We start from the raw sequence: 48,175 nt of genomic DNA on the forward strand, positions 1-48,175 counted from the left end.
CGTAAAGTTTACCGATAACTATGTCTCTCACCTGCGCCAGGAAGCCTGGCCGGTGCGGATGGTCAACGTTGTCGAAAGCCACGATCAATCGCAGATGGAAGGTATCATTGGCCCGGCACTCTCCTGGCATAACGCCTACTACAATCGCGTCGAGCAGCCCTTTTTATGGGATGAAGAACAGGTTCGCTTCAAGCGAGTGGGCGTGATCCGCGGTTCGTTTGCAGCGCTCTATCTCCACCAGCGCTTTGGCAACGATATTACGGTACTGCCTGCGGCCTCGATTGAAGATCTGGTCAATGCTATCGACCAGCACAAGATTGATTTTATCCTCGGCGATCTCAGCTCGCTGGAAAGTTCGCTGCGCGGCAACGACCTGTTTCGCGGCGTGCTGAAAGTTGCCGGGCTAACGCGCTCGGATTATCGGATCGTCTCCTGGGTGGACAGCGAACACCCGTTGCACTCACTGTTGACGCAGATCCACCGAATCTCCAGCTACCGTACGCAGATGGAGCGCTCGCAGGAGGCGCCTCTTCTTCCGGACTTCAGCAAAAACACCCTTAAAATTATTAGCGTGGCGCTGTTCATCACCGTGCTGTTTAGCCTCTGCCTGCTGTGGCTGATGTGGCGGCACATGAAGCAAAGTCAGGCCGTCAACCGAAGCATCGTGGAAGCGATGGAAAAAGTGAACCGCGCCCACGATGACGAAACGGGCAGCCATATTCAGCGCGTGGCAGCCTATTGTGGGCTACTTGCCCGGGAGATCGGCCTGCCGCGTAAAACCGTGCATGAAATTGAGCGCTTTGCTTCGCTGCACGACGTGGGAAAAATTGCCGTACCGGAACGCATTTTGCGCAAACAGGGGCCGCTCACGGAAGAAGAGTTTAACGAAATGAAGCTACACACGCTTAAGGGCTGGCGCATTATTCAGGGGCTCGGCCTTGGGCCAGTGGCTGAAAATATCATCCACTATCACCATGAAAAATGGGATGGCAACGGCTATCCGGAAGGCTTAAGCGGCGAGCAAATTCCCATTGAAGCGCGCATTCTGGCACTGGCAGACGTCTATGACGCCCTGCGGCAAAAACGCATCTACAAACCAGGCTACACCCATGAACACGCCTGTTCGCTCATTTTTGCCGGGGCGGGTCGCCATTTTGATCCGGAGCTTATTAACCGCTTCCGCCAGCTGCACCCCAAATTCCAGGCTATTTACGACAGCCAGGCCGACTGAGCGCATTCGTTGCAGAAACTGACGCTGGATGTGCCAGCTATTCAGGGCATTGGCATGATAAGTGGGCGCTAAGATGAGAGGATCGGACATTTATGCAGAGTGAGCCATGAAAAAACTGATCCCCTTCGTCGCAGCGATCGCCCTTTCCGCCTGTACGGTTCACCGTCAGGCCAACGTCACCGACGTCGACAGCACCAGCGGTATCGTGCGTCTGACCTACGGCCAGGCGATGTTGCAGAATGCCACTACGGATAATTATGTTGCCAGCGGCTCAGCCACTAAGCAGTGCCAGCAAATGGGTTATGCCACTGCGGTGGCCTACGGGCAACCCGTCACCACCTGTACCGTGACCAGCGGGTCGCTATGCATGAATGAAAGCGTAACCGTTCAGTATCAGTGCCGCGGTATTGCAGTGACGCCTGCCCCGGTAGGTAATTACTGGTAATTTTGGCTGCCGGTTTATTTCTACCGGCAGTAAAAAATAATTATTCTCATTTTATTATCCAATAGCCGCAATGCGTTTTATTCCCATTAGCATTTAACAGTATTTATTTTTTATTTTACCTTTTGCAAATAACTTAATTACAAATTAGACTTCCCGCTACATTCCCCTGAGCCAAATAATGCGGAGCACGCCATGCTGAAAACAGAAATGATCGACAAACTGAATGAGCAAATGAACCTCGAACTCTATTCCTCTCTGCTGTATCAGCAGATGAGCGCGTGGTGCAGCTACCACAGCTTTGAGGGTGCAGCAGCGTTTCTGCGCCGCCACGCTCAGGAAGAGATGACGCACATGCAGCGCCTGTTTGATTATCTGACCGATACCGGCAGCCTGCCGCGTATTAATACGATTGATTCTCCTTTCGCAGAATATAACAGCCTCGATGAACTGTTCCGCGTGACCTATGAACACGAACAGTTAATCACCCGTCAAATTAACGAACTGGCTCACGCCGCCATGATCAGCCAGGATTATCCAACCTTTAATTTCCTGCAATGGTATGTAGCGGAACAGCACGAAGAAGAGAAGCTGTTTAAATCCGTTATCGATAAACTGTCGCTGGTCGGAAAAAGTGGCGAAGGCCTCTATTTTGTCGATAAAGAGCTGGCAACCCTCGACGCGCAAAACTGATGTTCAGGCGGCAGCGATCCCAGCTGCCGTCGTTATTTGCCCCACCTCGCAAAAGCGTAAACCCTTCATTACACCCACTGTAATTCAGATTTGACGAGACCCCGCTTTTCCCCTACCCTGCGCGGCATATTGAGTTGTTTCTATCCGTAATAGCAGAGGAAAGCGTGAAGAACCGCACCGTAGGGAGTATTTTAATCGTCGCCGGGACGACCATTGGCGCAGGAATGCTGGCGATGCCGCTGGCTTCAGCAGGCGTTGGCTTCGGCGTTACGCTGGTACTGCTTTTAAGCCTGTGGGCGCTGATGTGCTACACCGCTTTGCTGCTGCTGGAAGTTTATCAGCACGTGCCTGCCGATACCGGGCTGGGCTCGCTGGCGCTGCGTTACCTGGGTCGCTACGGCCAGTGGGTGACGGGTTTCAGTATGCTGTTCCTGATGTATGCCCTGACGGCAGCCTACATCAGCGGAGCCGGAGAGCTTCTGGCTTCGAGCCTCGGCCAGTGGCTGAACGTCCAGCTTCCTCCTGCGGCAGGCGTGCTGCTGTTTACCGCCGTGGGCGGTGGCGTGATCTGTGTGGGCACCACGCTCGTCGATCTGTTCAACCGTTTTCTGTTTAGTGCAAAAATCATCTTTCTGATCCTGATGCTTGCTCTGCTGTTGCCACATATCCACCAGATAAACTTGCTGACCCTGCCGCTTGAGCAGGGGCTGGCGCTTTCTGCAATTCCGGTGATTTTCACATCGTTTGGCTTCCACGGCAGCGTGCCAAGCATCGTCAGCTACATGAACGGCGACGTGCGTAAGCTGCGGAAGATTTTCGTCATCGGCAGCTTTATCCCGCTGGTGGCCTACATTTTCTGGCAGCTGGCAACGCTTGGCAGCATTGATTCTTCGGCATTCAGCTCCCTGTTGGCCAATCACGCCGGGCTGAACGGTCTGTTACAGGCCATTCGCGAAGTTGTCGCCTCCCCGCACGTTGAGCTGGCCGTACATCTGTTTGCCGACCTGGCGCTGGCGACGTCGTTCCTTGGCGTTGCGCTGGGGCTGTTTGACTACTTGGCCGATTTGTTTCAGCGCAGCAATACCGCAGGCGGTCGTCTGCAAACCGGGGCCATCACTTTCCTGCCGCCGCTGGCCTTTGCGCTGTTCTATCCGCGCGGTTTCGTGATGGCGCTGGGCTATGCCGGCGTGGCGCTGGCCGTACTGGCATTAATCATCCCCTCTTTGCTGGCAATGAAAAGCCGGCAGGAACACCCTCAGGCGGCTTATCGCGTCACCGGGGGTAAACCAGCGCTATGGCTGGTCTTTGGCTGCGGTGTCACGGTGATTCTGGTGCAAATCGCGATTGCCGCGGGAATGCTTCCGGCAGTTGGCTAACGCCAGAAATGAAATTGCGTTTTTGAAATTGCCCAGCGGCGCTTCGCTGGCGCGGGCCTACGTGATTCTCGTAGGCCGCCGGGTAAGGCATCAGCCGCCACCCGGCAGAAATACGCTGCGGAGCTATTAGACAGAAGGCCCTTTCGGGCCTTTTTGTCGCTTATTTCAGACAGCAGTTTTTATATTTCTTCCCGCTGCCGCACGGACAAGGATCGTTGCGCCCTGTCTTGCTCTCATTTTTAACCGGCTGCTGAACCGGAGCGCTCTGCGGATTCTCCAGCCAGTAGTGGCAGAGGCTGAGCGCCGCAGGCTTCAGCAAATCGACGCTGGCAATGTACTCTTCGGCCGTTAACGCATCCAGTCGTGTGAAATTCTCTTCGCGCCCGTGCAACGCAATGGCGTCCAGCTGAGGTTGCAGGTTTTCCGGCAACGCCGACCAGTCGCTCAGATCGACCCCGCGCATATAGCCGAAGCACCACTCTTCCACGATGGTGATTTCCTGCCCTTCTTCTTCACGGGTGCCGAACAGCGGTTCGTACTGATCCGGATAATCGCCAAGGCGTTCGCCGATATCATCCATATGCTGCAGGGTCAGATTCACGAAACGATCGCGTTCGCGGTCGTTGGCCCAGCGTGGTACGAAGTCCGCTCCACCCCACACCGCCAGCATCCAGTCGGCAGGTTCGATATCGACTGGCGAAGAGAGAATTGCCGTCAGCATGCCGTCCAGCTCGGAGACATCCATTACGGATTTCTCATTGCCATAGCGGGCCAGAACATCATCCAGCCACTCCAGTTCGCTTTCGTTTAACGGTCCGGTTTTCATCACTGATTACTCGTTTGGGAAGTGTGTTGAAGATAGAACATCAGAATTGCAAAGACAAAAAAACCACCCGAAGGTGGTTTCACGACACTGCTTATCATTGATTTTATTCTTTTTTTCCCATGGTAGCCGGAGTGGGACTTGAACCCACACAGCGCGAACGCCGAGGGATTTTAAATCCCTTGTGTCTACCGATTCCACCATCCGGCCTCGGGAAATAAAGTGGAGGCGCGTTCCGGAGTCGAACCGGACTAGACGGATTTGCAATCCGCTACATAACCGCTTTGCTAACGCGCCGATATTGCTAACACCCGCAACTGCCGATGTTTTTAAACTGGAGCGGGAAACGAGACTCGAACTCGCGACCCCGACCTTGGCAAGGTCGTGCTCTACCAACTGAGCTATTCCCGCAGAATCAGATGACCTTAATCACTTGATTTTGTTACCGTCTGGCAAGCTGCGCTGCCGTTCGATGCGATGCATTCTACTTACCTGACGCACTGAGTCAACGTTAATTTTCACCGCACAGGATCGTTTGCTGAAATTTACGTCGAAACGATCACTGTTCAAGCAAATCGCCGCGCGCGGCGTTGAGATACTGGAACATAGACCAAAGCGTCAGCACCGCAGCGACCATAAACAGGCCAATGCCCGCCCACTCAACCCACTCGTTTGGCCGCCACAGCATCCACACCAGCGCCGCCATTTGCGCGGTGGTTTTGACTTTACCAATCCAGGAAACCGCTACGTTGCTGCGCTTGCCGAGCTCCGCCATCCACTCACGCAGCGCCGAAATGATGATCTCACGCGCGATCATCGTCGCCGCGGGCAGCGTCACCCACCATGAATGATAATGTTCAGCCACCAGCACCATGGCTATCGCGACCATCACCTTATCGGCAACCGGATCGAGGAATGCGCCAAAGCGGGTGCTTTGATTCCAGCGGCGGGCCAGATAGCCATCGAACCAGTCCGTTACCGCGGCGACAAAGAAAATCAGCGCACAGACAAACGGCGCCCAGGTGAACGGCAGATAGAACGCCAGCACGAAAAAGGGGATCAGGATGACGCGGAACAATGTGAGCAACGTAGGGATATTAAATTGCATGGCGACGGTAACTATCTGTTGTCAGTAAAATTAGCCCTATGTTGCTACAGAGCCCCTAATGTTTCAATGAGTAGAAGATCTTTTCTGCCAGACCGTGTGAAATGCCGGGTACTTTCGCAATATCTTCCACGCTGGCTTTCTGCAGGCCCTGCAATCCGCCCATATATTTCAATAACATCTGGCGACGCTTCGGCCCTACGCCCTCAATGGTCTCAAGCGTACTGGTGCTTTTCACCTTCGCCCGTTTTTTACGGTGTCCTGTGATCGCATGATCGTGAGATTCATCGCGAATGTGCTGGATCACGTGCAGCGCCGGAGAATCGGACGGCAGGTTGAAACCCTCACCTTCCGGCTCGAAAAACAAGGTTTCCAGCCCGGCCTTGCGATCGCTGCCTTTCGCCACGCCCAATAGCAGCGGGTGACGTTTGTCCCAGTTGACCTCAAGCTCGGCAAAAACCTGTTTGGCCTGGCCGAGCTGGCCTTTCCCACCGTCAATCAGGATAACGTCGGGGATTTTGCTTTCTTCGATGTCCTTGCCGTAGCGGCGACGCAGCACCTGGTTCATCGCCGCGTAGTCATCACCCGGCGTAATGCCGGTAATATTGTAGCGACGGTATTCCGCACGCAGCGGGCCGTTGCTGTCGAATACAACGCAGGAGGCGACGGCTTGCTCACCCATCGTGTGACTGATGTCGAAACACTCCATACGTTTAACTTCCGGCAGGTTCAGCTGCGTTGCCAGCGCCTGCAAACGCTGAGAAATAGTCGACTGCTGTGACAGCTTCGTGACCAGCGCGGTTGCGGCATTAGTGCGCGCAAGCTTCAGGTAACGCGCCCTGTCGCCGCGAGGCCTTGTCTGAATATTGATGCGACGCCCGGCCAGTTCGGAAAGCGAATCGGCCAGCAGCGTTTTGTCACCCAGATTGAAGTCCAGCAGGATCTCACCCGGTAGCGTGCGTGCCTGGCTGCCCTGCAAATAGAACTGGCCGACGAAAGTCTCCACCACTTCCCCTGCTTCCGTCCCGGCCGGGACTTTCGGGAAATAGCTGCGGCTGCCGAGCACTTTACCCTGGCGGATAAACAAGACATGAACGCACGCAAGGCCACCGTTGAAGGCTACGCCGATAACGTCGAGATCGTCGCCTTCATTGGAAACAAATTGTTTTTCGGTGACGCGGCGCACCGCCTGAATTTGATCGCGAATGCGGGCCGCTTCTTCAAACGCCAGCGACTGGCTGGCTTTTTCCATGCGGGCGACCAGCTGATTGACAACCTGCTCATCTTTGCCGGCGAGGAACAGACGCACATACTCCACCTGCCGGGCATACTCTTCTTCACTCACCAGCCCCGCCACGCACGGGCCGAGGCAGCGACCAATCTGGTACTGAAGGCAAGGTCGCGAGCGGTTACGGTACACGCTGTTTTCACACTGGCGTATAGGAAAAATTTTCTGCAACAGCGCCAGCGTTTCTCTGACCGCGTAGCCGTTGGGGAACGGACCGAAATACTCGCCTTTGGCGTGCTTTGCCCCACGGTGCATCGCCAGCCGTGGATGGCTGTCACCGCTCAGGAAGATAAACGGATAGGATTTGTCATCGCGCAGCAGCACGTTGTAGCGCGGCTGATAGAGCTTGATGTAATTGTGCTCCAGCAGCAGCGCTTCCGTTTCCGTGTGGGTGACAGTCACGTCAATCTGCATAATCTGCGCCACTAAGGCTTCAGTCTTACGCGAGGCAAGGTTGCTGCGGAAATAGCTGGAAAGACGCTTTTTGAGATCTTTGGCTTTACCGACATAGATGACCGTGCCGCCAGCATCGTACATACGATAGACGCCGGGCTGGCTGGTCACAGTTTTCAGAAAGGCTTTTGAATCAAATACATCACTCACTGACTTGCTAACGACTCCGCATTGCACAGGCCATGGCGAATTGCCAGGTGAGTCAGCTCGACGTCACCGTGAATGTTCAATTTGCTAAACATACGATAGCGGTAGCTGTTCACCGTCTTCGGGCTGAGATTTAACTGTTCGGAGATCTCAGTCACCTTCTGGCCTTTGGTGATCATCAGCATAATCTGCAATTCACGTTCAGACAAACTGGCGAACGGTGATTCTGTTTTTTCTGGCTCAATCTGGCTCAGGGCCATCTGTTGAGCGATATCGGAAGCAATATAGCGCTGCCCGGCGAAGACGGAGCGGATGGCATTGACTACCTCCTGTGGTGCAGCACCTTTACTCAGGTAGCCTGCGGCCCCTGCCTGCATCACTCTGGCGGGCAGCGGATTTTCCGTATGGACGGTTAACATGATGACTCGGGTACCGGTAGTGGCGCGCGCAATTTTGCGTGTGGCTTCCAGCCCGCCAATACCTGGCATGTTCATGTCCATAAGCACCACATCGACCGGGTTTGCGCGGCACCATTTGACCGCATCTTCACCACAGCAGACTTCACCGACTACTTTAATACCCTTTATATCTTCCAGAATGCGTCGTATCCCTGCGCGCACTAGTTCGTGGTCATCAACAAGTAGGATGTTGATCAAAGGAATAATCTCCAGAATAGGGATAACGCAACTCTCTCTAAAATCGCAACCATATTAACGGGTTTTATCTAAACATTGAAAGTCAAAAAATGTGCCATTTAGGTTTTTACTTAGATTTCTGGAAATTAAGCTGTACAACAACTGGAAACAACTACAAAACAGTTAGATACAACAACCGCATTTTTAAACGCTTGCCTTCAGAAAATTTCTTAAAAACACGACATTTTACGCAGATGAAAAATACGATTGCAAAAATGTAACAATAATTAACTGGTCATGAACCCGCGCTAAACAAATAAGCGACGAACGCTTTCTTACCCAGCTTAATTTAGCCGTAAGCAGCTCTGATCAGAGGACAAAAATCAGACGCTCCCGTTTTTCCTCTCGCCTGTGGTATACTGCGCGACCTTTACTGTTACTCCCCGCGCAAGCGCGATGAAATCCAACGAGGAAATAGATGAGCACTCCTGATTTTTCCACTGCTGAGAATAATCAACAACTGTCCCAGGAAGTTTCCTGCCTGAAAGCCCTGCTGACCCTGATGCTGCAGGCGATGGGCCAGGCAGACGCAGGACGCGTGATTATTAAAATGGAAAAGCAAATCACGCAGATGGAAGATGAAGCTCAGGCGGCCGTATTTTCCAGCACGGTTAAGCAAATTAAACAGGCTTACCGCCAGTAATGATGAAACCGGCTGCCATGTGCAGCCGGTTTTGCGTCTGGCACGCAGAACGTCGGATGCGGTCAGATAATGCCTGTCGCTGCCGCATAGCAGGCAATCTGAGTTTTGTTGGGCGCGTTGAATTTCTTTTGCATATTCTTCTGGTGGAAATTCACCGTATTTTCAGAAATCGACAGGATTATCGATATTTCCGCTGAGGTTTTCCCCTCCGCCGTCCATTTCAGAATCTCCAGCTCCCGCTTGCTGAATTTCATTTCCGGCGCCATGACCGTCCTATCTTCCAGCCGCAGCAACGTTGCCATACTAAGCTCCATCAGCGTTTGCAGTCGTAACTCGGTTTCATCATCCGCGAACGGATTAGCCTGATGACTTTGCCGCGATACGGATAAAAATCCGAGCGCCCGATTCGGCAGCATCAACGACTGTGTGATCCCACGCCTTAAGCCATGGTCACGCGCAGCATCCCAAAATGCCTGAGTCTCTTTGAATAAGCTTTCACTCCAGGGAAGATGCCCATTCTGGTAATTCTCAGCCTTCAGCACAGGATCGATGGCGAAATAGTTTTCAGCCTGATAAAGGTCCATCCAGGCCTCAGGATAGGTGGTGTGCAAAGAGAGTTTAGGGCGGGTAAACGGCACCGGATGACGCACGCACAACGCGAACCAGTCATATTCCAGCAGGTGCGTTTGCTGTTGCAGAATAGTATAGGCCTGGTCATCTGCCGCGGCGGAGTGAAATTGTTGCGTCAGTCCCTTCCGCCAATGAAAAAAATCGATGTCCCTCATATCTGACGAGAAAACTCCTGATTGATAATCATTCCTGTGAATACTGCAAACTAACACATAAACCCTGTTTATATATCTAAAGTATCGTTGAAGGCGTAAATAATCTGATACCCCCTCTTTTCTCGGGGCAAACTGGCGGTGGAATATGTTGTACAAGCATGCAGAAATTAAGCACACCTTAAATACAGGCGACAAAACCTTAAGCTAAATTTTCTGATAAAAGAAAACGGCCTGAAATTATCAGGCCGCTATTGAAGATTACTGCATCAGGAATTTTTCAAGGAACTGACGGGTTCGTGGCTGCTGCGGGCTGGCGAACAGCGCTTTGGCTTCGCCCTGCTCCACGATGCGTCCTTGATCCATAAAGATGGCCCGATCGGCAACGTCGCGGGCAAAGCTCATCTCATGAGTGACGATAACCATTGTGCGCTTCTCCTTCGCCAGCTGGCGGATGGTATTCAGCACCTCACCCACAAGCTCCGGATCCAGTGCGGAAGTCGGCTCATCAAACAGGATAACGTCCGGGCGCATCGCCAGGGCGCGAGCAATCGCCACGCGCTGCTGCTGCCCGCCGGACAGGCGGCGCGGATAGCTGGTTTCTTTACCCGACAGCCCAACCTTTGCCAGCAGCTCACGCGCGCGGGTTGCCGCTTCGCCTTTGTTCTCACCTTTAACGATCACTGGCCCTTCAATAATGTTTTCCAGCACCGTACGATGCGGGAACAGATTGAAGTTCTGGAACACAAATCCCACGTGCTGGCGCAAAGTCCGAATCAGCCCTTTCTGCTGGCTCAGCGGACGCTCAGTGTCGATGGTGATGTCACCCACCCGAATCGTGCCGCTTTCGGGCTGCTCCAGCAGGTTAATGCTGCGCAGAAGCGTGGTTTTACCCGAGCCGCTCGGCCCGATAATCGCCACCACTTCGCCCTCTTTCACCTCAAGATCGATACCGTGCAGCACCGTCTGACCATGGAATTTTTTTACCAGGTTTTTAACGTCGATAGCACTCATTTCGGATCACGCTCCTGGCGGTTCAGCTGGTTTTCAAAGTAGTTCTGTAACGCGGAGAGTACCGTCGCCATGACCCAATAAATCAGCGAGGCGGCGAGGTACATGGTGAACACTTCCAGCGTACGCGAGGTGATCAGCTGCGCCTGACGGAACAGCTCCGGCACCTGAATAGTGGCCGCAAGTGACGTGTCTTTCACCAGGCTGATAAAGCTGTTCGACAGCGGCGGCAGCGCCACGCGTGCAGCCTGGGGCAGAATGGCGCGACGCAGGGTTTGCCACGGCGTCATGCCGATACTGGCGGCGGCTTCCCACTGACCTTTATCAATCGACGAGATCGCCGCACGCAGCGTTTCCGAGGTATAGGCTGCGGTGTTGAGCGACAGACCAATCATTGCCGCCGGAATCGGATCCAGCTCGATGCCAAACTGCGGCAGGCCGTAGTAAATCATAAAAAGCTGGGCAATGAGCGGCGTGCCGCGGAAAATCGAGATATAAAACCGCGCCAGCCAGCGTACCGGGGCGACGGGCGACATTCGCATCAGCGCCAGCACAAAACCCAGCACCAGGCCGAAGAACATCCCGCCGATGCTGAGCTGTAAGGTGAAGACAGCGCCTTTCAGCAGGTAAGGCAGCGAGTCGATAACCAGTTGGATACTTTCTTGCATTATGGGTGTCTTTTATACGTGTGGGTGATAGGCGAACAGCGCCGGAGCGCCGCCGGTATGAATAAAGAGAATCGGTCCTTCATCCTTAAAGCGTTTCTGGCTGATGCCGTCGATAAGCCCGGCCATCGCTTTGCCGGTGTATACCGGATCCAACAAAATTCCCTCCAGGCGTGCCAGCAGCTTCACGGCCTCCATCCCTTCATCGTTTGGCGTACCGTAGCCTGGGGCAAAATAATCATCCCACAGCGTGATTTCCGCTTTCGCTTTGAGTTCGAGGCTTTCGGCCACGGCCTGCTGAAGCGTAACGACTTTAGGTTTCTGATCGGCAATACTACGGGACACCGTCACGCCAATCAGTTCCGCCTCAGGCATCAGCTGTTCTAAGCCAACGGCCAGACCGGCGTGCGTACCTGCGCTGCCAGACGCCACCACGACAGAAGAGAGCGAGACTGCGCCTTCACACTGCTGTGCAATTTCCAGCGCGCTTTCAACGTAGCCAAGCGCGCCAAGCGCATTCGAGCCGCCGACCGGAATCACATATGGGCGAAAGCCCTGCGCTTCCACGCGCGTGGCAAGCTCTTCCAGTTGGCGGTTTGGATCGGTCAGCGCATCGCACATTTCGATTTGCGTACTGAAATAGTCCAGCAACAGGCGGTTGCCGTTGCTCAGATAGTTCTCAGCTTTTGTGCCAATCGGATTTTCCAGCAGCGCCACACAGTGCAGGCCCAGCTTCGCCGCCACAGCAGCCGTCTGGCGCACGTGGTTAGACTGAATCGCGCCTGCGGTGATCAGCGTATCTGCACCTTCGCGCAGCGCATCAGCCGCCAGAAACTCAAGCTTACGCAGCTTATTACCGCCCATCGCCATCGGCGTGACGTCGTCGCGTTTGATAAAGATGTCGCGCCCCAGATAGTCGGAGAAACGAGGCAGGTACTCCAGAGGCGTCGGTGCGCCAATAAATTCCAGCCGAGGGAAACGTGTGAGATTCTGCAGTGACATAGCACCTCCTGATTTTCTTTTTATTATGCACACAGTTGCGGGTGAAATGAAAAAAGGCGCTGGGTTAGCGCCTTTTGATTTTTTATGGGGCAACAGCATTGTCTGCTCCCCCTCTCCCCGACCCTCTCCCTGAATGGAGAGGGAGAAAGTCAAAACCCGCTCCGGCCAATTCCCTCTCCCATTGGGAGAGGGTTAGGGAGAGGGATATTACCGATGTTTATTTGGTTACGTCAGCCCCGAACCACTTCTCGGACAGCGCTTTCAGGCTACCGTCTTTCTGCATATCGGCGATAGCACCCTCGATAGCTTTCAGCAGGTCATCGTTGCCTTTACGCAGCGCCACGCCAGATTCCTGACGGGAGAATGCTTCACCGGTGACGGCCAGCGTGTTGTTGGTTTTCTTCACCAGATCCAGTGCGGCAAGACGGTCAACCAGAATGGCATCAATACGGCCTACGCGCAGATCCTGGTATTTGGTCGGATCGTCATCATAGGTACGCACGTCCACACCCTGCACGTTCTGACGCAGCCACTCTTCGTAGTTGGTGCCCAGACCCACGCCGACTTTTTTGCCCTTCAGGTCCGCGGCGGTTTTAATGGTGCCTTCATTGCCTTTTTTCACCAGCGCCTGAATACCGGACACGGTATAAGGCATGGAGAAGTCATATTTCTTTTTACGCTCGTCGGAGATGGTGACCTGGTTAATCACCACATCAATGCGTTTAGAATCCAGCGACGCCAGCATGCCGTCCCATTTGGTCGGCTTGAGGTCTGCTTTTACGCCCAGATGCTTTGCCAGCTCCTGGGCAAACTCCACTTCGAAGCCGGTCAGCTTGCCGTCATCGCCCTGGAAACTGAACGGCGGATAGGTGCCTTCCAGGCCCACACGCAGGGAACCACGCTCTTTCACCTGACTCAGCAGATTTTCTGCCGCGAAGGTTTTCACACTTGCCCCGGCGACCAGCGCCACGGCCATCATGCCCATCAGAGCCTGACGGCCCAGAAATGCTAGTTTCATTCTTTCCCCCAACATTTGAATTTTTTTGCAGTGTAAGGCGTTTGGGAAAAACAGCTAATACCCGTCCGCTATAAGCCATTCAAATTTAATATAACTCAGAGGTTGCCTGCATGCCGAACTTCTGCTGATCGCCCACCGGGCGCAGGCTTTTGAATTGCGAATACTTTCGTAGCGCAATGCGGTAGTTGTTGGTACTGGTTTGCGGCAGCCACGGCGCGAGATTTTCGTCCGCTTCACCCGCAAGCAATGCGCGGTCGATTTTCAGCGCGCTCAGATGATTGCCCAGACGACGCAGGCGCACAACGTATTCACGCACGGTGCCTGGACTCATGTCGGTTTGCTCGAAGAGATACTGCTTAAAGCCGAGGATATCGAAGAAGTCGCTCTGCTCTTTGCAGTGCAGATCGCCGCAGAAACGGCACAGCGCCACCCACTCGCGGCGCTCCTGCTGCCAGTCGGCTTCGTCCATCAGCATATCAAGGCGGGAAATAGCGATTTTGTTGACGATTTCGCCCCGACGCACAAGCGTGATGCGGTCGAGCATTTTATGGCAGTGGGCGCAATGCGTCTGGCTGTGTTTAAAGTCTTTGAGATAGCGGCTTAAAGGCCGTCTTTTTACCTGCTGCACCGTCATGATAACTCCTGGTAGTCAATGCTATGTGCGGCATTTCTCCAGGCATGACAGCTTAGCCGCCCTCCTGGTACCGACCCAGTTTTGTTCGCAAACGCTTAATGGCCTGGCTATGAAGCTGGCTGACGCGCGACTCTCCTACCTCAAGTACTGCGCCAATCTCCTTAAGATTGAGCTCTTCCTGGTAGTAGAGCGTCAGCACCAGCTGTTCACGTTCCGGCAAGGCTTCAATCGCCTCCATCACGCGCTGGCGCAGGTTGCCCTCCATCAGCAGATGAAGCGGGTTCTCCTGCTGATTCTCTTCAGTCACCAGCTCGATACTGTCGCCGTGCTCTTCCCGCCACTCGTCGTAGGAGAAAAGCTGGCTGTTGTTGGTATCGAGCAGCATCTGTCGATACTCCTCAACGGCAATGCCCAGGCGCTGCGCGACCTCCGTTTCGGTGGCGTTGCGTCCCAGCTCCTGCTCCAGTTGCCCCATCGCCAGCGCCACTTCTCGGGCGTTACGACGAACGCTTCTGGGCACCCAGTCCCGGCTGCGCAGTTCGTCGAGCATCGCGCCGCGTATGCGTTGTACTGCGTAAGTGGTAAATGCCGTGCCTTGCAGTGCATCGTATCGTTCGACGGCATTCAGTAACCCAATGCCGCCCGCCTGAAGCAGATCGTCCAGTTCAACGCTCGCGGGCAGTCGCACCTGAAGGCGCAATGCTTCGTGTCGCACCAAAGGTACATAACGCTGCCACAGCGAGTGTTTATCCATTACACCTTCAGCGGTATAGAGTGAATTCACGATAAACAGCCCTGCAATAGTTGAGTTATCGGCATGATTATCCGTTTCTGGAGGGGTTTTAATCGACGGAATAGTGGCTAAAAGGAGGGGTTATTTGAGGAGTTAAGTGAAACTCTAAAACAGGAAAACCCCGCCGAGGCGGGGTTTGTTAAGCGAATCAGGATTAGCCCTGCAGCAGAGACAGAACCTGCTGTGGAACCTGGTTTGCTTTAGCCAGCACGGAGTTACCGGCCTGCTGAATGATCTGCGCTTTAGACATGTTGGACACTTCGGTCGCATAGTCGGCGTCCTGAATACGGGACTGCGCTTCAGACAGGTTGGTAGTGGTGTTGTTCAGGTTGGTGACCGCAGAGTCCAGACGGTTCTGGATAGCACCCAGAGAAGAACGGAATTTGTCTACGGAAGCAATTGCTGAGTCCAGTTTGTCCAGTGGGTTAGAAGTAGAACCCGTGGTCAGGCTGGAGAGACTCAGGCTTGAAGTATCAATCTTGAATGCTGCTGTTGTACCAGCTGTCGTTGCTGACTGCGGATCCAATGCAACATAGTAGTCTTTCGGAGTACCAGTAGTTGTAGCAGTGTCGTATTCGCTTTCAAAGCCATTTGCTTTAAGGTTATTTACTTCTGCAGCACTGCCTGGAGTGATGGTGACCTTAGCAAACATATTGCCATTGGCGTCTGAGTAAACTTTTGTACCATCAACAACAACACTGGCAGCATCAACACCGAGACGTGTTGCCAGGTCACCACCATTGTTTTCAGCAACGGTTGCCCCAGTAATGCTCGTGGTTGCGCCATAGTAAGATTTGAAATCAGTAACCTGAGCTGGGGTGCCGCCCTGTGGACCATTCACGTTAAAGCTATCCAGACCCAGAGTCTGTGAGTCGATTTTTTTCAGGTCAATAGTGATAGTTTCACCATCGTTTGCACCCACCTGGATGTTCATTTTGCCGTCTTTGGCCAGTACGTTCACGCCGTTGAACTGAGTTTGACCGGATACGCGGTCAATTTCGTCCAGACGGGATTTGATTTCGTCCTGGATGGAAGAGAGGTCAGAATCGGAGTTAGTACCGGTAGAGGCCTGAACGGTCAGCTCACGGATACGCTGTAAGTTGTTGTTGATTTCAGACAGCGCGCCTTCAGTAGTCTGCGCAACGGAGATACCGTCGTTGGCGTTACGCGCAGCCTGAGTCAGGCCCTTAATGTTAGAGGTGAAGCGGTTAGCAATCGCCTGGCCAGCAGCGTCATCTTTTGCACTGTTGATACGCAGACCGGAAGACAGACGCTCAATGGAAGTCGACAGAGCAGACTGGTTCTTGTTGATGTTGTTCTGAGTGATCAGCGAGAGGCTGTTGGTATTAATGACTTGTGCCATGATTTGGTTTCCTGTTGTTCATCAAATCTGTTAGTAGATTTGGGTTTCCACCCGTCGGCTCAATCGCCGTCAATGTGGTTATCGTCGCCCTCCATCCAACCTTTAGATTTTTTTTCACAAACCCCTGAATAATTTTTTAGCCGCCGAAATAGTCCGCCCTCGTGCCTTTATTCCCGCCATTAAAAAAAGCAAATTAAACGTAAACTTTGCGCCAATCCCGCCGATAACCCCGGTATTCATTCTACGTGTCGATAAATTTAAGGAATAAATATGGCAAGTATCTCTACACTGGGAATCGGTTCGGGTCTTGATTTGAGCACCATCCTGGATAACCTGGAAACGGCTGAAAAAGCGGGTCTGAAGCCTATTTCAACTCAGCAATCTTCCTACACCGCCAAGCTGAGCGCCTACGGCACGCTAAAAAGTGCACTGGTCGCATTCCAGACGGCCAATACCGCCTTAAACAAAGCAGGTCTGTTTACCGCCACCAGCGCCAACAGTAGCTCTTCAGCATTCAGCGCCACCACCACCGGTAACGCCGTGGCGGGAAAATACACGATTAGCGTCTCCCAATTGGCACAGGCGCAAACGCTGACCTCCAAAACCGCGCAGGCCGACAGCAAAACCGCGATCGCAAGTAGCGACAGCACCATTACCATTCAGCAGGGCGGCGGTAAAAAACCGGTCACGATTGATATCAGCGCCGCAAACTCCTCCCTGAGCGGCATTCGCGATGCGATTAACAAAGCCGATGCGGGCGTCAGCGCCAGTATTATTAACGTCGGGAACGGCCAGTATCGCCTTTCGGTCACCTCGAACGACACAGGCTCTGACAATGCGATGACCATCGCCGTCAGCGGTGACAGCGCCCTGCAAAGCTTTATGGGTTATGACGCCTCCGGCAACGGCGGCATGCAGGAGAGCGTGACGGCGCAAAACGCCAAACTCAAAGTCAACAATATCGACATTGAGAACAGTAGTAATACCATCAGCGACGCGCTGGAAGACATTACTCTGAACCTGAACGACACCACCACAGGTAATCAGACGTTAACCATCACCAAAGACAACTCACAGTCTGAAACAGCGATTACCACTTGGGTCAATGCCTATAACTCGTTGCAGGATACTTTCGCCTCACTCACCAAGTACACCGCGGTGGATGCAGGTACCGATTCGCAGGATACCACCAACGGCGCTCTGCTCGGCGATAGCACCCTGCGCACCATTCAGACCCAGCTGAAAAGTATGCTGACAAGCTCCGGCAGTTCGACCCTGAAAACGCTTTCCCAGATTGGTATCACCTCCGACGCCAGCACCGGCAAGCTGAGTATCGACAGCACCAAGCTGGAAACTGCACTGAAAACCGGTTCTGCGAACATCAAAGACCTGTTTATGGGGGACGGAAAAGCCACCGGCATCACCACCACCATGGACAAGAGTCTGAGCAGCTGGCTCTCCAGCACCGGGATCGTCCAAGCGGCCACCGACGGCGTGAGCAAAACCTTAAAAAATCTGACCGACCAGTACAACGCCGCCAGCGACCGCATTGATACGCTGATGGCACGTTACAAAGCCCAGTTCACCCAGTTGGACGTGATGATGAGTTCGCTGAACTCCACCAGCAGCTATCTGACCCAGCAGTTCGAATCGTCTTCCAGCAGCAAAAGCTAATTAATCAAGCTCAGGAGCTAACATGTACGGCGCAAAAGGCACGCAGGCCTACGCAAAAATCGGAGTCGAAAGCGCGGTGATGAGCGCCAGCCAGCAGCAGCTGGTGATCATGCTGTTTGATGGCGCCCTCAGCGCACTGGTGCGCGCGCGCCTGTTTATGCAGGATAACAACCTGGAGGGGAAAGGCCTCTCCCTCTCAAAAGCCATCAACATCATTGAAAACGGCCTGAAGGTAGGTCTGGATGAAGAGAGCGAAGATGAGCTGACGCAAAATCTGATCGCGCTGTACGCCTACATGGTAAGGCGTCTCCTGCAGGCGAACCTGCGCAATGACGTTTCCGCTATCGAAGAGGTGGAAATCCTGCTGCGCGAGATCGCCGATGCCTGGAAGGACGTTGCCACCCCGACCAACCTGATTCAGGACGCCGTCTAATGAGTACTGCACCGCACCTGTATAGCCTGTACCAGCAGCTGCTTGAGCAAAGCCTTGCCATGCTGCGCCTTGCCAGCGAAGGACAATGGGATGATTTGATCGCCTGTGAAATGGAGTACGTCAACGCGGTGCAAAAACTGGCAGAACTGACGCGTCAGTCGGAGCCATCGGGCGTGGTACAAGAGCAGCTGCGTCCGGTACTGCGGGCGATTCTGGAAAACGAGACGGAAGTGAAGCGTCTGTTACAGGCAAGAATGGACGAGCTGGCGAAGCTCGTCGGGCAGTCAACCATCCAGAAATCGGTCCTCACCGCCTACGGCAAACAGGGCGGCCACGTTCTGGTTCCGCAGGAAACCCGCGATACTCCAACCAACTGATCCGCAGGCGCGCACTGCGCGCCAGGCGTTTTTCCGCTTCGTATTCCATACTAGAGTCTCCTTCCCTTCGGAGTCTGTGTATGCGCAATCCTACCCTGTTGCAGTGTTTTCACTGGTATTACCCCGCTGGCGGTGAATTGTGGCGAGAGGTTGAAGCGCTTGCGCCCAATCTGAACGAAATCGGTGTCAACATGATCTGGCTGCCTCCCGCCTACAAAGGCGCATCCGGCGGCTATTCCGTCGGGTATGACAGCTACGATCTGTTCGATCTGGGCGAGTTTGACCAAAAAGGATCAGTGGCCACCAAATATGGCGACAAAGGCCAGCTGCTGGCGGCTCTGGATGCGTTGAAAAAAAACGACATCGCCGTGCTGCTCGACGTGGTGGTGAACCACAAAATGGGTGCCGATGAAAAAGAGCACGTCCGCGTACAACGAGTCAACGAGCAGGACCGCAACCAGATCGACGATGAAATCATCGAGTGCGAAGCCTGGACGAAATACACCTATCCGGTACGCAACGGCCAATATTCTCAGTTCGTCTGGGATTACAAATGCTTCAGCGGTATCGACCATATTGAGAACCCCGACGAGAACGGCATCTTTAAAATCGTCAACGACTACACGGGCGAAGGCTGGAACGACCAGGTCGACGGCGAAATGGGCAACTTTGATTACCTGATGGGCGAGAATATCGACTTCCGTAACCATGCGGTCACCGAAGAGCTGAAATACTGGGCGCGCTGGGTGATGGAACAAACTCACTGCGACGGTTTCCGCCTGGATGCGGTGAAACATATTCCGGCCTGGTTCTACAAAGAGTGGATTGAGCACGTTCAGGAAGTGGCACCAAAACCGCTGTTTATCGTGGCGGAATACTGGTCACACGAAGTCGATACGCTGCAAAACTACATCAATCAGGTCGATGGCCAGACGCTGCTGTTTGACGCCCCGCTACAGATGAAATTCCACGAGGCCTCGAGGCTTGGCCGCGACTACGACATGAGCCAGATATTCACCGGCACGCTGGTGGAAGCCGATCCGTTTCATGCCGTGACGCTGGTCGCTAATCACGACACCCAGCCGCTACAGGCGCTGGAAGCGCCGGTCGACCCCTGGTTTAAGCCACTGGCCTATGCGCTGATTTTACTGCGTGAGAACGGCGTGCCATCGGTGTTTTATCCGGATTTGTTTGGCGCGGTCTATGAAGATACCGGCGGTGATGGCAACACCTACAAAATCGAGATGCCGGTCATCGAACAACTTCACGAGCTTATCGATGCCCGACAGCGGTTTGCGCACGGTGTGCAAACGCTCTATTTCGATCACCCCAACTGCATCGCCTTCAGCCGCAGCGGCACCGACGAAGCGCCCGGCTGTGTGGTGGTGCTCTCAAACGGCGACGACGGTGAGAAGACGCTCACGCTCGGTGAAAACTACGGCCAGAAGCGCTGGAAAGATTTTCTCAATAATCGCGAGGAAATTGTTGAAACAGACGACGATGGCAAAGGCGTCTTTACCTGTAAAGGCGGCAGCGTCAGCGTGTGGGTGATGGAGGATGTTCTGTAGGGCTGTTTGTCACGAACCGCATTGAGTGGTGAAATGCCCGGTGGCGCTGCGCTGACCGGGCCTACGATTTCGCACCGTTTTTTATGTCCGGTTTGTAGGCCCGGTAAGGCATATCCGCCACCGGGCAATCGCAAACGGGCACATTTTTTAAGGCAATGGCGAAAGCAAAGGATTCTTCTGCAGATAGTCTGCACATTCCTGCGTCGGGCGGTCGACACGTTTTAGCGTCATGCGATCGTAGTCAAGACGATCGCCGTCGCGCTCGATGGCGTAAACATCTTTCTTGCCAGTGACGTTATACACGTCGTCGCTACGCAGCATCAGTTTACCCGGCAGCGCAATCACGCGCTGCCACTGGCGACAGTCCAGCGTATCGCCGTCTTTGGTCACCACAAGCGTGGCAATGGCTTCCGGACTGACCATCGCGCTTTGCGGCCCTTCCGACTGCCAGTAACCCGCAAGGCCTGCCGGCGCAGGCGCTTTAACCACATCGTTGTAATTATCAACCTGAACACATCCGCTCAGCACCAGCATTGCGCCGAAAATTGCAATTTTTTTCATCACTCATCCTGCAAACCGTGAAAAAAATATTGTGGCATTAAAGCGTTAACGCTTCCAGCCTTTACTTCTGCGGGATAATCGAGATATGGCCGTTGCTCTCGAGGATGGCAAACTTGATCTCCGCAAGCTCCGTCAGCCCCTGATTGTTGCGGGCCGACACCATAATATCCTCCTCGGAGATATCGGCCATTTTCATTTTCTTGCGCATCAGCACGCCGTTTTCCACCAGAACCACCGCCGTACCGTCAATCATCTCCTCCGCGCCGGGCAGGTATTTTTTGATTTTGCCAAACAGCATATCCATTACGATGAGGGTAATGATGCACAGTGCGGCCCCGGTGACAGAAAAATCATTGCCGAGCAGCCCCTGCTGCGTCGCCTCGCTGATGATCAGCAGCAGAATCAAATCAAACGAGGTCATCTGCAACAGCGCCCGACGCCCGGCAATTTTGAAGACGACCACCAGAATCAGGTAAATCGCGACGGCACGAAGGATCATATCCATATACAAATCCTAAGGATAAATATACTGGGTCAAAGTGACAGCGGGCTGCTGGTTAGCCCTTAGCGTGGATACAACCTTACCGGAATGCCGGGGTTGCACGCTGAGCCAGAGCGTATGCGAGCCCCCTTCCGGCTGGTCATGAAACTCGAGCGTCATATCGCCGTTATGGCTGCTGAATCGCCACGGCTGCGGGTAGAGAGCTTCGATTTCAAACGTATCCATAAACTGCCCGCCAAGCGTCACGGTATAGCTATCTCCCGGCGGCACGTTGAGCGTGACTTTCAGATCCATATCGCTTTGGTTGCGACCAAAACGCTCATAGTCAACCTTCAGAGTGCGATCGGCATTGGTCAGGCTACCGTTGCTGAACATCCCTTTTGAGAACAGGCCGCAGAACCCGGCCAGCAGCACTAAAATCAGCAACACAAAGCCGTACTGTCGTGCCGCATTCTCCACCCGTAGCCAGAAGGGGTGCTCTGCTACAGGCGCTGATGAAGACGATGAGGGTTTACTGTCAGCCATAATGACCCCGACGCGTAAGCGAACCGTAGAGGAAAGTATGGTCGCTTCCGGGCAGACCGTAAGTGACTGATGAAAAAATAGTGACAGGAAGTTATAGAGATATATCCCGACCAGCCCGGGCCGGGTTTCACATTTTATTAAACCTGCATCCCCATCACTTCCTGGTACGCCGACACCAGTTTGTTACGCACCTGAACACCCATCTGCAAAGAGACGGACGATTTTTGCAGGTCGGTCATCACATCGTTCAATGCCACGCCCGGCTCGCCTAAGGCAAATTTCTCCGCCTGCGCTTTGGCGCTGTTTTGCGTTTCGCTGATGCGGTCCAGCGCGGCGTTGAGCTGCCCGGCGAAGCTGATAGTTGGCTGTTCTTCCACCTGCTGATTGCGGGCGACGCTGGCAGCAGCCTGCATTTGCGTCAGAACCCCTTCGATGCCTGTAATGGCCATTTTGATCCCCTGGTTGATGTCATGGGTGATGAGATTATCAGTTTGTCAATGAGATAAAGGCGCTAATTAACGTTAAAAAACCCGACTATTTGAGCGATGGAAAATTCGCGGAGGGCAAATAATGGCATCAGTACCACTTTGCCTTTGCCGACCGGGAGTCAGCCTTGCTTTTGTACACGTTTAACGCCATCGACCTGGATTTACGAGGTGCGCAATGAGCGCGACCGCGGCCACGCCACAATCTAAAATGCCAGAGTGGGTCGCTCGCCTGCGCGCTAACCCGAAAATTCCTCTTATGGTTGCCAGCGCTGCCGCAGTGGCAATCATCGTTGCGCTGGTGCTGTGGGCAAAGCAGCCTGACTACCGGACGCTGTTCAGCAATCTGACCGATCAGGACGGCGGCGCCATCGTCACTCAGCTCCAGCAGATGAACATTCCCTATCGCTTTGCCGACAGCGGCGGCGCGATCGAAGTGCCTGCTGACAAAGTCCACGAGCTACGCTTGCGTCTGGCGCAGGCCGGGCTGCCGAAGGGCGGTGCGGTCGGCTTTGAGCTGCTGGATCAGGAAAAATTCGGCATCAGCCAGTTCAGCGAGCAGGTGAACTACCAGCGTGCGCTGGAAGGCGAACTGGCCCGCACTATTGAAACCCTCGGTCCGGTGAAAAGCGCCCGCGTGCATCTCGCGATGCCAAAACCATCGCTGTTCGTGCGTGAGCAAAAACTCCCTTCTGCCTCCGTGACCCTGAACCTTGAGCCTGGCCGCGCGCTGGACGAAGGTCAAATCGCGGCGGTGGTGCATTTGGTTTCCAGCGCCGTGGCAGGCCTGCCGCCGGGTAACGTGACCCTGGTCGATCAGGGTGGCCATCTGCTGACCCAGTCGCAGACCGGCGATCGTGACCTCAACGACGCGCAGCTGAAATACGCCTCCGATGTGGAAGGACGCGTGCAGCGTCGTATCGAATCAATTCTGTCGCCGATTGTTGGCAACGGCAACGTCCATGCGCAGGTCACCGCCCAGATCAACTTCGACAATAAAGAACAGACCGAAGAGCAGTATCGCCCGAACGGCGATACCAGCCAGGCGGTAATGCGTTCGCGTCAGGTGAACGAAAGCGAGCAGGTTGGCAGCCCGAATCCGGGTGGCGTGCCGGGTGCGCTCTCCAACTCCCCTGCTCCGGCGCCGAATGCGCCAATCTCCACGCCACCGGCAAACCAGCAGGCAGGCGCGCAGGGGCAGCAGCGTACGACCAGCACCAATAACCAGAGCGGACCGCGCAATAGCTCCCGCAACGAAACCACTAACTACGAAGTCGACCGCACCATTCGCCACACCAAAATGAACGTCGGCGACATTCAGCGCCTGTCGGTAGCGGTAGTGGTGAACTACAAGAATCTGCCCGACGGTAAGCCGCTGCCGCTGACCGCCGATCAGATGAAGCAGATTGAAGATCTGACCCGCGAAGCGATGGGCTATAACACGACCCGTGGCGACACCCTGAACGTGGTCAACTCGCCGTTTACCGCGGGTGATGAAACCGGTGGCGAACTGCCGTTCTGGCAGCAGCAGTCGTTTATCGATCAGCTGATGTCCGCCGGACGCTGGCTGCTGATTGCCCTGGTGGCGTGGATCCTGTGGCGCAAAGCGGTTCGTCCGCAGCTGCTGCGCCGCGAAGAGGAAGCCAAAGCCGCGCGCGAAGAAGCGAAGGTCGAGCGTGAAATCGCCGAGGCCGTGCAGGTTAACCTCAGCAAAGATGAACAGCAGCAGAGCCGTCGCGCCAACCAGCGCCTGAGTGCCGAAGTGATGAGTCAGCGTATTCGCGAAATGTCAGACAACGATCCGCGCGTCGTCGCGCTGGTCATTCGCCAGTGGATGAGTAACGACCATGAGTAATGCAGCCCTTAGCGGTACCGATAAAAGCGTCATCCTGCTGATGACCATTGGCGAAGACCGCGCGGCGGAGGTGTTCAAGCATCTCAACACGCGCGAAGTACAGACGCTCAGCGCGGCAATGGCCAACGTGCGCCAGATTTCCAACAAGCAGTTGACCGACGTGCTGGCAGAGTTTGAGCAGGAAGCCGAACAGTACGCGGCGCTGAACGTCAACGCCAACGAATACCTGCGTACCGTGCTGGTGAAAGCGCTGGGTGAAGAGCGCGCGGCAAGCCTGCTGGAAGATATTCTCGAAACCCGCGAAACCACCAGCGGCATCGAAACGCTCAACTTTATGGAGCCGCAGAGCGCCGCCGACCTTATCCGCGACGAGCATCCGCAGATCATCGCCACCATTCTGGTTCACCTTAAGCGCGGCCAGGCGGCGGATATTCTGGCGCTGTTCGACGAACGCCTGCGTCACGACGTGATGCTGCGTATCGCCACCTTCGGCGGCGTGCAGCCGGCGGCGCTGGCGGAGCTGACCGAAGTGCTGAACAACCTGCTCGACGGCCAGAACCTCAAGCGTAGCAAAATGGGCGGCGTGAGAACGGCAGCCGAAATCATCAACCTGATGAAAACTCATCAGGAAGAAGCAGTCATCACCGCCGTGCGCGAATTCGACGGCGAGCTGGCACAAAAGATCATCGACGAGATGTTCCTGTTCGAAAACCTGGTCGAAGTGGACGACCGCAGCATTCAGCGCCTGCTGCAGGAAGTGGATTCCGAATCGCTGCTTATCGCCCTCAAAGGCGCCGAGCATCCGCTGCGCGAGAAATTCCTGCGCAATATGTCGCAGCGTGCGGCGGATATCCTGCGCGACGACCTCGCCAACCGTGGCCCGGTGCGCCTGTCTCAGGTGGAAAACGAGCAGAAAGCGATTCTGCTTATTGTGCGTCGTCTGGCGGAAACCGGCGAGATGGTGATTGGCAGCGGAGACGATACCTATGTCTGATGCCACGCCGTGGAAAGTCTGGTTGCCTGATGACCTGGCCCCGCCGGTACAGGCTTTTGTACCGGAATTTACCGAACACACCGACGGTGAACCGGTAGATGAAATATCAGAAGAACAAAAGCTGCAGCAGCAGCTCGCGCAGATTCAGATGCAGGCTCATGAACAGGGCTATAGCGCCGGTCTGGCCGAAGGACGTGCCGCCGGGCAGTCTCAGGGCTATCAGGAAGGCTTAGCGCAGGGTCTGGAGCAGGGCCAGATGCAGGCTCAGCAGCAGCAGATACCTCTGCACGCGCGGATGCAGCAGCTGGTGAGTGAATTTCAGCATACGCTGGACGCACTCGACAGCGTTATCGCCTCGCGTCTGATGCAGATGGCGCTGGAAGCCGCCCGCCAGGTGATCGGCCAGGCGCCGGTTGTCGATAACTCGGCGCTGATCAAACAGATTCAGGCCCTGCTGCAACAGGAACCGCTGTTCAGCGGTAAACCGCAGCTGCGCGTGCATCCGGATGATTTACAGCGCGTGGAAGAGATGGTTGGCGCCACGCTTAACCTGCACGGCTGGCGGCTGCGGGGCGATCCTTCCCTGCATCACGGCGGCTGCAAAGTGTCTGCCGATGAGGGCGATCTTGACGCCAGCGTAGCCACCCGCTGGCAGGAGCTGTGCCGCCTGGCCGCTCCGGGAGTCATCTGATGACCGCCCGTCTGACGCGCTGGCTCACCACGCTCGATAACTTCGAGACAAAAATGGCGCAGCTCCCATCGGTGCGCCGCTACGGACGGCTGACCCGCGCCACCGGGCTGGTGCTGGAGGCCACCGGGCTGCAGCTGCCGCTCGGCGCGACCTGCGTGATTGAGCGTCTGGAAAACGGCGAAGTGCACGAAGTGGAGAGCGAAGTGGTCGGCTTTAACGGTCATCGCCTGTTTCTGATGCCGCTGGAAGAAGTGGAAGGCATTCTGCCCGGTGCTCGTGTCTATGCGCGCAATGCATCCGGCGACGGTTTGCAGAGCGGAAAGCAGCTTCCGCTTGGCCCGGCGCTGCTGGGACGCGTACTCGACGGCGCAGGAAAGCCGCTCGACGGCCTGCCCGCTCCGGACACAACCGAAACCGGCGCGCTGATCACCCAGCCGTTCAACCCCTTGCAGCGAACCCCGATTGAACACGTGCTGGACACTGGTGTGCGTCCCATTAACGCCCTGCTGACCGTGGGACGCGGCCAGCGCATGGGCCTGTTTGCGGGCTCCGGCGTAGGGAAATCGGTACTGCTCGGCATGATGGCGCGCTACACCCAGGCCGATGTGATCGTGGTCGGGCTGATCGGTGAACGTGGCCGTGAAGTAAAAGATTTTATCGAGAACATTCTTGGAGCAGATGGGCGCGCGCGTTCGGTGGTGATCGCCGCCCCGGCGGACGTCTCTCCCCTGCTCCGCATGCAGGGCGCGGCCTATGCCACGCGTATCGCCGAAGATTTTCGCGACCGCGGCCAGCACGTTTTGCTGATCATGGATTCTCTTACCCGTTACGCGATGGCCCAGCGTGAAATCGCACTCGCCATCGGTGAACCGCCCGCCACCAAAGGTTATCCGCCTTCGGTGTTTGCGAAGCTGCCCGCACTGGTGGAACGCGCCGGGAACGGCATCAGCGGCGGCGGTTCGGTCACCGCCTTTTATACAGTGCTCACCGAGGGCGACGATCAGCAGGATCCGATCGCCGACTCAGCGCGTGCCATTCTCGACGGCCACATTGTGCTGTCCCGCCGTCTGGCGGAAGCGGGCCACTATCCGGCCATCGATATCGAAGCCTCCATCAGCCGCGCCATGACTGCGCTCATCACCGAGAAGCACTACGCGCGGGTGAGAAACTTCAAACAACTGCTCTCAAGCTTCCAGCGCAACCGCGACCTGGTGAGCGTCGGTGCGTACGCAAAGGGCAGCGACCCGATGCTCGACAAGGCCATTGCGCTGTGGCCACAGCTGGAGGGCTTTCTGCAACAGGGTATTTTCGAAAAAGCGGACTGGAATGATTCCCTCCAGGCTCTGGACATCATCTTCCCGGCCGCTTAACAGGAGACCGATATGGCAGAACACGGTGCCTTAGCCACGCTGAAAGAGCTGGCGGAGAAGGAAGTCGACAATGCCGCCCTGCAGTTGGGTGAGATGCGACGCGGCTGCCAGCAGGCAGAAGAGCAGTTGAAGATGCTGATGGATTACCAGCTTGAGTATCAGACCAGCCTGAACGACACCCTGTCCCAGGGGATGGCAAGCCTGCGCTGGCAGAACTACCAGCAGTTTATTCAGACTCTGGAGAAGGCTATCGATCAGCATCGCCAGCAGCTGCTGCAGTGGAACCGCAGAGTCGAACAGGCGCTCAGCGCCTGGCGTGAAAAAAAACAGCGTTTGCAGGCATGGCAGACGCTCCAGGACAGACAGGCCGCCGCCGAGCTGCTGGCGGAAAACCGTCTGGATCAGAAAAAAATGGATGAGTTCGCCCAGCGTGCCACCTTAAGGAAACCCGAATGATTACTCTGCCGAAACTTCTCGTCAGTGACGCCGATATTCCAGGCGCGCAAACCGGCGTCACCGCCGGTGCCGATGCCGGGGACGCTCAGGACTTTTTTGCTCTGCTGGCCGGGGCGATGTCTGGCAAAACCGCGAAAGAGGGCAAGCTGACGCTCGCCGACCTGCAGGCCGCCAGTCAAAAGCTCCCTCAGGGAGAGGCAAAAGCCACACTCAACCAGCTTCTCACACAGCAGGACGAAGGCGATACGCAGAAAATCGATCTGACCACCCTCACGGATGCTCAATCGGTGCTGAGTGCACTGACGCCGGAAGCCAAAAGCGACGTGGTGAAACAGCTGACCAAAGATCTGCAAAAAACCGAAGACAAACCGACGCTGAGCGAAGAAGAGCTGGCGGGCATCAGCGCACTGATGGCGATGCTGCCGCATACTGCTACGGCTACCACAACAGCCGCACCAGCCGCTTCAGGTGATGCCGTTACCCAGACGGCAGGCGCAGGCGTCAAAGGCTTTGCGGATCTCGCAACTGCGGCAACCGCCGTGGGCAGTACCGCCGGACACGCAGTCGGGAAAGAATTCACCCTCACGCAAACGGGTCATGGGGTGCAGGCCGTTCATACAGAGGATGCCGCCAGCCAGGCCACGCCGCTGGTCGCGTCTGTTGCCGCAAAAGCGGATGCAGACAGTTCCCTTTCTGCCGCAGTGCCTGCGGCGACCGCCGCACCGGTCATCAGCAACGCCACCGCCACGGTCAATACCCACCCGGTGGTGACCGTCAATACTCAGCTCGGCACACCGGAATGGCAGCAAAACGTCAGCCAGCACATTACGCTGTTTACCCGCCAGGGCCAGCAAACGGCCGAGCTGAAGCTGCACCCGGGGAACCTGGGCCAGGTCAATATCACCCTGAAAATTGACGACAATCAGGCGCAAATCCAGATGGTTTCCCCGCACAGCCACGTGCGCGCGGCGCTGGAAGCGGCAATTCCGACCCTGCGCACTCAGCTTGCAGACAACGGCATTCAGCTGTCGCAGAGCAACGTCAGCAGCGAAAGCTTTGCGGGACAGCAACAGCAATCTGCTTTCGGACAATCTTCATCGCAACGTTCTGCTGAAGGTCGGGCAAATCCTTCCGATAACGAAGAGACGCTGAGCGTTCCCGTCAGCCTGCAGGCGCAGGCTCGGGGCAACGGCACAGTTGACACGTTCGCCTAACGCCAGAGGTAGCACGATTATTCCCGTCTTTTCCGCCCTTTGAGCCGGACTTAAGTCGGGATAATCATCGGATAAGCAGTACCCATTAAAGGAAAGCCGTAACAGATGACTGACACCGCGATCGCAAAGAAAAGCAAGCGCTCAATCTGGATCCCGCTGCTGGTGCTGGTGACGCTCGCGGCCTGCGCAACCGCAGGCTATAGCTACTGGCGTCTGCAGCAGCAACCTTCAGCGGAGGCGAAGAAAGAGGCTCCCCCGCCACCTGCCCCGGTATTCTGGGCGCTGGACACCTTCACGGTGAACCTGGGCGACGCCGATCGCGTGCTCTACATTGGTATTACGCTGCGCCTGAAGGACGAGGCGACCCGCACGCGTCTGAACGACTATCTGCCGGAAGTACGCAGCCGCCTGCTGCTGCTGTTCTCCCGTCAGGACGCCGCGAAGCTTGCGACCGACACCGGAAAACAGGATCTGGTGAACGCGATTAAACAGACACTTGCCCCACCGCTGGTCGCGGGTCAGCCGAAGCAGGAAGTGACTGACGTGCTGTATACAGCTTTCATTCTGCGGTAATCCCATGGGCGACAGTATTCTTTCTCAGGCCGAAATTGATGCGCTGCTGAACGGCGACAGCGACAAGAGCGACGAACCTCAGGCGGGCGCATCCGGCGACAGCGACATTCGTCCCTACGATCCCAATACCCAGCGTCGCGTGGTGCGCGAGCGTTTACAGGCGCTGGAAATTATCAACGAGCGTTTTGCGCGCCAGTTCCGTATGGGACTGTTTAACCTGCTGCGTCGCAGCCCGGATATTACCGTCGGGGCAATCCGCATTCAGCCGTATCACGAGTTTGCCCGCAACCTGCCGGTGCCGACCAACCTGAACCTGATCCACCTGAAGCCGCTGCGCGGCACGGGCCTGTTCGTGTTTTCGCCAAGCCTGGTGTTTATTGCCGTCGATAACCTGTTCGGCGGCGATGGACGCTTCCCGACGAAAGTGGAAGGCCGCGAATTCACCCACACCGAGCAGCGCGTCATCAACCGTATGCTGAAGCTGGCGCTGGAAGGCTACAGCGACGCATGGAAGGCGATTAACCCGCTGGAGGTCGAGTACGTGCGTTCGGAGATGCAGGTGAAATTCACCAATATCACCACCTCGCCGAACGACATCGTGGTGAATACGCCGTTCCATGTGGAAATTGGCAACCTGACCGGCGAGTTCAATATCTGCCTGCCGTTCAGCATGATCGAGCCGCTGCGCGAGCTGCTGGTCAACCCGCCGCTCGAGAACTCCCGCAGCGAAGATCAGAACTGGCGTGAAAACCTGGTTCGTCAGGTTCAGCACTCCGAACTGGAGCTGGTGGCGAACTTCGCCGACATCTCCCTGCGCCTGTCGCAAATATTAAAACTACAGCCCGGCGATGTACTGCCGATCGACAAACCGGATCGCATTATCGCCCACGTGGACGGCGTGCCGGTGCTGACCAGCCAGTACGGCACGATAAACGGTCAGTACGCGCTGCGCGTTGAGCATTTGATTAACCCGATTTTGAACTCGCTGAACGAGGAACAGCCCAAATGAGTGATATGAATAATCCGTCCGATGGCAACGCTGGCGATATGGACGATCTGTGGGCTGAAGCGTTGGGCGAACAGAAATCCGCTGGCGGCAAAAGCGCCGCCGATGCCGTGTTCCAGCAGTTAGGCGGCGGTGACGTCAGCGGCACATTGCAGGACATCGACCTGATTATGGATATTCCGGTCAAACTGACCGTTGAACTGGGCCGCACTCGTATGACCATCAAAGAGCTGCTGCGCCTGACGCAGGGTTCCGTGGTGTCGCTGGACGGCCTCGCGGGCGAGCCGCTGGATATCCTTATCAACGGCTATCTGATTGCCCAGGGCGAAGTGGTGGTGGTGGCCGATAAATACGGCGTACGCATCACGGATATCATTACGCCGTCTGAGCGTATGCGTCGTCTGAGCCGCTGATATGAAACCCCAGGTCGTCGTTTCACAATCGGCTCCCGCAGCAGCGCCCTCTTCCCCGCTGATTGCCGTCAGCGGTGCGCTGCTCGGCATTATTCTGCTGATCCTCGCTGCGGCGTGGCTCGCGAAGCGCTTTGGCTTTAACGGGGTGAAAAATAGCGCCACCAAAGAGCTGAAGGTCAGCGCCAGCGCGGCGCTGGGCCAGCGTGAGCGGGTGGTGATTGTCGATGTTGAAGATGCTCGCCTGGTGCTGGGCGTGACCGCAAATCAGGTGTCACTGCTGCATAAGCTGCCGCCGAAAACCGTTGACCCTGAAGCCCCGAATCCTGACGCCCCCGATTTTGCCTCACTGATGAAATCCGTGATTAAGCGTCCAGGGAGACTTTGATGCGCCGTCTGTTATCCCTTTCGCTTGTTACGCTGTTGCTGATCTCCCCGGCAGCGTTCGCCCAGTTGCCAGGGCTGGTGAGCCAGCCGCTGCCAAACGGCGGCCAGAGCTGGTCTCTACCGGTGCAGACGCTGGTATTTATCACCTCGCTGACCTTCCTGCCTGCCATTTTACTGATGATGACCAGCTTCACGCGCATCATCATCGTGTTTGGCCTGTTGCGCAGCGCACTCGGCACCGCCTCCGCACCGCCAAACCAGGTGCTGCTGGGCCTGGCGCTGTTTCTGACGTTTTTCATTATGTCGCCGGTGATCGACAAGATTTATAACGACGCTTATCAGCCGTTCAGCGAAGACAAAATCACGCTTGAGCAGGCCATTGATAAGGGCTCGCAGCCGCTGCGGGAGTTTATGCTGCGCCAGACGCGCGAGGCAGATCTTGCGCTGTTCGCCAGGCTTGCCAATACGCCCCCGATTCAGGGCCCGGAGGCCGTGCCGATGCGCATCCTGCTGCCCGCCTACGTCACCAGCGAGCTGAAAACGGCCTTCCAGATTGGCTTTACCATTTTCATTCCGTTCCTGATTATCGATCTGGTGGTCGCCAGCGTGCTGATGGCGCTGGGGATGATGATGGTCCCCCCGGCCACCATCGCCCTGCCGTTCAAGCTGATGCTGTTCGTGCTGGTTGACGGCTGGCAGCTGCTGGTTGGTTCGCTAGCACAAAGTTTCTACAGTTAAGGAGTGCCGCGATGACCCCTGAATCGGTAATGATGCTCGGCACTGAAGCGATGAAAGTGGCCCTGGCTCTCGCCGCCCCACTGCTGCTGGTGGCGCTGGTTACCGGGCTGCTGATCAGTATTTTGCAGGCCGCGACGCAGATTAACGAAATGACCCTGTCGTTCATTCCGAAAATCATCGCCGTGTTCGTGGCGATGATCGTGGCCGGTCCGTGGATGCTGAACCTGCTGCTCGACTATGTGCGCACGCTGTTTAATAACCTGCCCTATATCATCGGGTAAGCGGGATGTTACACGTCTCAAGCGATCAGTGGCTCCACTGGCTTAGCCTCTATTTCTGGCCGCTTTTGCGCGTGCTGGCGCTGATCATGACGGCGCCGCTCCTGAGTGAAAAATCGGTGCCTAAGCGGGTGAAACTCGGGCTTGGCGTCATCATCACCTTTATCATCGCCCCAACGCTTCCCGCCACTGACGTGACGCTGTTTTCCCCCAACGCGCTGTGGCTGGCGCTGCAACAAATCCTGATTGGCATTGCCCTTGGCTTTACCATGCAGTTTGCCTTTGCAGCGGTGCGCTTCGCGGGTGAAGTGATTGGCCTGCAGATGGGGCTTTCCTTTGCTACTTTCGTTGACCCCAGCAGCCACCTCAGTATGCCGGTGCTGGCCCGCATTATGGATATGCTGGCGATGCTGCTGTTTCTGGTGTTTAACGGCCACCTGTGGCTGATTTCCCTGCTGGTTGACACGTTCCATACGCTGCCCATTGGCGGACACCCGCTCAACAGCAACGCCTTTATGGCACTGAGCCGGGCGGGAGGGCTCATTTTCCTCAATGGACTGATGCTGGCGCTGCCGATCATCACCCTGCTGTTGACCATCAACCTGGCGCTGGGAATGCTCAACCGCATGGCGCCGCAGCTTTCGGTGTTTGTTATCGGTTTCCCGATTACGCTCACCGTCGGTATTATTTTGATGGCGGCATTAATGCCCTTAATTGCTCCTTTCTGTGAGCATTTATTCAGCGAAATATTCGATCTATTAGCAGATATTATCAGTGAGTTACCAAAGATAAGTTCTCCATAATATAAAAAGGGTTATCCTAAGGATATTCTTAAAACAGACCTGCGAAAACATCTACCAGGATAACTCTGGCGCGGGTTAATTGTTTTTACCCCCCTCACAGTTCATAACATTTACTTTACTTTAAGATGTTTCCTGGCAAATTATACGTAACTTTACGGGATAGTTGTGGTCACCCGATTGTCTTACTTGCTCTTTGCTATGACAGGTATGGCGCGCTCTGACAAATAAAAAACAATCGGGTTATGGGTTAATTATCGTTATGCATTGAGTGAGGGTAACCATGTCAACGATTATTATGGATCTGTGCAGTTACACCCGGCTGGGTTTAACCGGGTATTTGACCAGCCGGGGGATAAAGAAGCGTGATATCGGCGACGTCGACAGCATCAGTGAGCTTGAAGAGGCCTGCGGTGCGCTAAGCCCGTCTGTCGTGTTCATTAATGAAGACTGTTTCATTCACGATCCACAAAACAGTCAGCATATAAAGCAGATCATTAATCAACACCCCAGGACACTGTTTATCGTCTTTATGGCTATTGCCAATATTCATTTCGATGAATATTTGCTGGTCAGAGATAATTTGCTGATCAGTTCGAAATCGATTAAGCCAGAATCCCTGGACGGTATTCTTGCCGATTATCTGCAAAAGATCGGCGAGGATGTTAGTAAGATTAAAATCCCAACATTATCATTAAGCCGGACTGAATCCAGCATGCTGAAAATGTGGATGTCGGGCCAGGATACGATTCAAATATCCGACCAGATGAATATTAAGGCTAAAACGGTATCATCACATAAAGGTAATATTAAAAAGAAAATAAAAACCCACAATAAGCAGGTTATTTATCATGTTGTCCGATTGACAGATAACGTGACCAGCGGGATCTACGTCAATATGCGATGAATAAAAGTGCAGACGATTCCGTCTGCACTATTTCATTGCCCGGCGGCGCTATGCTTGCCAGGCCTACAAAGCCAGCTTGCCTCGCAGGCTGGCGTAAGGCGTAGCCGCCACCCGGCAAGTGTTTACTGCACATCCCTGCCCCGGCAGAAAGACGCTCAGTCGACTTTTTCGACGAAGATACCGTCGTCGTGGCCGATTTCATTAAAGAACCAGATGCCCATCGGGTAATCTTCCAGCGACACCAGATACATCGTTCCTTCGTTAAACTGCTCTACGGCCAGTACAACGCCCGGCCGACGCGGCCCACCGTCCGTTTTGACCGTGACGCGATCGTTCACCTGCATACGTTCTCTCCTGTCTTTTCCTTTGAGCCAGTGTAGAACAAAACGTCCCCGCTGACAGCGTCTCACGTACCGATGGCTGTTTTTTTCGACGGTCTATACTTAAGGGTGGGTTACTGGATGAGGAGCCTTGAATGAAAACTGTCAAAGAGTATAGCGAGACGGCCAAACGCGAGGTCAATGTGGACGTCGACGCCTTGCTGGACGCTATCAATGAAATCAGCGAGAGCGAGGTCCATCGCGCCGGTGATTCTCCGCATCACGTCAGCATCAACGGGCGTGATTACCATACGTGGCGAGAGCTGGCCGAGGCCTTTGAGCTTGATATTCACGACTTCAGCATTACTGAAGTGAACCGCTGATCGCAATAAAAAAAACCCGGCCATGGCATGGCCGGGTGGAAACAAGCTTTCGCAAGAAGCACTTGAAAATTCGTTACACCAGGAAATCCGATGCGGGGAAAACATTATCCTCAATTTTTCCATCAGACAAGCACCATTCATAAATAATGTGAATGTCTTTAAGATTTTTCCTGCATGAATTTACGTTTAAGGAGCGCGAATGCCCACCCTGCAACAGCCGCTGATCCTCTTTACCGACGTCGAAGGTACTCTGCTTGATATCCATACTCAGGAATGGCAGCCCGCCAGCGACTGGCTACTGCGCCTTAAACAGCAGCAAATCCCCGTTATACTGTGCAGCAGCAAAACGGCGGCTGAGATGATGCTGCTGCAAAAAGAGCTGGGACTGGAAGCGCTGCCGCTGATTGCTGAGAACGGTGCGGTTATTCATCTGGCGGATGAATGGCAGGACGATGAGGCGTTTCCTCGCCTGATCAGCGGATCGCCGCACGAAGAGATTCGGCATGTGCTAAACCAGCTTCGCGACAGCGACGGATATAAGTTCACCACGTTCTCTGACGTCAGCGAACCAACCATCGTCGACTGGACAGGAATGACGCCCCGGCATGCGGCGCTGGCGAAGCTGCATGAGGCTTCAGAAACGCTTATCTGGCGGGACAGTGATGAAAAGATGCTGGAATTCCGCGCCGCGCTTGCCTCACTTGGTCTGCAATTTGTGCAGGGTGCCCGCTTCTGGCACGTACTGGATGAACGCGGTGGCAAAGCGCAGGCGGTAAACTGGCTGCTGCACCGCTATCAGCAGCGGGAAGGCTTTCGGCGGACGTCGATAGGCCTTGGCGACGGACCCAACGACGCATCGCTGCTTGATACCACCGATTATGCCGTGGTCGTCAAAGGGTTGAACCGCGACGGTGTCAGGCTCTCCCGCGATACGCCAGAGCGCGTCTATCATACCAGGGAAAGCGGGCCTGCGGGCTGGCGCGAAGGGCTGGACTACTGGCTAGCACCACCCTGACAGCACACCTGGTTACGCCCGTTCTGCTTGGCCAGATAGAGCCTGCCATCGGCAACGGACTGCAAATGCTCAATATCATAGATCCCTTTTTCATCACTGCTGCTGACGCCAAACGAGGCGCTGATGCGAAGCGTAGTGCCTTTGCCGATGAGCATTTCCCGGTTGTTGATTTTGGCGCGGATGCGTTCGGCCATCGCGCAGGCATCTTTCCGGGAAGCACCCGGCATGACCAGGCAGAACTCTTCTCCGCCAACGCGCCCGGCTAAATCGTCCTTGCGGATCTGCGAGACAATCGTGCTGGAGACATGGCTCAGCACACGATCGCCAGCCTGGTGACCAAACCGGTCATTGATGCCCTTAAAGTAATCCAGGTCAAGCTGAATCACCGACAGCGACTCGCCGTGCAGCTCACACTCGCGCGCCGCTTTAGCGGCCAGGTCAAACAGCGTGCTGCGGTTGTACAGGCGCGTCAGTCCGTCATGCCACGCCTGCCATTGTAGCGAGCTTTGCAAAGTACTCATGTTGCGGACCATACGACGAATCACAACCCAGGAGATGATGAGCATGGTGGTAAACAGCGCCCAGACCAAGCTCAACGCCACGGAAATAGTGCCGAAATCGCCCCGAATGCCCTCATTCAGAGGGTGAATACGCACCAGCACGCCGTCAAAGTTGCGCATTTTTTCCCAGTTAACGTAACGTGTCGCAAAGCGCATGCCGCCGTGGTTGTCATACTCAAGCGCCCTTGCGAGTTGGGCTTTTTCACTATTACTCAGCGGCTGCGGCGTGGCTTCAACGGAGAGGGAGCTGGCAAGCAAGTTCATTTGCCGATCGTAAAGACGGTATTCGCCTTCCTTTTCACCCTGCATAGCTGTCGACAGCAGGTGCTTCATCTGTGCGAGAGAGAAATCAATCGCCAGCACGCCATGCCAGTAATGCTGATAATCCACCGGGAGCGAGACGGCAATCCGGCGTTTCGGCCCTTCCGGCGTATCCAGCATCCAGCTCACCCAGCGAATGCCGCGATTTGGATTAGTGCGCTCAGACTGATCGACAAACCAGGGGCTGGTCACCAGCGCGTAATACTGCCCAACGACGTCATTGCTGAGCATCGTCGGATTGCTGGCGATAAAAAAACCCGCGCGGGAAACGTAGAGCATCTGCTGCGAGTCGCCTTTAAGCGTGGTGGACAGCCTCAGCAGGTAACCCACCTCCAGCGTGGCGGTCAGTTCGTTGCCGAGCAGCAAACTGTCGCGAGAAAGAATGGTGGTATCGTCGACAAACGCATCGGAGACGCCGTGCACCGGCAACGTGCGCTGGTTGTCGAGCAGAATGGACCACTGATGCTGCGTGCGCTTGCGCTCGAACTCTTCGCCTGCATTATGCAGCACGTCGAACGCCAGCGGCCTTTCAAGCGCCGCCTGCATCCCGTTGCGGTAAAATATCAGCCGCTCAATGCTGACCTGCAGCTGATTGTTAAACTCGTGGGTCACGTTCTCCAGCGAGTTGCGCTGGCTGGAGATGTAGGCATCTTCAAGGACGACCACTTCACGCCAGGTAAGCAGGGTTGAAAACAGCAGGACGACACAAAAACAGACGTTAACCACCCGGTCCGGGCTGGAACGATGGCTGAGTCTCTTTAGCCAGCGCGGATTTTCCACTCGTGATAGGTGGGGCACACAAACTCCCTGAACATGATCTGGGGCGATGACTACAGTTAAAACGCCCGGCTAAGAATGCCGGGCGTTGTCACTATGCTTCGTTTTGGGCTCGCCCGTCTCCCGGCATGAGTTCGTCTTCACGGAATGCTTCCCGCTTTACGCCAAACCCATCATACCAACGGCATTCGACCATGCCACTGGCGTACCCGGTGACGACCATACGCGGCCCGCCACTTTTTGGCTTAACTTCATCACTGACCAAAAAGACCATAACTGCCTCCGGTATCAGAGTGAAACTGTTTCACGATAGCCGAAAATAGTCAGGTTTGCGTAGTCGCTGAAAAACTTTTACGTTGCCGAACGCAGCCGCGAGATAAGGTTCACGCCAGCCAGCACAACGGCGCCCACCACGAAACCAAACAGCAGATTGAACAGCGTTGGTGAAAGCATGCCAACGATCCCGCCCTGCCCCGCGGCAAAAGCTTCAACCGCGTGATGTAGCGGCGCGATACCGTGCACCACAATGCCACCACCCACTAAAAACATTGCCAGCGTTCCCACCACGGAAAGCACCTTCATCAGCCACGGCGCCACAAACAGCAGGAATTTGCCAACCGCCTGAGAAAGTGCGCCGCGCTTCTCCACCAGCCAGTAGCCCATGTCGTCAAGCTTCACGATCACACCGACCAGACCGTAAACGCCGATGGTCACGAGAACAGCAATGCCAGAGAGGATCAGAATCTGATTAAGCAGCGGCGCGTCAGCCACGATCCCGAGGGTGATCGCCACAATTTCTGCCGACAGAATAAAATCGGTGCGTACCGCGCCTTTTACTTTGTCGCGCTCGAACGCCTGCGGGTCCTGATTCGCAATAGCTTCCAGACGCTGCTGGCGCGCCTTTGGATCTTCTTTATGCTTGCGTGAGTGTAGCGTATGCAGCACTTTCTCCACGCCCTCAAAGCAGAGGAATGCGCCACCCAGCATTAACAACGGTGTGATAGCCCAGGGCAAAAACGCACTGATGAGCAGCGCCAGCGGCACCAGGATCACTTTGTTAATAAACGACCCTTTCGCCACGCTCCATACCACGGGCAGCTCGCGGTTGGCCCGCACGCCCGTGACCTGCTGTGCGTTTAGCGACAAATCATCCCCGAGCACGCCAGCGGTTTTCTTCGCCGCCAGCTTACCCATCATGGAAATATCATCCAGCAGCGTGGCAATATCATCCAGTAACGTTAAAAGACTGCTTCCGGCCAAAAGGGACTCCTGTGTTTTGTTGTTATTTCTGAGTCTTATAGTATGAAGCAAAAGTCCTTTCCCGCCCATTGGCTCACGCTGTCAATCAAAAAGAGTTCGTCTGGTGCCAATTAAAGCGCTCGCCAGAAGGATAGTTTTCCCGTTAACTATACGCGCCCTTCCTAATTCTCTGTCGCCGTGAGGACTCATGCAGGTCAGACATCTTTTACCGCTCATCGGAGCGCTTTTCGCCCTCTATATCATCTGGGGATCGACCTATTTTGCCATCAGCATTGGCGTAGAGAGCTGGCCGCCGATGATGATGGCCGGCGTGCGCTTCCTTTCTGCGGGCGTGCTGCTGATGGGCTACCTGCTATTGACCGGGCATAAGCTGCCAGCCCGCCGTCCCTTGCTGAACGCCGCCCTGATTGGCGTACTGCTGCTGGCGATTGGCAACGGTTTTGTCACTATCGCTGAACATCAGCGCGTTGCCTCCGGCATTGCCGCCGTCGTGGTGGCGACCGTACCGCTTTTTGCCCTGTGCTTCAGCCGCCTGTTTGGCATCACCACCCGCAAGCTTGAGTGGCTCGGCGTGGCGATTGGGCTTGCGGGGATTGTGCTACTGAACAGCGGCGGCAACCTCAGCGGCAATCCGTGGGGGGCAGTGCTGATTCTGATAGGCTCTCTGAGCTGGGCGTTTGGCTCGGTTTACGGCTCGCGTATTGAATTGCCAACCGGGATGATGGCGGGTGCGATTGAAATGTTAGCGGCAGGCATCGTGCTGATGTGCGGCTCGTGGCTGACCGGGGAAAAGTTGACGCAGATGCCGACGCTCTCCGGCTTCCTGGCGGTGGGCTATCTGGCTGTTTTTGGTTCACTGATTGCCATTAACGCCTACATGTATCTGATTCGCAATGTTTCACCGGCAGTGGCCACCAGCTATGCCTACGTCAACCCGGTGGTTGCGGTGCTGCTCGGCACCAGCTTCGGCGGAGAGTCGCTTTCTTCTGTTGAATGGCTGGCGCTGGGGATAATCATCTTCGCCGTGGTGCTCGTCACGCTCGGCAAAACGCTGTTCCCGGTAAGGGCTACCGTGAAGTCGTGCGAGGCGGAGAAGTAACGGACAGCGGCGCAATGCCCTGAGTGTCGATCTGCGCGCTGTCGGTGCTGGCGCAGATCCACTCCTCCAGCCGCTCCCTGAGCGCCACATCGCTGAGCTTTTGTTTCCCCCGCAGAGCGCATTCCCAGACGACCATCACCCGCCAGCCCTGCGCTTCCAGCTGTGCAATATCCCGCGCGTCGCGTTCAACATTTTTACCAATTTTGTTCAGCCAGAATGCCGTGCGGGTTTCGGGCACTTTAAATAAATAGCAGTCGTGATGATGCCAGAAACAGCCGTGAGTAAAGAGGATGCAGCGGTACGCCTCCAGCACAAAATCAGGTTTTCCCGGCAGCGTGGCATCCTGCACGGTGAAAGGAAAACCTGCGTCATTCAGTAATGTGGCGAGACGTTTTTCAATAGCGGTATTCTGCGTGCCGATGGCACGCATATTTTTACTGCGCGTGGCCGGACTATGAACGTCCGCCATCGGCTTTTTCATTAGTGCGGCATGCCACCGCCTGGAGAATACGGGACTTCAGCAGCTTCGCGACGGCCGCAAAGGCCGGAACCACTACGGAGTTGCCGAACTGACGGTAGGCCTGGGTGTCTGACACCGGAATCCGGAACTGATAGCCCTGCGGCGATTCGAAGCCCATCAGTCTTGCGCATTCGCGAGGGGTTAAGCGGCGCGGGCGGCGCTGCTGATTCTGCGGATCGTCAAAGTCTTTCTCACCGAGCGCTTTGTCCCAGCCGCGATCGACCAGGATCTCCGCGCCGTCTTTGTAATAGCGGGCAGAGAGCGTTCGCGCCACGCTACTGGCCCGTGTCGGGTCAACCAGCCCATAGCCAAAGCCGTTGCCGCGTGCCTGATGTTTTTTGGCGTAGCGGTAGAGATACTTCCACAGCACCGGCGTCAGAATAAATTTCGCATCGACGCCAGGCTCCAGCAGTTCGCCGAACGTCGGGCGACGCTCAGGATAAAGCGCAGGCAGATCGCGCAGGGTAAAGCCCTGCTGAAGATTCAGATCGCGGCGGAACCCCACCAGCACGATACGTTCCCGGTGCTGGGGCAGGAAGTGCTGTCCGTCGATGATTTTTGGATCGTCCGCGCCCATCTCCGCGGAGTCGGCGATGTCGTAGCCGAGTGCGTCCAGCGTCTGCATGATGATGCGGAAGGTTTTCCCGCCGTCGTGGCTTTTCAGGTTCTTGACGTTTTCCAGCACGAATATGGCCGGGCGACAGGCGTCAATGATGCGCGCCACGTCGAAAAACAGCGTGCCCTGCGTATCACAGGCAAAGCCATGCGCGCGGCCCAGCGCATTTTTCTTCGACACGCCAGCCAACGAAAACGGCTGACACGGGAAGCCCGCGAGCAGCACGTCATGCTGAGGGATGATAGTGCGAATATGCGTAGCAGCCTCGCCGTCGCTGACGTCCGGTTTATTGCTGAGGGTCACATCGCGAATATCTTCATTAAACTGATGTTCTACCGGATCGCAGTACCAGTTGGCTTTGTAGGTCCGAACCGCGTGCTTGTTCCATTCGCTGGTAAAAACGCACTTTCCGCCGATGGCTTCAAAACCATGGCGGATGCCACCTATTCCGGCAAAGAGATCGATAAAGCGAAACTGCTCCGGCTGGCCTGACGGCTGAGGTAAGAGTGCCGCAAGCCTTGCAAACTCACGCTCGCCCAGACGACGGTTGATTTTCCCGTTCTCCGCTGCGCGTTTGAGAATAGCCGGGCTCCAGTGCTGTTCGCCAACGGCGTTGAGCGTGGCAACCAGCGTCTTCACGTCGTAAATGGTGAGCAGTTGGGTAACTAAAGCCTGTGCGTCTGGCCCGGAAAATTCCGCGTCCTGCGCTGGGAGAGTGCGAGTAAGTATGTGCTGCATATCAGTAACCGGGGCAGACTATTTTCGCTGAGAGTAACACAGTTTCCCGATCCCGGCTCAGGCTGGCGGCGCAAAACGCGCCAGAATCGCCCGATCGTACTCCAGATAATCGCCCTGCAGCTCAGCGCTGATTTTTGCCATAAACTCGACCAGATAGCGGGCATTGTGATTTGCCAGCGCTTTCCCCTTCACCGTTTGCATTGTGACAGGCAGGCCAAGAAGCTTATTCTGGAAGTGATCGAGGGCATAACGCTTATCGTTTAGCGGGCGCGAATCCGCAAAAGGATCGTCGGCGTTGAACAACGAAAAATTGAGTTTTCCCGCCACCGCAAACACGCGGGCGAGCCCAATCGCGCCTAATGATTCCAGCCGATCGGCATCCTGAACGATCTTCGCTTCCAGCGTTTCAGGGGGTATATTTGCGCTGTGGCTGTGTGCTTCGATGGCGTGCATTACCGCGGGGAGAAGCGATTCCGGGAAGTCAGGAAAATCTTCATGCAGAATCGTCCGCGTTTTTTGGGCCGCCAGGCGTGAAGAGCTGCTGCGCTCCGGGTGATTTTTCGGCAGGCTGACGATGTCATGGAAATAGCAGGCGGTGAGAATCACAAGCTCGTCGACATCTTCATCGACGGACAAGCGTTGAGCCGTGGCCCAAACGCGGCGAAAGTGAGAAATATCATGTGCCGCATCATCATCCATGTGGTGCGCCATCAACCACTCTTCAAAACGCTGTTGCCAGGAGTGCACGGGGATTCGCCTCTCTACATTATCGGAACGAAGAGGCGAGCATAGCAGCTTTTTATGTCAGCTTCCCGATGGCTCAGAACGACGGGGCCGGGTGTACCAGGCGATTCCACCGAGGATAGCTCCCACCACGCTCAGCACCAGAAAACCGAACAGCGCGCCCAGCCATTTCCCCATGGTCAAACCGAGCTCCCCTTCAGGCATGGCACCGGGATTGGGATCGATCTGACTGACCACCCAGAAGTAGCGCAGCATAGCCCAGATAAAATAGCCACAAAACGCATAAAAAACCCACAGCGCCAGCATACCGCCGGGACCACGCGAAGCTCTTTCTTCCATTAAGAGAAGCCCTTCCTTTTCACAGAGAAATGTTTCATTTTTCACTTACCATTGCCACAAATGTGATTCTCGTCACATTATAACCCTGTTGTGCCGCCAGAAAAGCCTACGGAGACCTCGTCAGGGAATGACTTATCGTTCATTTGATCTCTGGCAATGTTCACCGGAGCTGTCGCTCACGATTGTGGCGTGGATTTCTCATTGGATTGTTCAGAATAAATGCTGCGACATGCAGGATTTTGTCAACGTTTTCAGGCACGAAAGAGTCTCTTGTGACTGAAGAGAAACGTATCGAAGCAGCAATCAAGGCTGCTCCAGCGAGGAATATCTATGCTGCAGGCCACTAAAATGCTGTAGGATCTGCTGCTGTGTAGCCAACGCTGCGTCGCCTTCCTGAGTTTGCAGAAGGCGTAACTGTTCCTCCAGCGGAATCGACTGACCGAAGCTGTTTATCATCCCGTATACGCTCGACTTCAGCTCACTGACGGTAATGTATTTGCCCTTTTGACCATCCAGCGCGTTGAGGCGGTCTGCCAGCTGCTGCAGCTGCTGCATCCCGGTATACCAGCCAGTCAGAGAAGCATCGGAAATTGCGCTGGCGGCCATTCGTTGTTGCCACTGCCTGCTCATTCCTGCCACTTCAGGGTCATCGGGCCACAGAACCTTTGCCTGAGCCAGCAGCCCGTTGCCATACCGGTATGCCCAGTCGGGCGGCAGCGAAGCCAGCCTGTCCAGCTGTGATGATGCCCTTTTTAGCCAGGCTGCCGGGTCAGGTTTGACTTTGCTCGATTGCTGTAATGCCTGGATTTGTGTCGTGCTCAGCGGCTGAGGAAGCGGTGCCACCGAAGCAACAAGCGCATCAGCGGCTTCGTCCACACTGTGTGCATAATGCCAGCCGGTTAATGCGATGGCACCGGCAACCAGTGCGGAACAGGCTCCCGCCAAAAACACCGGCCAGCGCTTCGGCGCCGGTGGCGTTTCCTGTACAACCTGCACGTTTACCTCCGGTTCAGGGCGTATGACGTACACGAGGCGGCTAACGGGTGAGGCCTCCTCTTCCGCGGGCACCGCAGCCAGCGCCTGTGGCGGAAGCGTTACTGCTGGTTGCGTATCGTTCGGCGAAGCGCTGTTTTCCAGCCGGGTTAATGTGCTGTTTATTTGCTGCATCAGCGGAGTCGTCTGACAGGCATGCTTCAGCTCCTGACGCGCCAGAATATCGTACATGCTCTGCAACAGCCCTTGCGCCTGTATCAGCGCCGGTAAATCCCCATGGCTAAGTGAAAAGGTGCGAAACAGCTTCTGTAAGCGCTGAAAAAGGCCATTGAGGATTTCCGCGCGGGCATGAACCGGCTGCGGCCAGAGCTGCGCCCACTGGTGGCTCAGCAGCGCATTCAGGATAGTCAGCCCTTCATTCAGACCATTTATGCGGGCCAGATGGCTGCGGGCGAGCGTATACCACGCCCCGGTCTGGAGCTCGACGCCGTTCAGTTCAAACAACGAGAGCGACAGCGCTTCCACCTGCTGCCAGTTCACGTCCGGGCGCGCCGGATGCGTCAGCTTTGCCATCTCCTCGCGAAGCGCAATAAAGTCAGAAAGCGCGCGCGGGTCACTGCCGGTTTTCACCGGGCGGGGTTGTACATCGTGCATAGTGATTTCATCCCTGAGGATAAGAAAAAGGCGGGGCTTAATCGGGCAACAGCGCGCCGATCATCTCAAAAAAGGCATCTTCGTTAAAAGCGACGCGGGGTGCTGCCCTGTTGCCGCTGACGCTCCAGGTCCAGCTCACATCGTTGCTTGAGCGCATAAACAGCCGGTAAAGCGAGGCTATCTGCCCCTGCATACAGAGCGTCACTTCTACACAGCCGACAACGCCCTGCCCGTACAAAAATACCGGCGTGAACTTCACCACCCGGTTTTCATAACGCAAATGGATACCCGGCACGCTGAACGTATTGCCGCTAATCAGAAACTCAACCAGCGATACGGAGACCGCCTCTACGGAAATTCCCGTGTCGGCCAGCCAGTTTTCCATTGTTTCCTGAAGCTTGCCCATTCGCTCACAAAACTCGGCGATATCGGCCTGGCTTTTATTGTCGTACGCCCGGCTGCGGGTCTGCTGCTGGAGTTTTTTCATGAATCGTGCTTTGGCTGACATGCTGTCCCTGTGGTTTTCATCCAATGAACAAGATTTATAAATGGGCTTTGGTATCGAGGTAGTTCTGCTGTTTGAGGTGACGAATAAGCACCCGCCCCTCCGGCATAAAATCGGTGCCGTAGCGAACAAGGCCGATGCCTTTCAGCTCGGCGTCAATGGCGTAGCGCAGCTCGCCGGGGATGTGCTGGTCGAGCAGGATGACGTTGATGCTTTTCAGGCGCGGCTCGTATTTGAGCAACACGTCGGAAAACGTCTTCAGTAACTGATGCGCGGTGCCCGGCATGCCTTGCAGGATTTTGGTCATATCCGGCAGGCCATAATCCGGCAAATGCGCCAGCGTCCCGGCGCGGCAGTTGAGGATCCGCTGCATGTTGTCGAGCACGGACAAAATCACCTGGTTTTGTTCGCTGACCTGATGGAGATCGAGGCCGCCGGTGAAGTTGCCCGCCAGCAGTTCATACAGCGAAGGGGTATTGTGTCCCTGGGCCATCACTTATCCTTAACAGACTGTAGCGTCAGATGGTTGTTTCCGGCTTCCAGAATGCGTGGTTTATCAGGGTCCAATTCCTCCCGCTCAATGACCAGCTTCCAGGTGTTATTCTCCATATCCGGATGACGGAACAACCCGACCACGGCCACGAACTGCGCATCGGCTTCCATCGGCATATCGAGGCTGGCATCACCGCCCGGTTTCACCACCACATCCCGGCTGGATAACAGATCGGCTTTCAGTACGGTTTCACCTTCTTTCAGTAGCTGCTGATACCTGGTCAACATCCTGATTTTCTTCAACGCGGATCCAGCAGCCATGCGTCACGGTCAGCACCTGCGATGCTTCTGGCCACGCCTGGGGTAAATCGCCACAAACAAGCACAACAGGCTGACGATATGCCGCCTCCGGCAGATTATCGAGACGCGCTGTGAGGTTTTGTTCTGAATGGCGGGAGGCCACGTACAGAAGCGTAGCGATTCCACCCCAGGCGATCAGCAGGATAAGGACCGAAACCAGTCGTGGCACGGGCAGAAAGCCCAGGCAGATCGTCCCCGTCAAAAGAGCCGCCCAGAGTGCAAGCCAACGCTGTTGCGCAGGACTCATTTCACCGCCCCAGGCAACAGAGTTACCAGCATCTGATCCAGCCAGTGGTTCAGCCCCCACCACAGTGCAGTGACCACTAAGGCACTAACGACAATGCGAACAGGCCAGGAGGAAAACCAGTTACCGACCCCTCGCCCGCTGCGGCTTTCCGCGAGAATCGGATGCGTTTGCGGATATGAAAAAGGCACCACGTGTTCACTGAGCGCGTTCACCAGCTTTTGCCGTTCCGGATCGTTCAGCGAGCGGAAGCTACCGAGGAACCCCAGCATCATGACACGCTGGAAACAGGTCACTACGGCACTCTCTGGTGCAAGTTCATGCAATACGTCACGCATGCGGTCACAGAGCGTATCTCCCGCTTCCATCGTGCCCAGGAAATGGCCCTGCAGGGGAATGTCATACCACTGGACGCAGGCATCATCCTGCAGGCCACGGTTTTTCACCGCTTCATCGATCAACGCACACTGGGCGGTAAGAATGTGCAGGCAGCTGGCGTCATCCAGCCCCTTCTCCTTCAACGCCAGTTGCACGCGTTCAACATCTGCAACGCAGCGTTCCCACAGCACCCGGCCTTCGCCCTCCTGAAACGTTGGACCGTGGCGCAGGCTGATGACCTGCAGCCAGGTGTCCTGCAACAGTGCATCTATATCGATGGGCGCGGTCATTCCACGCTTGTTTTCACTCATGTTCTCAGTACCGCGAAGAGTTCAAGTTCAGGTTCACCGAGCGTGCCTGGGGTGTAGAACATACAGCTGCCGCTCTCCAGCATTTCCTGTGCGGCCGGGTGGGACAGGTCCAGAGAGAAATACTGGTTCTCCAGGCGCAGCGGAATGGCCGCCGGGACATGGCGTAAGGGTTTTAGTGGAATACCCTGCCGGGAGGCATTCACCAGGCTTGTAACGTAATCCGGGCTGCCGACTTTACATTGACGGGGGAACTGCTCCTGCAGCTGCGCCACCGGAACAGGTGAACGTACGGACAGGTAATAGTCCGCCCCTTCCAGCAGGCGTGGATCCTGCAACCGAGCCAGCCACTGACGCAGGCGCTTGTCATGCGTGAGCTCAATGGACACCACGCGGGAGGGAAGACTGGCTTCCAGTAAATCGCTTAACAGGTCGAACAGCGGCGGGAAAACCGCATTCAGATGCTCGTGCTGATAAACCGGAATAGCGCTGACCTGGTGCTCAAGGGAGAACGTCAGAAGGCTACCCGCCAGACGAGCCAGCTCCGGGAACAGCCGCTCAACGGCGCTTTGCGGAAAACGTTGAAATTGCCCCAGCACGGGCTCCGCGCTGTTGAGCGCATTGAGTAGCCAGAACAGGGAGACATCGGCCACCGCAAAGTCAGCCATTCGCTCGTTGCTCTCACGACGCATAGACATCAGCCTCGTCAGACGCGCCCGAAGCTGCGTCATCAGTTGTTCAAGCTGTGTGGTTAACCAGCGGCTGCTCCGTACCGTCAAGAGTGGAGGAAGGAAGGTATCATCCAGCGTCCAGACACCCTGAGAATCCTGCTGCAGGCGCGCCACCGGGCAGGTCAGATAATCGCTGTTATTCTGGTGGGCAAAGCGCAAGCTGAGCTCAGGTTGCAGGACCGCAATCTGGCGATTGTCATCGCCAAACTGATTGCGAACATCATGCCAGCGCTGGCGATAGCGAACCGGACGTTCAGCCACTTCATCGGTTTTCAGGCAGTTGCCGCCATTGGCACGCCACAGCGGCAGCGCCAGTACCACAACGGTTTCATGCGATTCGCCGTCAAGCGAAAGTACCGACGGAAGACCGTCGGCATTATCACTATCAACAAGCGTGCCATCCTGAAAACGAATATGCAGCCTGCGGGCCTGTAGGCGGCCAAGCTTTAGCGTCTCCGGTTCAAATGCCGCCTCAATCACCCCCCAGGGATGGCTCAGGCCCATTTGCGCGATGCATTCCGCAGACCAGGCCGCATATGCGGCCTGTTGCTGGAAGTGCTGGGGCGAGACCATAATCCCTCTGCCCCATAACGGTTGTTCCGTTTTCATCGGCTTCCTGCCTTAGTTACGATTTCGCCTTCGGCATCTGGGAAACCAGAGACAGATTGACGTCCATCCCTTCCACCTGGAAGTGCGGCACGGCGTACAGCTTCACGCGGAAGAAGCCCGGGTTATGAATCGCCACGGATAATCTAGACACTTCCGAGCCGTTGATAATACTGGTTTTCATATTCTGTCGGTGACATCTGATTGCTCGAACCATGCCGACGCTTACTGTTATAAAACATTT

General features: G+C 55.6%; 56 protein-coding genes, 3 tRNA genes and 2 pseudogenes (1 of these 61 running past the window's edge). 26 read left to right on the top strand and 35 right to left on the bottom strand.

The window, feature by feature from the left end:
- The 4 genes from AB1287_RS18675 to tyrP all read left to right on the top strand — a co-directional run.
- Positions 1-1,231: the 3' portion of an HD domain-containing phosphohydrolase gene (locus AB1287_RS18675; protein WP_435618729.1), read on the top strand. 941 nt of this gene lie to the left of the window's left edge; only the last 1,231 of its 2,172 coding nucleotides appear in the window; its start codon lies off the left edge, out of view; it ends in the stop codon at positions 1,229-1,231.
- Between the two features lie 106 nt (positions 1,232-1,337).
- Positions 1,338-1,676: a YecR family lipoprotein gene (gene yecR / locus AB1287_RS18680; RefSeq protein WP_312627394.1), complete on the top strand. Its 339-nt coding sequence runs from the start codon at positions 1,338-1,340 to the stop codon at positions 1,674-1,676.
- Positions 1,677-1,868: 192 nt separating this feature from the next.
- Positions 1,869-2,366 (top strand): non-heme ferritin, encoded by a 498-nt coding sequence (gene ftnA, locus AB1287_RS18685; RefSeq protein WP_312627393.1) that lies wholly within the window; start codon positions 1,869-1,871, stop codon positions 2,364-2,366.
- Positions 2,367-2,530: 164 nt separating this feature from the next.
- On the top strand, positions 2,531-3,742 hold the full coding sequence (tyrP, locus tag AB1287_RS18690) for a tyrosine transporter TyrP (protein WP_435618730.1): 1,212 nt from the start codon (positions 2,531-2,533) through the stop codon (positions 3,740-3,742).
- 160 nt (positions 3,743-3,902) lie between these two features.
- On the opposite strand, the gene AB1287_RS18695 is transcribed toward tyrP, so the two are convergent.
- The 7 genes from AB1287_RS18695 to uvrY form a co-directional block, all read right to left on the bottom strand.
- The gene (locus tag AB1287_RS18695; protein ID WP_435618761.1) at positions 3,903-4,568 is read right to left on the bottom strand and encodes a YecA family protein; all 666 of its coding nucleotides are present in this window, start codon (positions 4,566-4,568) and stop codon (positions 3,903-3,905) included.
- Positions 4,569-4,688: 120 nt separating this feature from the next.
- Positions 4,689-4,775 (bottom strand) — tRNA-Leu (locus AB1287_RS18700).
- Between the two features lie 13 nt (positions 4,776-4,788).
- Positions 4,789-4,862, bottom strand: a tRNA-Cys gene (locus AB1287_RS18705).
- Positions 4,863-4,900: 38 nt separating this feature from the next.
- Positions 4,901-4,976 (bottom strand) — tRNA-Gly (locus tag AB1287_RS18710).
- Positions 4,977-5,124: 148 nt separating this feature from the next.
- Positions 5,125-5,673 (bottom strand): CDP-diacylglycerol--glycerol-3-phosphate 3-phosphatidyltransferase, encoded by a 549-nt coding sequence (pgsA, locus tag AB1287_RS18715; protein ID WP_312627391.1) that lies wholly within the window; start codon positions 5,671-5,673, stop codon positions 5,125-5,127.
- A gap of 55 nt (positions 5,674-5,728) precedes the next feature.
- Positions 5,729-7,561: an excinuclease ABC subunit UvrC gene (gene uvrC, locus AB1287_RS18720; RefSeq protein ID WP_435618731.1), complete on the bottom strand. Its 1,833-nt coding sequence runs from the start codon at positions 7,559-7,561 to the stop codon at positions 5,729-5,731.
- Complete coding sequence (gene uvrY / locus AB1287_RS18725; RefSeq protein WP_312627388.1) at positions 7,558-8,214, bottom strand: UvrY/SirA/GacA family response regulator transcription factor; 657 nt, start codon at positions 8,212-8,214, stop codon at positions 7,558-7,560. Before uvrY ends, uvrC begins: the two co-directional genes overlap by 4 nt.
- Before the next feature lie 457 nt (positions 8,215-8,671).
- Between uvrY and AB1287_RS18730 the strand changes: the two genes are divergently transcribed.
- A complete protein-coding gene (locus tag AB1287_RS18730; protein WP_097164893.1) occupies positions 8,672-8,896 on the top strand; it encodes a DUF2594 family protein in 225 nt (74 codons plus the stop codon).
- Positions 8,897-8,958: 62 nt separating this feature from the next.
- On the opposite strand, the gene sdiA is transcribed toward AB1287_RS18730, so the two are convergent.
- From sdiA to AB1287_RS18770, 8 genes are all read right to left on the bottom strand, one after another.
- Complete coding sequence (sdiA, locus tag AB1287_RS18735) at positions 8,959-9,681, bottom strand: transcriptional regulator SdiA (RefSeq protein ID WP_435618762.1); 723 nt, start codon at positions 9,679-9,681, stop codon at positions 8,959-8,961.
- A gap of 258 nt (positions 9,682-9,939) precedes the next feature.
- Positions 9,940-10,692, bottom strand: a complete 753-nt coding sequence (gene tcyN, locus AB1287_RS18740) for an L-cystine ABC transporter ATP-binding protein TcyN (RefSeq protein WP_435618732.1) — start codon at positions 10,690-10,692, stop codon at positions 9,940-9,942.
- The gene (tcyL, locus tag AB1287_RS18745) at positions 10,689-11,357 is read right to left on the bottom strand and encodes a cystine ABC transporter permease (RefSeq protein WP_435618733.1); all 669 of its coding nucleotides are present in this window, start codon (positions 11,355-11,357) and stop codon (positions 10,689-10,691) included. The genes tcyN and tcyL overlap by 4 nt, the downstream gene beginning before the upstream one ends.
- A gap of 12 nt (positions 11,358-11,369) precedes the next feature.
- Positions 11,370-12,356 carry a D-cysteine desulfhydrase gene (gene dcyD / locus AB1287_RS18750; RefSeq protein ID WP_435618734.1) on the bottom strand — a complete coding sequence of 329 codons (987 nt, stop codon included), beginning with the start codon at positions 12,354-12,356 and terminating at the stop codon, positions 11,370-11,372.
- Positions 12,357-12,573: 217 nt separating this feature from the next.
- The gene (gene tcyJ / locus AB1287_RS18755) at positions 12,574-13,374 is read right to left on the bottom strand and encodes a cystine ABC transporter substrate-binding protein (RefSeq protein WP_435618735.1); all 801 of its coding nucleotides are present in this window, start codon (positions 13,372-13,374) and stop codon (positions 12,574-12,576) included.
- A gap of 85 nt (positions 13,375-13,459) precedes the next feature.
- On the bottom strand, positions 13,460-14,008 hold the full coding sequence (fliZ, locus tag AB1287_RS18760) for a flagella biosynthesis regulatory protein FliZ (RefSeq protein WP_312627379.1): 549 nt from the start codon (positions 14,006-14,008) through the stop codon (positions 13,460-13,462).
- Positions 14,009-14,060: 52 nt separating this feature from the next.
- Positions 14,061-14,792: an RNA polymerase sigma factor FliA gene (gene fliA / locus AB1287_RS18765; RefSeq protein ID WP_435618736.1), complete on the bottom strand. Its 732-nt coding sequence runs from the start codon at positions 14,790-14,792 to the stop codon at positions 14,061-14,063.
- A 163-nt stretch (positions 14,793-14,955) separates the two neighbouring features.
- A complete protein-coding gene (locus AB1287_RS18770; RefSeq protein WP_435618737.1) occupies positions 14,956-16,164 on the bottom strand; it encodes a FliC/FljB family flagellin in 1,209 nt (402 codons plus the stop codon).
- Between the two features lie 270 nt (positions 16,165-16,434).
- On the opposite strand from AB1287_RS18770, the gene fliD reads away from it, so the two are divergent.
- The 4 genes from fliD (at position 16,435) to amyA (ending at position 20,216) form a co-directional block, all read left to right on the top strand.
- Entirely contained in the window at positions 16,435-17,838 is a 1,404-nt protein-coding gene (gene fliD / locus AB1287_RS18775) for a flagellar filament capping protein FliD (protein ID WP_435618738.1), read from the top strand.
- Between the two features lie 22 nt (positions 17,839-17,860).
- Positions 17,861-18,271, top strand: a complete 411-nt coding sequence (fliS, locus tag AB1287_RS18780) for a flagellar export chaperone FliS (protein ID WP_435618739.1) — start codon at positions 17,861-17,863, stop codon at positions 18,269-18,271.
- Entirely contained in the window at positions 18,271-18,648 is a 378-nt protein-coding gene (fliT, locus tag AB1287_RS18785; protein WP_435618740.1) for a flagella biosynthesis regulatory protein FliT, read from the top strand. The genes fliS and fliT overlap by 1 nt, the downstream gene beginning before the upstream one ends.
- A gap of 80 nt (positions 18,649-18,728) precedes the next feature.
- The gene (amyA, locus tag AB1287_RS18790; RefSeq protein ID WP_435618741.1) at positions 18,729-20,216 is read left to right on the top strand and encodes an alpha-amylase; all 1,488 of its coding nucleotides are present in this window, start codon (positions 18,729-18,731) and stop codon (positions 20,214-20,216) included.
- Between the two features lie 147 nt (positions 20,217-20,363).
- On the opposite strand, the gene yedD is transcribed toward amyA, so the two are convergent.
- The 4 genes from yedD to fliE all read right to left on the bottom strand — a co-directional run bounded on the left by yedD (position 20,364) and on the right by fliE (position 22,253).
- Positions 20,364-20,777 (bottom strand): lipoprotein YedD, encoded by a 414-nt coding sequence (yedD, locus tag AB1287_RS18795; RefSeq protein WP_435618742.1) that lies wholly within the window; start codon positions 20,775-20,777, stop codon positions 20,364-20,366.
- Positions 20,778-20,838: 61 nt separating this feature from the next.
- Entirely contained in the window at positions 20,839-21,282 is a 444-nt protein-coding gene (locus AB1287_RS18800) for a DUF421 domain-containing protein (RefSeq protein WP_312627370.1), read from the bottom strand.
- A 9-nt stretch (positions 21,283-21,291) separates the two neighbouring features.
- Entirely contained in the window at positions 21,292-21,804 is a 513-nt protein-coding gene (locus tag AB1287_RS18805) for a hypothetical protein (protein ID WP_435618743.1), read from the bottom strand.
- A 137-nt stretch (positions 21,805-21,941) separates the two neighbouring features.
- Positions 21,942-22,253, bottom strand: coding sequence for a flagellar hook-basal body complex protein FliE (gene fliE / locus AB1287_RS18810; RefSeq protein WP_435618744.1), 312 nt, complete (start codon positions 22,251-22,253; stop codon positions 21,942-21,944).
- A gap of 214 nt (positions 22,254-22,467) precedes the next feature.
- On the opposite strand from fliE, the gene fliF reads away from it, so the two are divergent.
- From fliF to rcsA, 14 genes are all read left to right on the top strand, one after another.
- A complete protein-coding gene (gene fliF / locus AB1287_RS18815; RefSeq protein WP_312627365.1) occupies positions 22,468-24,144 on the top strand; it encodes a flagellar basal-body MS-ring/collar protein FliF in 1,677 nt (558 codons plus the stop codon).
- Positions 24,137-25,138, top strand: coding sequence for a flagellar motor switch protein FliG (fliG, locus tag AB1287_RS18820; RefSeq protein WP_435618745.1), 1,002 nt, complete (start codon positions 24,137-24,139; stop codon positions 25,136-25,138). Before fliF ends, fliG begins: the two co-directional genes overlap by 8 nt.
- Positions 25,131-25,829: a flagellar assembly protein FliH gene (gene fliH, locus AB1287_RS18825; protein WP_435618746.1), complete on the top strand. Its 699-nt coding sequence runs from the start codon at positions 25,131-25,133 to the stop codon at positions 25,827-25,829. The genes fliG and fliH overlap by 8 nt, the downstream gene beginning before the upstream one ends.
- Positions 25,829-27,199 (top strand): flagellar protein export ATPase FliI, encoded by a 1,371-nt coding sequence (gene fliI, locus AB1287_RS18830; RefSeq protein ID WP_312627361.1) that lies wholly within the window; start codon positions 25,829-25,831, stop codon positions 27,197-27,199. Before fliH ends, fliI begins: the two co-directional genes overlap by 1 nt.
- 12 nt (positions 27,200-27,211) lie before the next feature.
- Positions 27,212-27,655, top strand: coding sequence for a flagellar export protein FliJ (fliJ, locus tag AB1287_RS18835; protein ID WP_312627360.1), 444 nt, complete (start codon positions 27,212-27,214; stop codon positions 27,653-27,655).
- A complete protein-coding gene (fliK, locus tag AB1287_RS18840) occupies positions 27,652-28,869 on the top strand; it encodes a flagellar hook length control protein FliK (protein WP_435618747.1) in 1,218 nt (405 codons plus the stop codon). The genes fliJ and fliK overlap by 4 nt, the downstream gene beginning before the upstream one ends.
- A gap of 105 nt (positions 28,870-28,974) precedes the next feature.
- Complete coding sequence (gene fliL / locus AB1287_RS18845) at positions 28,975-29,442, top strand: flagellar basal body-associated protein FliL (protein WP_312627357.1); 468 nt, start codon at positions 28,975-28,977, stop codon at positions 29,440-29,442.
- Positions 29,443-29,446: 4 nt separating this feature from the next.
- Positions 29,447-30,451, top strand: a complete 1,005-nt coding sequence (gene fliM / locus AB1287_RS18850) for a flagellar motor switch protein FliM (RefSeq protein ID WP_312627355.1) — start codon at positions 29,447-29,449, stop codon at positions 30,449-30,451.
- Positions 30,448-30,861 (top strand): flagellar motor switch protein FliN, encoded by a 414-nt coding sequence (gene fliN / locus AB1287_RS18855; protein WP_312627353.1) that lies wholly within the window; start codon positions 30,448-30,450, stop codon positions 30,859-30,861. Before fliM ends, fliN begins: the two co-directional genes overlap by 4 nt.
- Before the next feature lies 1 nt (position 30,862).
- Positions 30,863-31,246: a flagellar biosynthetic protein FliO gene (gene fliO / locus AB1287_RS18860; protein ID WP_435618748.1), complete on the top strand. Its 384-nt coding sequence runs from the start codon at positions 30,863-30,865 to the stop codon at positions 31,244-31,246.
- On the top strand, positions 31,246-31,983 hold the full coding sequence (gene fliP / locus AB1287_RS18865; protein WP_312627349.1) for a flagellar type III secretion system pore protein FliP: 738 nt from the start codon (positions 31,246-31,248) through the stop codon (positions 31,981-31,983). Before fliO ends, fliP begins: the two co-directional genes overlap by 1 nt.
- 11 nt (positions 31,984-31,994) lie before the next feature.
- A complete protein-coding gene (gene fliQ, locus AB1287_RS18870; protein ID WP_312627348.1) occupies positions 31,995-32,264 on the top strand; it encodes a flagellar biosynthesis protein FliQ in 270 nt (89 codons plus the stop codon).
- Positions 32,265-32,269: 5 nt separating this feature from the next.
- The gene (gene fliR / locus AB1287_RS18875; protein WP_435618749.1) at positions 32,270-33,064 is read left to right on the top strand and encodes a flagellar biosynthetic protein FliR; all 795 of its coding nucleotides are present in this window, start codon (positions 32,270-32,272) and stop codon (positions 33,062-33,064) included.
- Between the two features lie 280 nt (positions 33,065-33,344).
- Positions 33,345-33,968 (top strand): transcriptional regulator RcsA, encoded by a 624-nt coding sequence (gene rcsA, locus AB1287_RS18880; RefSeq protein ID WP_435618750.1) that lies wholly within the window; start codon positions 33,345-33,347, stop codon positions 33,966-33,968.
- A gap of 155 nt (positions 33,969-34,123) precedes the next feature.
- Here rcsA and dsrB read toward each other — a convergent pair whose 3' ends face one another.
- Positions 34,124-34,312 carry a protein DsrB gene (dsrB, locus tag AB1287_RS18885; protein ID WP_312627345.1) on the bottom strand — a complete coding sequence of 63 codons (189 nt, stop codon included), beginning with the start codon at positions 34,310-34,312 and terminating at the stop codon, positions 34,124-34,126.
- Positions 34,313-34,443: 131 nt separating this feature from the next.
- On the opposite strand from dsrB, the gene yodD reads away from it, so the two are divergent.
- Positions 34,444-34,671, top strand: a complete 228-nt coding sequence (yodD, locus tag AB1287_RS18890; RefSeq protein ID WP_312627344.1) for a YodD family peroxide/acid resistance protein — start codon at positions 34,444-34,446, stop codon at positions 34,669-34,671.
- Positions 34,672-34,870: 199 nt separating this feature from the next.
- Positions 34,871-35,686, top strand: coding sequence for a mannosyl-3-phosphoglycerate phosphatase-related protein (locus tag AB1287_RS18895; RefSeq protein ID WP_435618751.1), 816 nt, complete (start codon positions 34,871-34,873; stop codon positions 35,684-35,686).
- Here the strand turns inward: AB1287_RS18895 and dgcQ are convergent.
- The 3 genes from dgcQ to AB1287_RS18910 form a co-directional block, all read right to left on the bottom strand.
- Entirely contained in the window at positions 35,665-37,365 is a 1,701-nt protein-coding gene (gene dgcQ, locus AB1287_RS18900) for a cellulose biosynthesis regulator diguanylate cyclase DgcQ (protein WP_435618752.1), read from the bottom strand. The genes AB1287_RS18895 and dgcQ overlap by 22 nt on opposite strands.
- Before the next feature lie 73 nt (positions 37,366-37,438).
- Complete coding sequence (locus AB1287_RS18905; RefSeq protein ID WP_312627341.1) at positions 37,439-37,618, bottom strand: YodC family protein; 180 nt, start codon at positions 37,616-37,618, stop codon at positions 37,439-37,441.
- A gap of 77 nt (positions 37,619-37,695) precedes the next feature.
- Complete coding sequence (locus tag AB1287_RS18910; RefSeq protein ID WP_312627339.1) at positions 37,696-38,604, bottom strand: DUF808 domain-containing protein; 909 nt, start codon at positions 38,602-38,604, stop codon at positions 37,696-37,698.
- Positions 38,605-38,791: 187 nt separating this feature from the next.
- Between AB1287_RS18910 and yedA the strand changes: the two genes are divergently transcribed.
- On the top strand, positions 38,792-39,703 hold the full coding sequence (gene yedA / locus AB1287_RS18915; RefSeq protein WP_312627337.1) for a drug/metabolite exporter YedA: 912 nt from the start codon (positions 38,792-38,794) through the stop codon (positions 39,701-39,703).
- Here the strand turns inward: yedA and AB1287_RS18920 are convergent.
- The 12 genes and pseudogenes from AB1287_RS18920 to AB1287_RS22485 form a co-directional block, all read right to left on the bottom strand.
- Positions 39,672-40,172 carry a very short patch repair endonuclease gene (locus AB1287_RS18920; protein WP_435618753.1) on the bottom strand — a complete coding sequence of 167 codons (501 nt, stop codon included), beginning with the start codon at positions 40,170-40,172 and terminating at the stop codon, positions 39,672-39,674. The genes yedA and AB1287_RS18920 overlap by 32 nt on opposite strands.
- Positions 40,156-41,577, bottom strand: coding sequence for a DNA cytosine methyltransferase (locus tag AB1287_RS18925; RefSeq protein ID WP_312627334.1), 1,422 nt, complete (start codon positions 41,575-41,577; stop codon positions 40,156-40,158). Before AB1287_RS18925 ends, AB1287_RS18920 begins: the two co-directional genes overlap by 17 nt.
- Positions 41,578-41,634: 57 nt before the next feature.
- Positions 41,635-42,330 carry a phosphohydrolase gene (locus AB1287_RS18930; protein WP_435618763.1) on the bottom strand — a complete coding sequence of 232 codons (696 nt, stop codon included), beginning with the start codon at positions 42,328-42,330 and terminating at the stop codon, positions 41,635-41,637.
- Positions 42,331-42,381: 51 nt separating this feature from the next.
- Positions 42,382-42,660 carry a cell division protein DrpB gene (gene drpB / locus AB1287_RS18935; protein WP_312627333.1) on the bottom strand — a complete coding sequence of 93 codons (279 nt, stop codon included), beginning with the start codon at positions 42,658-42,660 and terminating at the stop codon, positions 42,382-42,384.
- A 303-nt stretch (positions 42,661-42,963) separates the two neighbouring features.
- Positions 42,964-44,307 (bottom strand): VasL domain-containing protein, encoded by a 1,344-nt coding sequence (locus tag AB1287_RS18940; RefSeq protein WP_435618754.1) that lies wholly within the window; start codon positions 44,305-44,307, stop codon positions 42,964-42,966.
- A gap of 37 nt (positions 44,308-44,344) precedes the next feature.
- Positions 44,345-44,794 carry a hypothetical protein gene (locus AB1287_RS18945; RefSeq protein ID WP_435618755.1) on the bottom strand — a complete coding sequence of 150 codons (450 nt, stop codon included), beginning with the start codon at positions 44,792-44,794 and terminating at the stop codon, positions 44,345-44,347.
- A 55-nt stretch (positions 44,795-44,849) separates the two neighbouring features.
- On the bottom strand, positions 44,850-45,305 hold the full coding sequence (gene tssE, locus AB1287_RS18950; RefSeq protein WP_435618756.1) for a type VI secretion system baseplate subunit TssE: 456 nt from the start codon (positions 45,303-45,305) through the stop codon (positions 44,850-44,852).
- A pseudogene (gene tssJ, locus AB1287_RS18955) lies at positions 45,305-45,586 on the bottom strand (type VI secretion system lipoprotein TssJ); the annotation flags it as partial. The pseudogene tssJ and the gene tssE, both read right to left, overlap by 1 nt.
- Positions 45,576-45,911 (bottom strand): annotated as a pseudogene (locus AB1287_RS18960) (OmpA family protein); the annotation flags it as partial. The pseudogenes AB1287_RS18960 and tssJ, both read right to left, overlap by 11 nt.
- Positions 45,908-46,597: a type VI secretion system protein TssL, short form gene (tssL, locus tag AB1287_RS18965; protein WP_435618757.1), complete on the bottom strand. Its 690-nt coding sequence runs from the start codon at positions 46,595-46,597 to the stop codon at positions 45,908-45,910. The pseudogene AB1287_RS18960 and the gene tssL, both read right to left, overlap by 4 nt.
- A complete protein-coding gene (gene tssK, locus AB1287_RS18970; RefSeq protein ID WP_312627776.1) occupies positions 46,594-47,934 on the bottom strand; it encodes a type VI secretion system baseplate subunit TssK in 1,341 nt (446 codons plus the stop codon). Before tssK ends, tssL begins: the two co-directional genes overlap by 4 nt.
- A gap of 16 nt (positions 47,935-47,950) precedes the next feature.
- The coding region (locus AB1287_RS22485; RefSeq protein ID WP_436799852.1) for a hypothetical protein at positions 47,951-48,175 on the bottom strand (225 nt) is incomplete at its 5' end.

The organism is Scandinavium sp. UTDF21-P1B (assembly GCF_040750395.1).
Classification (GTDB): domain Bacteria; phylum Pseudomonadota; class Gammaproteobacteria; order Enterobacterales; family Enterobacteriaceae; genus Scandinavium.

What these genes read in the sequence shown, in the direction of transcription:
- fliQ (WP_312627348.1), top strand. Translation starts at nt 31,995, where the DNA reads ATGACCCCTGAATCGGTAATGATGCTCGGCACTGAAGCGATGAAAGTG.
- ftnA (WP_312627393.1), top strand. Translation starts at nt 1,869, where the DNA reads ATGCTGAAAACAGAAATGATCGACAAACTGAATGAGCAAATGAACCTC.
- fliK (WP_435618747.1), top strand. Translation starts at nt 27,652, where the DNA reads ATGATTACTCTGCCGAAACTTCTCGTCAGTGACGCCGATATTCCAGGC.
- AB1287_RS18800 (WP_312627370.1), bottom strand. Translation starts at nt 21,282, where the DNA reads ATGGATATGATCCTTCGTGCCGTCGCGATTTACCTGATTCTGGTGGTC.
- AB1287_RS18940 (WP_435618754.1), bottom strand. Translation starts at nt 44,307, where the DNA reads ATGCACGATGTACAACCCCGCCCGGTGAAAACCGGCAGTGACCCGCGC.
- tssL (WP_435618757.1), bottom strand. Translation starts at nt 46,597, where the DNA reads ATGAGTGAAAACAAGCGTGGAATGACCGCGCCCATCGATATAGATGCA.
- AB1287_RS18925 (WP_312627334.1), bottom strand. Translation starts at nt 41,577, where the DNA reads ATGCAGCACATACTTACTCGCACTCTCCCAGCGCAGGACGCGGAATTT.
- fliZ (WP_312627379.1), bottom strand. Translation starts at nt 14,008, where the DNA reads ATGACGGTGCAGCAGGTAAAAAGACGGCCTTTAAGCCGCTATCTCAAA.
- tcyJ (WP_435618735.1), bottom strand. Translation starts at nt 13,374, where the DNA reads ATGAAACTAGCATTTCTGGGCCGTCAGGCTCTGATGGGCATGATGGCC.
- fliD (WP_435618738.1), top strand. Translation starts at nt 16,435, where the DNA reads ATGGCAAGTATCTCTACACTGGGAATCGGTTCGGGTCTTGATTTGAGC.
- AB1287_RS18945 (WP_435618755.1), bottom strand. Translation starts at nt 44,794, where the DNA reads ATGAAAAAACTCCAGCAGCAGACCCGCAGCCGGGCGTACGACAATAAA.
- rcsA (WP_435618750.1), top strand. Translation starts at nt 33,345, where the DNA reads ATGTCAACGATTATTATGGATCTGTGCAGTTACACCCGGCTGGGTTTA.
- fliE (WP_435618744.1), bottom strand. Translation starts at nt 22,253, where the DNA reads ATGGCCATTACAGGCATCGAAGGGGTTCTGACGCAAATGCAGGCTGCT.
- AB1287_RS18730 (WP_097164893.1), top strand. Translation starts at nt 8,672, where the DNA reads ATGAGCACTCCTGATTTTTCCACTGCTGAGAATAATCAACAACTGTCC.
- dsrB (WP_312627345.1), bottom strand. Translation starts at nt 34,312, where the DNA reads ATGCAGGTGAACGATCGCGTCACGGTCAAAACGGACGGTGGGCCGCGT.
- fliR (WP_435618749.1), top strand. Translation starts at nt 32,270, where the DNA reads ATGTTACACGTCTCAAGCGATCAGTGGCTCCACTGGCTTAGCCTCTAT.
- AB1287_RS18905 (WP_312627341.1), bottom strand. Translation starts at nt 37,618, where the DNA reads ATGGTCTTTTTGGTCAGTGATGAAGTTAAGCCAAAAAGTGGCGGGCCG.
- fliM (WP_312627355.1), top strand. Translation starts at nt 29,447, where the DNA reads ATGGGCGACAGTATTCTTTCTCAGGCCGAAATTGATGCGCTGCTGAAC.
- pgsA (WP_312627391.1), bottom strand. Translation starts at nt 5,673, where the DNA reads ATGCAATTTAATATCCCTACGTTGCTCACATTGTTCCGCGTCATCCTG.
- tcyN (WP_435618732.1), bottom strand. Translation starts at nt 10,692, where the DNA reads ATGAGTGCTATCGACGTTAAAAACCTGGTAAAAAAATTCCATGGTCAG.
- amyA (WP_435618741.1), top strand. Translation starts at nt 18,729, where the DNA reads ATGCGCAATCCTACCCTGTTGCAGTGTTTTCACTGGTATTACCCCGCT.
- tssK (WP_312627776.1), bottom strand. Translation starts at nt 47,934, where the DNA reads ATGAAAACGGAACAACCGTTATGGGGCAGAGGGATTATGGTCTCGCCC.
- fliI (WP_312627361.1), top strand. Translation starts at nt 25,829, where the DNA reads ATGACCGCCCGTCTGACGCGCTGGCTCACCACGCTCGATAACTTCGAG.
- yedD (WP_435618742.1), bottom strand. Translation starts at nt 20,777, where the DNA reads ATGAAAAAAATTGCAATTTTCGGCGCAATGCTGGTGCTGAGCGGATGT.
- fliL (WP_312627357.1), top strand. Translation starts at nt 28,975, where the DNA reads ATGACTGACACCGCGATCGCAAAGAAAAGCAAGCGCTCAATCTGGATC.
- fliS (WP_435618739.1), top strand. Translation starts at nt 17,861, where the DNA reads ATGTACGGCGCAAAAGGCACGCAGGCCTACGCAAAAATCGGAGTCGAA.
- fliT (WP_435618740.1), top strand. Translation starts at nt 18,271, where the DNA reads ATGAGTACTGCACCGCACCTGTATAGCCTGTACCAGCAGCTGCTTGAG.
- yedA (WP_312627337.1), top strand. Translation starts at nt 38,792, where the DNA reads ATGCAGGTCAGACATCTTTTACCGCTCATCGGAGCGCTTTTCGCCCTC.
- drpB (WP_312627333.1), bottom strand. Translation starts at nt 42,660, where the DNA reads ATGGAAGAAAGAGCTTCGCGTGGTCCCGGCGGTATGCTGGCGCTGTGG.
- yecR (WP_312627394.1), top strand. Translation starts at nt 1,338, where the DNA reads ATGAAAAAACTGATCCCCTTCGTCGCAGCGATCGCCCTTTCCGCCTGT.
- AB1287_RS18695 (WP_435618761.1), bottom strand. Translation starts at nt 4,568, where the DNA reads ATGAAAACCGGACCGTTAAACGAAAGCGAACTGGAGTGGCTGGATGAT.
- fliJ (WP_312627360.1), top strand. Translation starts at nt 27,212, where the DNA reads ATGGCAGAACACGGTGCCTTAGCCACGCTGAAAGAGCTGGCGGAGAAG.
- fliP (WP_312627349.1), top strand. Translation starts at nt 31,246, where the DNA reads ATGCGCCGTCTGTTATCCCTTTCGCTTGTTACGCTGTTGCTGATCTCC.
- tssE (WP_435618756.1), bottom strand. Translation starts at nt 45,305, where the DNA reads ATGGCCCAGGGACACAATACCCCTTCGCTGTATGAACTGCTGGCGGGC.
- fliO (WP_435618748.1), top strand. Translation starts at nt 30,863, where the DNA reads ATGAAACCCCAGGTCGTCGTTTCACAATCGGCTCCCGCAGCAGCGCCC.
- fliH (WP_435618746.1), top strand. Translation starts at nt 25,131, where the DNA reads ATGTCTGATGCCACGCCGTGGAAAGTCTGGTTGCCTGATGACCTGGCC.
- fliG (WP_435618745.1), top strand. Translation starts at nt 24,137, where the DNA reads ATGAGTAATGCAGCCCTTAGCGGTACCGATAAAAGCGTCATCCTGCTG.
- yodD (WP_312627344.1), top strand. Translation starts at nt 34,444, where the DNA reads ATGAAAACTGTCAAAGAGTATAGCGAGACGGCCAAACGCGAGGTCAAT.
- AB1287_RS18770 (WP_435618737.1), bottom strand. Translation starts at nt 16,164, where the DNA reads ATGGCACAAGTCATTAATACCAACAGCCTCTCGCTGATCACTCAGAAC.
- fliN (WP_312627353.1), top strand. Translation starts at nt 30,448, where the DNA reads ATGAGTGATATGAATAATCCGTCCGATGGCAACGCTGGCGATATGGAC.
- fliF (WP_312627365.1), top strand. Translation starts at nt 22,468, where the DNA reads ATGAGCGCGACCGCGGCCACGCCACAATCTAAAATGCCAGAGTGGGTC.
- AB1287_RS18895 (WP_435618751.1), top strand. Translation starts at nt 34,871, where the DNA reads ATGCCCACCCTGCAACAGCCGCTGATCCTCTTTACCGACGTCGAAGGT.
- dcyD (WP_435618734.1), bottom strand. Translation starts at nt 12,356, where the DNA reads ATGTCACTGCAGAATCTCACACGTTTCCCTCGGCTGGAATTTATTGGC.
- AB1287_RS18920 (WP_435618753.1), bottom strand. Translation starts at nt 40,172, where the DNA reads ATGGCGGACGTTCATAGTCCGGCCACGCGCAGTAAAAATATGCGTGCC.
- tcyL (WP_435618733.1), bottom strand. Translation starts at nt 11,357, where the DNA reads ATGCAAGAAAGTATCCAACTGGTTATCGACTCGCTGCCTTACCTGCTG.
- AB1287_RS18805 (WP_435618743.1), bottom strand. Translation starts at nt 21,804, where the DNA reads ATGGCTGACAGTAAACCCTCATCGTCTTCATCAGCGCCTGTAGCAGAG.
- sdiA (WP_435618762.1), bottom strand. Translation starts at nt 9,681, where the DNA reads ATGAGGGACATCGATTTTTTTCATTGGCGGAAGGGACTGACGCAACAA.